This is a genomic window from Aquimarina sp. MMG015 (assembly GCF_018100855.1).
In the GTDB taxonomy this organism is placed as follows: Bacteria; Bacteroidota; Bacteroidia; order Flavobacteriales; family Flavobacteriaceae; genus Aquimarina; species Aquimarina latercula.
This window is the reverse complement of the sequence record NZ_JAGJEB010000013.1, coordinates 57672-115342: the sequence shown is the minus strand read 5'-3', so window position 1 is coordinate 115342 and position 57671 is coordinate 57672. Positions and strand designations below refer to the sequence as shown.

Genomic DNA, 57671 nt, shown 5'->3' with positions numbered 1-57671 from the left:
ATATTGCCAAAAATAATTTTTCAGCTGTAATTTATCCGGAAGGAACTAGAAGTAGAAATGGAAAACCTAAAAGTTTTGCCCATACAGGATTAAAAATATTAATGAAAAATGCTCCTGAAGCTTTAATAGTTCCGGTAACTATTAATGACAGTTGGAAGTTGGTTAGATTTGGTAATTTCCCTATGGGAGTAGGAATACATCTTACTCTAGAAGTCAAAGAACCTATAAATTCAGAAGGAGTTACTAAAGAAGAAATACTAGATATTGCAGAAAAGAGAGTAATCTCTACCATAAAAACGTAAATAAGTAGTCATGGCTATAGATAATATTAGATTAGAAGTAATGCAATTATTGGAAAAGAAAATAGAATCTTTTATCGATAAATTTTTGATTCCGATAGATAAAGTATGGCAGCCAACAGATTTTTTACCTGATTCACAAAATGAAGATACATTTTTTGATGAGGTAAAGGAGTTAAGAGAGTTGGCAAAAGAACTTCCATATGACTTTTGGGTCGTTTTAGTTGGAGATACGATTACAGAAGAAGCACTTCCTACCTATGAATCCTGGTTAATGGATGTAGAAGGGGTAAATCAACACGAAGGAGAAGGAGGAAATGGCTGGTCTAGATGGGTACGATATTGGACTAGTGAAGAAAATCGACATGGAGATACTTTAAATAAGTATTTGTATTTGTCAGGAAGAGTAAATATGATAGAAGTTGAACGTACAACGCAACATTTAATTAATGATGGGTTTGATATCGGAACCGATAGAGACCCTTATAAAAACTTCGTTTATACTAGCTTTCAGGAGTTGGCAACTAATATTTCGCATACTAGAGTGGCAAAGTTGGCAAAAGGGTATTCAAACAAATCTCTAGCTAAAATGTGTAAAATTATTGCTGGTGACGAGATGCGTCATTTTAATGCATATAGTGAATTTGTAAAAAACATATTCGAAGTAGACCCAAGTCAAATGATGGTAGCTTTTAGTGATATGATGAAGCATAAAATTGTAATGCCAGCGGTTTTTTTAAGAGAATCCGGAAATACAATCGGAAGTGCTTTTGAAGAGTTTTCTAATGCCGCTCAACGAATAGGAGTATATACTTCTCAGGATTATATTGATATTATGCAACGTTTGATCGATAAATGGGAAATTGACAAACTTGTGGATCTTACTGATGAGGCAGAAAAAGCACGTGATTTTGTAATGAGATTACCTGCTAGAATGCAACGTATTAGTGAGAGATTGGTAATTCCAGAAGAAGTTTTTGAATTTAAATGGGTGCAACCTGCTTTAGTGAAATAAATTATTATGGCGTATATGACCAAAGAGCAGATTATATATGAAACTGTTGATTTTGTAAAAAATACGCTGAAAGATGCTGAAGGAGGGCATGATTGGTTTCATATCGAACGGGTTTTTAAAACATCAAAAACCATCGCGGAAAGTGAAGAGGTGGATGTTTTTATAGTTTCTCTTGGAGCATTACTTCATGATATTGCAGATTCCAAATTTCATAATGGAGATGAAACGATTGGTCCAAAAGTCGCAAGAAATTTTTTAGAAAGTCTTCAACTAGAAAAAGATATTGTTAATCACGTAGTACTTATTATTGAAAATATCTCCTTTAAAGGAGGTAATACTGAGCAGAAATTTACATCCCCAGAATTGAATGTTATACAAGATGCAGATCGCTTAGATGCTATTGGGGCTATTGGAATCGCTCGTTGTTTTAATTATGGGGGATTTAAAAATAGAACGCTATACGATCCGGAAATAGCGCCTAATTTAAATATGACCAAAGAAGAATATAAAAACTCTACTGCTCCAACGATAAATCATTTCTACGAAAAATTGTTATTACTTAAGGATAGAATGAACACAGATACTGGTAGGGAAATGGCAGAAAAAAGGCATCATTTTATGGAATCTTTTCTAGAAGAATTTTTTAAAGAATGGGAAGGCAGACATTGATGATTTATCTACCTTCTTTGTATTCCAAATGCTCGTTTTTTGATAGAATTTGATTGTCCGTTTTTTGATTATGCGAAAATGCTGATTACAAATTCAACTATAAAAAGAAAATAGTTCAAAATAAAGTCGATTAATAATTTTGTAAGTGCTATCATGATTAGTGATTTATGTTTCCGTTACTTATTGTTACTAGTTTTGATGAATTTCGATTGACAAATTCTAGTGTAAACCTGTCGATTTCTTGATATCCATCAACTTTTTTAATTAATAATTCATTGATTCTATTTGCCTCTGTGGTTAAGTCAGAATATTTACAATTTTTTAGTTCGTACTCTGCAGTTTCTGTAGAAATTCCTTTTTCCGAACTTGCTAAGCCTTTTACATATAAGAATTGTTTTACCTGATCACATTCACAATTAGATTGTAATACCTTTAGAATAGCGTTTGATTTATCCTCTACTTTATTTCCGACATACATAGCATAAACTAAAATCCCGGCTAAAATTCCTATAGAAAATAAAACAAGTTGCTTTTTCATCAGATTTTGATACAACCACTATTTAATTGATTGCTTGATCAAAGTACCTTTAAAAAAACCGTAATAACAAGAGGAGTAAACCCAATTTAAAGAAAAACGGGTATGGTTTATTATTATAAATAATTGAATATCAATTATTTATAATAAAACAAGAAGTTTGGTTTCCAAAAATTACTGAGAGCCCTATTTTTATAAATTTAGGGTAATTTGTTCATTTTTTTTGTAAAAGTTAATGGATCAATTTTTAGAATTTAATTGTTTCACATAGAAAGATGGGAGTAATCCTGTGTGAATTTTAAAGTACTTAGAAAAAGAATCGGCACTTTTATAGCCAACATCTTTAGCAATCGATTTAATAGAATAAGATCTAAATTTAGAATCGTTTTTAAGTCGAACTATTGTATAGTTTATTCTTAGATCATTGATATAGGTGTTGAAATTCTTATTAAAGTGGGCATTAATTACTTTAGATAGGTAAGAAGTATTTGTATTGATCTTCTTGGCTACATTATATAGATTGCAATCTGTTTTAAGATAATATTCTTGGGATTCTATTTTTTTTAATCCAATAAGTATTTGTTCATATAAATCATCACTTATATCTAATTCACTCGATCGGGATTCTAATTTTTTATCTTTAGTGTCGATAATGGGGTCGTTAATTGCAAGGTCATTAACAGTTATTTCCGAAGTATTTGCTTTTTCTTTTCTTTCAATTTCAGCGAGTAATGTTTCAAACTTTTCTTTGTTCTTTCTCTTTGTTTTCTGAAAAAAGAAGGTTACCAAGATAAGTCCAAAAACTACAATAACTAATCCAACCTGAGAATAGGTGAGTTTGCTTTTTTGTTTCTTTTTTTGATTTTCGAGATCGTTTATTTCATTTTGAAAATCATTCATGGTTATGTCTTGAACCTTTCTAGATGCTAATGATCTCTTATTATTGAGTTTACTTAAACTTAAAATATGTTTTTCATAATACGAATTAGATTTTTTTAAGTCACCATCCATTTTATAGGCTTGACCAAGTAATTTATAACATTTGCTTATTTCGTCAGAGTTACTATATTTCTTGGTAAGAATTTCTTCAGATTCGAGTAATACTTCAATGCTTCCTTTGTATTCTTTTAAATCTAGTTTACATTCTGCGAGTAAATTGAGAATTTTTCCTAGAAAGATAATATCATTTGCCTTATAGCACAGCTCTTTTGCCTGGTTTAAAAATGTAAGCGCATTGGTATAATCCTTTTTGTTTTTATAGATAATACCTCGATGCATTAACAGGTCAATATGTATATTATCAACTTTTACTTTTTCAGTATACGATAATCCTTTATTGTTAGCATATAATGCAGAATCTAGTTTATTTAATTTTATATAAGCTTCAGAAATTCGAGCATTAAATAACATGATCCCTATATTAACTCGTTCCTGACTTCTTTTATATGGGTTTATTAAAAGTTCTTCTTCGCTATCTTTTAGTTCTTTAAGAGCAGTCTTATAATCACCTGTTCTTAGTTTTATAAATGCAAGGTTAGTTTTGATTACAGACATGAAAGAAGGATTGTTAATCTCTTCTGCTTTAGATAATGCTTTTGAATAAGCAGAACTTGATTTATCATACTCTTCTATATCAAAGTAATGATTTCCTTTAAGGTTCATTATCTGCACCTGTTCCTCGAACATTTTATTTTGGAATGCAATAGAAGAAGCATTGTCTAGATATTCGATAGCTAAATTATTATTTCCAGAATTAAGATTGGCAATGCTTAAACGTTCCAGAGCATTTATCATTCCTTTTGGATCATCGTTATCAAAAGCTATTTTGTATAAAATATTACTTAAGGAAATGATTTCATCTATTTTACTTTCATCAAGAGCTTCTAACTGAAGACGAATATCTTCTTCATTCTTTGTAACAATAATATTCTCAACCTGAGAAATTAAAGTATTACAAAACAAAAGAATAGATAAGATGAATAAACGATGCAATCTCATATAAGCTTAGGGTGAAGGACCAAAAATAACCAAAATAGTGTCAAAATAGCTTTAATTGCCCATCTTTATGAGAATCATGCAAGTCACAATTCAAAAGAATATTGTTTTTTTTGGTAAAGTATTTTTTCCTAGCAATGGTAAACATTTGATGGATCTGATCAGCTATTTTACCACTTCCTTTCATTCTTCTACCAAATTCGCTGTCGTTAAGGTTACCATCATGACATTCCATAATTTGGTGTAATATTTTATCTTTTTTATCAGGTAATGTATGCTCTAGCCATTTAGTAAAAATTTGACCAATGGAACCATTTAGACGGACAATTGTATAACCAATACTTTTTGCCCCTATATTAGATACTTCTTTAGAAAGAGCCAGAATTTCGTGGCTGTTTATGGATGGGATAATAGGGGCCATCATAACATTAGTTGGAATACCCAATTGATTTAATTTCTCTAAAGCTTCTAATCGTTTTTTTATACTTGCTGTTCTTGGTTCCAGTATTTTTCTAGTAGATTCTTCTAAGGAAGTGATAGAAAGAAAAATCGATACAAGATTATCTTCTGCTAGTTTAGAAAGGATATCTATATCTCTTAAAATTAAAGCGTTTTTTGTTATAATACCTACAGGATGCTTATACTTTAAAAATATCTTAAGCAGTTGTCTTGTTATTTTAAGTTTTTTTTCTGCTGGTTGATAGCAATCAGTATTTCCTGAAAGAGCAATAGGATATGCTTTCCAATGTTTGCTTTTAAGTTTTTTTTCTAATAATTCTGGGGCATTTTTTTTTACTAAAATTTTACTTTCAAAATCTAGACCTGCTCCATATCCCCAATACTCATGTGAGTTTCTGGCATAACAATATACGCAACCATGTTCACAACCCTGATATGGATTGAGGGAATATAGCATCCCAACATCCGGACTACTTACTTTATTGATAATAGTCTTAGGAAAAGTTTCAATGAATGTTGTCTTGTTATTTTGAATCGGTTCACCTTCTTTTTGCAGATAGTTGAGAAAGTCATCTCTTAGTTCATAATGATTGGCAGAAAAACGATTATGAATTTTTTCTTGAGCACCTCTTCCTGTTATAATTCTTTTTGGTTTCAAAAGCTTTGATTTTTACGGTTTAAAAGTAAAACTTTTGTTGGAATATTTCCAACAAAAAATGGAATATTTCCAAATAAAGAAAGTAATTTTGTATAAGTCAGTTTTAGGTTAAAAAAATAGTCAGTGATGAAGAATAGAAGTTATGAATATGATGTGGCTTTATCTTTTGCAGGAGAGAATAGGGCCTATGTAGAGAAGGTAGCGAATAGCTTAAAAACAAAAGGAGTTAAAGTGTTTTATGACTTGTTTGAAGAGGCTAATTTGTGGGGAAAGAATTTATATGAGTATTTGTCAGAAATTTATCAGAATAAAGCAAGGTATACAGTGCTTTTTGTATCTAGTTTTTATAATAAAAAATTATGGACGAATCATGAGAGAGTTTCGATGCAAGCAAGAGCTTTTCAGGAGAGTAGGGAATATATATTACCTGCTAGATTTGATGATACAGAAATCCCTGGAATTCTTAAAACTATCGGTTATATTAATCTGGAAAATAGAACTCCAGAAGAATTAGCCGTTCTAATTGAGAATAAATTAAAAAAGGATCAAACTTTTTTAAAAAACCGATGGTCGAAACTCTCTACCATGATTAGTCCCAAACCGTTTATTTTTACAATTAAGGTAGTTGATGAAAAGTCGCAACTGATTAAGCATGCGAAGGTAGTTTTAGTAGCAAACAATTCGACATATCTCGAAGGATTTACAGATGAGAACGGTCTAGCTCATTTTGTTATTAGAACAAGAAAATTATATACAGTTCTTATCGCCCATTCAGAATATCCAGCGGTGGTTTTTAATAGTATGAACCCAAAAGAAGATGTAGAAGTTACTATCGAAAAAACTAACAATTCGGGTTCGATTATTATCAATAAATCGGGACAAGTCCCTGGGATTTCTGGTAAAATAGAACCTGTATCAAAGTCCGATAAGAAGTTGTTATTGTACGCCGATAATATTGCTATTGAAGGAGGAAAAGATCAACCCTATGATTTTGAATTAAATAAATCAATTGCTCTAGAGGATAATAAGGGTAATATTGTATACTTAACGTTTAGATTTTTTCAGGCAAGAATTGCTTTAATTGATTTTTATAAAGACAGAAGTATGTGAGCATATTTGAAGAGAAAATGTGGTTTTTATACTTAAAATCCAAAAAATCACCATTTTCAGGGGATCAGTACGTGTAAAAATGTCTTACATTTATATGGTCAACTAAAATCATTCAACATGCGATCATCACGGATTCTATGCTTCTTCTTATTTGCTACGATTATATTTTCTTGTAAAAAGAAAGATGCTAAATCATTAGCTGAAGCAAATGCTTCAGAACTAAATAAATATCAAGATTATGTTTCGGACCTTTCTACCGGTGTAATTTCGGTATTAGATAATGTGTATGTAGTGTTGCAAACACCTGTTGAGGGTTGGGATGATAATCAAGAACTTTCTGATAAAATCCTTTCAGTTTCGCCGAAAGTAAAAGGAAAAGTATTTGCTGTTAATAATCAAACTATTGCTTTTAAACCAGAAGATGGTTTTAAAGAAGATACGGAGTATACCTTTACATTGAATTTAGAAAGTTTGGTTAAGGATCTAAAAGAAGACTTAGATGAAGAGTTTGTCTTCAGTGTTAAAACGTTAAAGCAGCAGTTCTCCGTGCTAACAGAAAATCTTCAATCCTATAGTAAAGATTGGCAATATGTAAATGGAACGATTACGGCCAGTGATCAATTAAGTTTCGAGAAGGCAAAACAACTAATTACTGCTACTCAAAAAGGAAAAAATATTCCAATTAATTTTGGAGAATCACTAGATAAAAGCCGTCAGTTTAGTTTTAGAATTGATAGTATACAAAGATTTGAAGATGATTCTGAGGTGACTGTAAAATGGTCCGGAAAATCAGTTGATATCGATACGGAAGGTGAAAACACATTGAACATTCCTGGGAAAAATAATTTTTCTGTAATAAGCGTATCTGTTTCCAATTTTGAAGGACAATATGTAGAGATTAATTTTTCTGATCCGTTGGAAAAAAATCAAAATTTTGATGGTTTAGTTGCCATTGAAGGAGCAAAAGGACTAAAGTATACTGTAATAGGTCAGAATTTAAAAGTATACCCCAAACAGGAACTAAAAGGAACGTTAGAAGTAACCATTTTTGAAGGTATTAAGAGTGTAGACAATTATAAACTTAAAAGTACCTATTCAGAAAATATTTCGTTTCAGCAACCAAAGCCAGAAGTTAGGTTGTTACAAAGCGGGGTTATTTTACCAACTTCAGAGAATCTGAAATTTAATTTTGAGGCAATTAACTTGCGGGCAGTAGAAGTACAAGTAGTCAAAGTATTTGAAAACAATGTACTTCAGTTTTTACAAAATAATGATCTTAATGGAGCAAGTAACTTAAGAAGCGTTGCACGACCAATCGCTAAAAAACTAATTAATCTGCAAGAGAATACATCTTTAAATTTGAGTAAATGGAATGCTTTTGCAATAGATCTAAAAGAACTGATCTCGCCTGATCCAGGAGCAATTTATAGAATTGAGCTAAAGTATAGAAAAGCGTATTCTCTATATAAATGTGATGGTGCGAGTGCAGATGATACTTCAATCAATGAATTATCAGAGAATTATGATAGTGAAGAAGAGTCTAGTTTTTGGGATAGTTCACAATATTATTATGAGGATTATTATGATTATGATTGGAGTGAAAGAGATAATCCGTGTAGTAATTCTTTTTATAGAAATAAGAAAATAGCTGCTAATGTACTAGCTTCTAATTTAGGAGTAGTTATAAAAAAGGGATTGAATAATTCGTATATGGTAACAGTTAATGACATCATCACCACTAATCCAGTTCCTAATACTAAAGTTACTTTCTATAACTATCAACAACAAGAGATTGGTGTTGCTACCACAGATGCGCAAGGAATGTCTGGATTTGATGCAGAAAAACAAGCATATTTTGCGATTGCTCAATCTGGAAAACAACAAACATATGTAAAACTTAATGATGGGAATGCATTATCTGTAAGTAAGTTTGATGTTTCTGGAGTACGATTACAAAAAGGTATTAAAGGATATATATATGGTGAGCGTGGTGTATGGCGACCTGGAGACACCTTATTCCTTTCTTTTATGCTTAATGATAATGCTAATAAATTACCAAAAGGGCATCCTGTAAAATTCAAATTAAAGGATCCTTATGGAAAAGTAATTTATCAAGAAACTAAAACAGAAGGAGTAGGGAACTTTTATAAGTTTAGTGTAACAACTTCTGATGAAGCACCCACTGGAAATTGGCAAGCTCAAGTTAATGTAGGAGGAGCGAGTTTTTCTAAAGCTTTAAAAATAGAAACTATAAAACCAAATCGTCTTAAAATAAAAACAAGTTTTGACGATGAGGTATTAGGAGCAAATAAAAGTATCAATGGAGATTTAGAAGTGTTGTGGTTACATGGTGCAGTAGCTAAGAATTTGCAAACAGATATCAATGTTCGTTTTAATTCCAAAAGAACAAGTTTTAAAGCATTTCCAGGATATATTTTTGATGATCCTTCAAGAAGATTTAGTAGTGAAGAGTTAGAAGTTTTTAATGGTAAGATTTCTGAAGAAGGTAAAGCCAGTTTTTCCATGAAACCTAAATTAGAAAATAAAGCTGCCGGAATGCTACGAGCCTCATTTATAACTAAGGTCTACGAAAATGGTGGTGATTTTAGTACAGATGTTATTTCTAAAGATTTTTCACCATATGACACGTATATAGGACTGAATGTTCCCAAAGGCGATAGAGCACGTGGAATGTTGCTAACAGATACGACACATAATTTTGAGGTAGTTTCCGTTGATAAAGAAGGAAAACCTAAATCGGTAAAAGACCTAGAAGTATATGTTTATAAGGTGAACTGGCGATGGTGGTGGGATACCTCAGAGGATAATCTTTCTTCCTACAATCGTGGATCGTATCAAAATGAAGTATTTAAAACTAAAGTTTCTACGAATAGTAAGGGACAAGCCAATTTTAATTTTGAAATTAAGCATCCAGAATGGGGTAGATATTTAGTAAGAGTAGTAGATCCTAATGGTGGGCATGCTACCGGAAAAGCGATTTATATCGATTGGCCTGGTTGGGCAGGTAGAGCTAACAAGAATGATCCATCTGCTGCTACGATGCTTATGTTCTCAGCAGATAAAAACACATATAATGTTGGAGAGACGGCTACAGTTACATTTCCTTCTAGCGAAGAAGGAAGAGCTTTAGTAACTGTAGAAAACGGTACCGAAGTACTATCTTCTCTTTGGGTTACACCGCAAAAAGGAGAAACTAAATTCGAATTGCCTATTGAAGATATATATACGCCAAATGTATATATACATATAACATTATTGCAAGCGCATAACGCTACAGCGAATGATTTGCCGATTCGACTATATGGAGTTATTCCAGTTTCTGTCGAAAATCCAGCAACTAGGATTGAACCAATAGTAAAGATGCCTGATGTGTTGCGTCCAGAAGAAACAATTGATGTTAAAATTAGTGAGACAAATGGTAAAGCAATGACCTATTCTATTGCAATTGTAGATGAAGGTTTATTGGATCTTACAAGATATAAAACTCCAAATCCATGGAATACATTTTATGCTAGAGAAGCATTGGGAGTAAAAACCTGGGATGTGTATGATGATATTATTGGAGCGTATGGAGGAAGTATCAACCAAATTTTTAGTATTGGAGGTGATGCCGAAGCCGGAGGAGGAAAGGCAAAAAAAGCCAACCGATTTAAACCAATGGTTGTTTATAAAGGACCTTTTGAATTAAAAAATGGGGAAACAAAGTCTCATAAAATTAAAATACCAAAGTACATAGGTTCTGTTAGAACTATGATTGTTGCTTCTGATGCTAATAATGCTGCCTACGGAAGTACAGAGAAAACAACACCAGTAAGAAAACCATTAATGGTGCTAACATCTATTCCTAGAAAAATAACTCCTGGTGAAAAAGTTACCATTCCCGTCACAGTTTTTGCGATGGAAAAAAAGGTGAAGGATGTGAATGTAACTTTAAAACCAAATAAAGGATTTACGGTAATTGGAGAGCCTACGAAACAGATTTCTTTTGCTCAACCAGATGAAAAGATGGTGTATTTTGATATAGAAGTAATCGATGGTGCATCTATTACTGATATTGAAGTAGTAGCAAGTGGTAACGGAGAAAAAGCTTCTTACAGTATTCCAATTGATATTATTAATCCTAATCCTATGACTACAGAGATTACCACCATAGTTTTAGAACCAAATAGTCAACAAGAAGTAGATTTTACATCTTTTGGAGTAGATGGAAGCAATAGCACTACAATTGAATTGTCTTCTTTACCACCAATGAATTTTGAAGGTAGATTAAAGTATTTGATACGTTATCCTCACGGATGTGTTGAGCAAACAACTTCTGGAGCATTTCCGCAGTTATATTTAAATGATGTATTTACATTACCTTCAGATAAAAAGAAAAAGATACAACGTCATATGGAAGCTGCTATTTATAGATTAAAAAGTTTTATTCAGCCTAATGGAGGGATGTCCTATTGGCCTGGATATAGTAATTCTAATGATTGGGGGACAACATATGCGGGGCATTTCTTATTAGAAGCTAATAAGAAAGGATATGTATTGCCTATTGGATTTAAAAGTAATTGGATTAATTATCAGCAGCAACAGGCTAAACGTTGGAGAAGTGGTGGTAGTGATTTAGCGCAGGCATATCGACTGTATACTTTAGCATTAGCTGGTAGTCCAGATTTATCCTCTATGAATAGATTAAGGGAAACATCGAATTTGTCTAATAATGCAAAATTAAGATTGGCAGCTGCCTATGGTCTTATCGGTCAGAAGAGTGCTGCAGATAAATTATTGAATAGCGCTAATATCGATTTTCAGCCAAGGAAAAATCATTATTATACATATGGGTCTACTAATCGAAACAGAGCAATGGCTTTAGAGACATTAGTATTATTGGATGAAAAAATAAAAGCACAAAAGATAGCAGAAGAATTAGCTAAAGAGTTATCTTCTAAGCAATGGATGAGTACCCAAACTACTTCTTATGCTTTAATGGCAATGGCTAAATATGCCGCTTATGTAGGTGGAAAAGGAATCGATGTAAATTATACACTTAATGGGCAATCTAATAATGCCAATACAGATAAAACATTGCAGTCATCTGGAGAGTTGTCTATTATTAAGAATAATAAATTACTACTTAAAAACAATAAAGACAATACTATTTTTGTACAGTTGGCAACAAGTGGAATTTTACCAGTAGGGCAAGAAAAAGTAATACAAAGTAATTTTAAAGCTATCGTAGATTATAAGAATCGAGATGGAAAAATTATTGATGTTACTCGATTATCACAAGGAACGGATTTTGTCGCAGAAGTAACTATAACTAATACTTCTGGAACTGAAGTGAAAGATATAGCGCTTACGGAGATTTTTCCTTCGGGTTGGGAAGTTGTGAATACACGATTTACAGATTTTGGTTCATTCAGAAGTAATCAAGTTACATATACGGATATTCGTGATGATCGTGTTAACTTTTATTTTGATTTAAAACCAAGAGAAAGTAAAACAGTAACTTTATTGTTAAATGCTTCTTATTTAGGAAAGTATTACTTACCAGGAATTCAATGTGAGGCAATGTACGACAATGATTATCTTGTACGTACTAAAGGGAAATGGATTGAAGTTATAAAGTAAATATGATAGAATAGAGATGATGTTTTATCATCACAATAATTATATATGCAAGTCTAACGGCTTGCATATATAATTATAAATAGTTTTATTTCTTGCTTCTTTGATAGTATGCCACGATGCTTGCTTTAGCAAGCGTATTATTCCATAAATAATACCCAACTACAGCAGGATTAGTATTTTCATTTAATCCAAGAGTATCTGTTTTTAATGCATAAACTGTAATAATATATTGATGTAAACCGTGCCCTTCTGGAGGGCAAGGACCACCATATCCATTTGTTCCATAATCGGTAATACTTTGAATAATTCCGTCAGGTGCTAATTTTAATTTAGTGTTTCCTGCATCAGATACTAATTCATTAATATTTGTGGGTATATCAAATACAACCCAATGCCACCATCCACTTCCTGTGGGAGCATCTGGATCATACATAGTTATAGCAAAACTTTTGGTTCCTTTGGGAGCATTTCTCCAAGATAATTGTGGTGATTGGTTTTTACCAGTGCAGCCAAAACCATTAAATTCTTCATTAATAGTGGCTTCACCACCCAAATTTTTGCTAGATAAAGTAAATGTATTTTGACCAAAAATTGAACTTGAAAAAGTAATAATAACTGCTAATATTAAATTCGATGTTTTCATAATATTTGTTTTTTAATTTCAAGAACAAATTTATGATGTGAAGGGTAATATTCTGTATTGAGTTTAGTTCAAAAAATATTGGTAAAAGCTCAAGTTGATTGATATTGTTTTGGAGTTACACCGAATTTTGTCCTAAAAGCTTGAATAAAATTAGAAAGATTTTCATATCCGATCTCTTCAAATATATCTGACGGACGTTTCGATTTATTTTTTAATAGAAAAGCAGCATGTTCAAGTCTTTTATCCAGAAACCATTTACTAGGTGAACTATGGAACTGTTTTTCAAATTCTCTCTTAAAAGTGGATACGCTCATATTAGATAAGAAAGAAAGTTCTTTTAATGTTAATTTATTTAATGTATTGCTCTCAACAGTTTGTATGAATTTTTGCGTTTGATTATCATTGTTTTTAATTAAAGAATATAAAAAATCTACTCCATTTTGCTCAATAAGATATAGCATTATTTCTTCAAATTTCGTACGTAAAATGTTATTTTGAATAGCACTAGAGAGCTTAGAAATATCCAAGAGACTGTTTACAAATCTCTGTATATAGTCATCATAGTTAATTGAATATGTAGAGTAAAACTTTTTGGCTTTTGGAGCTTGAAGTTTAAATTTTCGCATGAACTTTAATACTTCTTCTTCAGAAAAGAATAGTAAAATACTTTTATAAAATTTTGAATCATTAGAAAGTTTCTCAGTCATTAAACAATGTCCTGATTTCATTAATAAAAACTGAGAGTTATCAATTGCATAGGAAGAGTTATCAAAAAATACTTCTTTACTACCTTCCTGAAGAAAACTAAATGTATTTTTATTTAGTAAGACTTGTTGTTTATCTATTTCCTTATTGCTTTCATAAGCAAAAACAGTAATCGATATAGAAGGATTTAGGTTTAATTGATCCGGTAGCGTGACTGTCTTCATTAAGTTAAACTATTTATGATTGGTTTCAAATCCGTAAATAGTGGTTTGCATACCAGCAATTTTCCAGGACCCATTTATTTTTTCCATAAGTCTTGTTTCACGTTTTAGTCCACGTAAAGAGTCCTTTAATTCATATGTTACCCAAGCACCATTGCCGTAAAGACGTATGTCTATGTCTTTTAGTAGTTTTGGTATAGGTTCAGGTTCTGGATGTTCCTCAATAAAAGTTTTTACATATAAGCTTATTTTATTCCAACCCACAGACTCCGAAAAAGTACTGTCTGTAAAGTTGATATAAGTTTTTGTTATTTTTGGATCATGTACCCACGTTTTTTTCCAGCTTTCGTAATTTCTGTTAAATGCAGCTTTGGTTTCATTATTTAGCGTTTTTAGTATAGCTTTTTTTTCTTGTTCTATGTCAACTGTTTGTTTTGTGGTTTGATTAAAATTATCAGGTTTAGAGTCTTTGCAACTTAAAATTAATAGTAAAATAATGGGCGCGAATATTGAGAATACTTTGTTCATCATCTTTTGTTTGATTTATTTCTTAGGTGCTTCGAAAGACGTTACTAGTCAGAACTTCTATTGGTCTTTCGTTTTATGTTTCTTCGCATAAATAGTAATAGTAGAATTATTGAGCTTAAAATTAAACTAAGTAATAAGATATCCCAATCTCCATTTTTTACTTTGTTTTCAAACTTATCAAGGTTAATTTGATTTCTAATCAGGGAATAGTTTCCTAGAGCTACGTTTGAATCAATGTCTACATTTAAATATTCTGTTCTACAGGAAAAAAAGTCATATTCAGTGTTTGCAGAATTATCCAATGCATTAGGCGAAACCAAATAATAACTGTTAATTTTAAAGTTAGATAAGTATGGTCGACATAACATACCATTATCTCCTAATATTTTTATTTTTTTTCGTTGTTCGTTGCCTTTATATTTTTTTATTATTTCAACAGTCATTGAATATGGCATTTTACCATTATGACCTAAGATATCTTCGTCAAGGTATTTGTCAAAGGAAATTATTTTGACTAAAGCAACGAACTCCGAGTTTTTTATAGTTCTACTAAATGAATCGTTCCAGGCAAATGTACAACTACAAGCAAAGACATTCGATGAGTAAAAGAAGATAAATAATATTATTAAAACAGAGCGTATCAAGATTGTTTCTTTAAAGAATGCCAATCAAGTTATAATAATATTATAACATCTATCACCTTATTTCATTGTCTATAACGATTTACAAAGATGTATTGTTTTATGGCTATTTCAATTATAGATTCTAAAAATAACTTAAAATTTCGCATTTAACAAAATGATATAGTTCTAGGTAGAAAGTTTTGTGAAATGCATTAATTATTAATGTCAATACTATCAATCGTCAGATTTCGGAAAATAACGTCTTTTAGATCGTTTTTGTTTAAGGGTTTGTTTACTAAGTCATTCATGCCAGCTTTTATACATTCTTTTTCTACTTCACTAAGCTCAGAAGCGGTTAATGCAATAATTGGAGTAGAGGTATCAAACTCTCTAATTTTTAGTGTTGCTTGCATACCGTCTAATACTGGCATATTAATATCCATAAGAACAATGTCAAATGTTTCTTTTCGCAATATTTCTAAAGCTTCCTGACCATTTTCTGCAATGGTACTTTGACAATGAATGTTTTTTAGTAGATTTTTGGTTACTATCTGATTGATCTTGTTGTCTTCTGCAATTAGTATTTTTGTTGGAAATAAATTTGAGATGTCTATATTATCATCATTATTTGGTTCCGAAAAAGAATCCTCAGGGATACCAACAGTAATAGTAAAAAAGAAATTGGAGCCAATATTTTTTGCACTATGACAATGTATATCGCTATCCATTAGTTTTAATATTTTTTTGACAATATGTAGCCCTAGTCCAGTACCCTGTTTGTTATCATAGACGCTCCCTAATTGGGTAAACTCTTCAAAAATATATGCAATTTGATCTTCTGGAATTCCTATACCTGTATCCTGTATTTCGAATCGTATGGTAGCGGTATTTGCTTTTTTATCTATAAGCTTTGTTCTAATCCAGATGGTCCCATTTTCCGTAAATTTAATGGCATTACTAATTAGGTTAATCAATACTTCAGAAATTCTGATCGTATCAATATTGATAATTTCCGGAAGAATATGGTCATACTCTAGCTTAAGTTGATTATTTTTTTGAGAAGCTTGATACTCTAAAGTTTTTATAATGCTTTTTACATGACAAAGTAGGTTTACTTTAGAATTTATTAGGTTTACTTTTTCGGAGTCTATTTTGCTAACATCTAAAACTTTGTTTACTAAGCTAAGTAAGTAATCGGCGGAAAAATTCAAAGAATTTAATAATTCTATATCTTTTTCTGGTCGTTCTTTGTTTTCTAATAACATAGAAGATATTCCCGCAACACCATATAAAGGAGTTCTTAGCTCATGACTAATAGTAGAAATAAATTGGGATTTTATTTTACTTAATGTTTCTGCTTGATTTTTTGCTTCAGATAATTCTATATTTTTTAGTTTTAGAATATCACTTGTTTTCTTTTTCGCATGATATTCTCTAAAGTAAAAGAATAGTACACCAAACACTAGTATAAGTCCTATAATTGTTATGTATATGATCGTTTTGTTATTTTTATCAATACTAACCAATAAATCCTTTTCTCGTTGACTAACTTTTAGTTGACGTTTGTATTTTTCTACTTCGTGAATATTGGATTGAATGCTATGTAGAAACTCTTTTTCTTTTTTAAATTCTGAGCTATCGGATAATTTGTTTAAAAGGGTTAAATCATTAGTGTTTTTAAATTCTTGTCTGGATTGTGCGAATAATATGCAGGGGAGTGCAATTATTGCAAACAATAATGTAATTTTTTTCAAGGGGAGTTGAGTTTTTGAATTGAGTAATTTGTGCGGGTATTTTTTTTATCTTATACAAAGGGGTTTATAATAAAACAATTAACTATGTCAAACCCCTAATTTTTTTACTGTAAAAATATAATTAAAGAGCTTTTGCAAATTTATCGCTAATATTTTATAAGAATATAATTTTTTGGGGAAATTTTAGTTAAAAATTATTTATGATGTTTTGCAATACAGTTTCTTAGGTCTTCTTTGTTTAATGGTTTATTGATAAGATCATTCATTCCTGCTTTTTTACACTCATCAGAGACTTCACTAAGCTCTGAAGCTGTCAATGCAATTATTGGAGTAGTAGTATCAAATTGCCTAATTTCTATTGTAGCTTGAACTCCGTCCATAATGGGCATATTAATATCCATTAGGATTAAATCAAAAGATTCCTTTTTTAGAATTTGTACGGCGTCTATTCCATTTTCTGCCATTATACAACTACATCCAATATTCTTAAGTAGATTTTTAGTTACTAATTGATTGATTTTATTGTCCTCTGCAACAAGAATCTTTGCAGAAATATTAGTTGTACTTTCCTTATTTTCGGACTGATTGTTTAGATCATTTAAGCTTTCGGCAATGTCTAATTCTAAATCAAAATAAAATAGAGATCCTATGTTTTTTTTGCTTTCGAAATAAATTTGACTACCCATTACTTGAACCAAATTCTTAACAATGGAAAGCCCTAAACCAGTTCCTTGTTTATTATCATAAACACTTCCTACTTGAGAAAATTCTTCGAAAATATAATCTTTTTGATCTTCAGGTATACCAGTTCCAGTATCTTCTACCTCTAATCTTATGGTAACGGTCTTATCATCGGTTGATAGTAGCTTAACCCTAAGCCAAATCTTTCCTTGGTGGGTAAATTTAATAGCATTTCCGATTAAGTTGATTAAAACTTCAGATATTCTTAAGGCATCTATGTAAAGTAATTTTGGGATACTGTGATTATGATCCAAAATCAAGACATTCTCTTTTTTATGAGACTGATATTCAAAAGATTGTAATATATTTTGGGACAATGAAAATAAATCTGTTGGTGTTTTGATAAGTTCCTTTTCTTCCGAATCAATTTTACTAACCTTTAAAACTTTATTCACTAAGTCAAGTAAATAGTCAGCTGAGAATTTAAGTGAATTAAGTAGCTTTTTATCTTTCTCTGATTTAGCGTCATTTTCAAGTAAAATAGAGGAAATACCTACCACTCCGTATAGAGGAGTTCGCAGTTCATGGCTAATAGTAGAAATAAATTGGGATTTAATTTTACTTAATTGTTCAGCTTGAGATTTAGCTTCGGATAGTTCAATATTCTTAAATTCTAATATTTCGGAGATTTTTTTCTTAGATCGATATCCTCTGTAATAGAAGAAAACTATGCCTGCTAATAATAAAAGTGCCGTAGTGGAAATAAAAATAATCTTTTTGTTGTTTTTATCTATATCTAATAATAGGTCTTTCTCTCTTTTTGCTATTGCTAGCTGTTGTTCATATTGATCTACTTTAAACCTCATTTTGGTAGTCTCATCGGTTTTAGATCTTGCATTTTCAAAAACTTTCTGATCATTTTCATTCAATAACTTGAGGTCATTAATTGCTTTTGTATGATCACCTATCTTTTCATACATCTCTGATCTATATCGATAGAAGTAACTTTTTCCTTTTGGCCAATACGTTTCATCCTTTAAGTATTCGAAGGATTTATCGAAGTTTTCCTCAGCTCTTATAATGTCGTTATTATGAGCATAATTTCTCGCTCTTAAGAGGTAAAGCGAACTTCGATCTGTTTGCACACTATCCGGAATTGAACTGTCAATACTATCGGCTTCTCTTAAATATATTGCAGCTTCATCAAACCTGTCTAGATCCATATATGTCCATATTAAATTATGTAATGGTATCTGATATTGCTGGATATGAGGATTTCCTTTTCCTAGTTTAACAGCTCTTTTATAATATTTTAAAGCATTCTCATAGTCCTTGTTACCATCATAATATACATTTGCTAAACTGTTCAGTACATATGGTAAAAGAACTTTATTTTTTGTTTTTTCCGTATATTCCAATGACTTTAGAAAGTTTTTCGTAGCATTTTCATAGTCAATGATTTCATATTGTACGGTTCCCATCAATAAATATCCGTGTGATAAATAGTGGTTATGTCCTAGGTCCTGAGCATAATTAACCACTTTAAAAGCGTATTCTAATGAGGCGTACATATCATTAGCGACTCTTAATTTCTCCGAAGTTCGTAATAAAACATCTAAAGTATCAATTTTCTCAAATAGAGGCTTTTCTTGTGAGAAAGAGGCAAGTGAAAAAATAAAGACAAAATATATATATATTGGATTTCTTTTCAACGTAAAATAACTTTTATTAAAAATGATTATACTCGATGCAATAACATATTTAGTCGCATTATATAATTTCATTTTTACATTCTAAGCCCCAATATTTTTAATCATTTAGCCAATGTAATCATAGCTAATTGTTTTTAAGAGTGATATAATTTAATAAAATTATGGGGTTTATTTGTTAAGATCTAAGAGAAAATTCAGTGTCGAAGACTCTTAATTTTTGATTAAACGGGGAGATTTACGCTTTTTTTTAGCAAGTATATTTGTTGTAATTATTAATTAAGTCGTTATTGTAATTTATTTAGTATGGTTTTTTCGGATATCTAAAGACATTTATATAAATTTCGGCGTTGTTACTAATTGTAAGAAAATTGTTTAGCCGATTCAGAAATTATGTGAAGAAGCATCCTAAGAAATTTTTTCTTATTGGAGTTTTTCTTATTTGGTATTATTTTTCCTTACCAAAACCATTATTTAATAATCCTACGGCAACCGTTTTAGAAACCAAATCTGGTGAGTTATTAGGTGCTAAAATTGCAAAGGATGGACAATGGAGATTTCCCGAAACTGATAGTGTGTCTAAAAAGTTTGAACATTGTATTCTAGCATTTGAAGATCAACAATTTTATAAGCATTTCGGTTTTAATCCAGTTTCGATGATTGAAGCTATTAGTGAAAATATAAAAGCTGGCAAAATAGTTCGAGGAGGAAGTACTATTACCCAACAGGTCATAAGACTTTCTCGAAAAGGGAAAAAGAGAACCTATTTCGAGAAATTGATAGAGCTGATTTTGGCTACAAGATTGGAATTTGGAGCTTCTAAAAAAGAGATTTTAAGATTATATGCTTCCAATGCCCCTTTTGGAGGTAATGTTGTAGGGATCGATATGGCTTCTTGGAGATATTTCGGATTACCAGCTCATCAATTATCTTGGTCAGAAAGCGCAACTTTAGCAGTTTTGCCTAATGCTCCATCATTAATTTACCCTGGAAAAAATCAGGTACAATTGTTACGCAAAAGAAATAGATTGCTGAAAACCTTATTAGAGAAAGAAGTTATTGATTCTCTAACCTATGAGTTATCCATAAGCGAATCTTTACCTCAAAAACCATATCGTCTTCCGCAAGAAACACCACATTTATTAGATCGTGTTGCTCATACGAATAGAGGGCAAAGGGTACGGACGACTATTGATAGATCTTTGCAACAAAGAGTAAATCAATTAGTAGGACAGCATTATACATTGTTACGTCAAAATGAAGTACATAATATGGCGGTATTGGTATTGGATGTTGATACTAGAGAAGTGATGAGTTATGTAGGTAATTCACCAACAGATAAGGTGCATCAAAAAGATGTAGATGTTATTAGAGCTGCAAGAAGTACAGGAAGTACACTCAAGCCCTTATTATATGCTGCTATGATGGATAAAGGGGAATTATTACCTGAGCAACTGGTATCTGATGTGCCTACTGTAATTGCTGGATATACTCCTATGAATTATGATGAAACTTTTAGTGGAGCAGTGTCGGCTAGTACTGCGTTAGCTAGGTCTTTAAACATACCTGCGGTGCGACTATTACAAAAATATGGATTACAGCGTTTTCGAGATGAATTAAGTGTGTTTAAGATTAAAGATCTTAAGTATAGTGCTGATCATTATGGTCTATCACTAATTGTTGGTGGGGCAGAAGGTAATCTTTGGGATTTATGTAAAACGTACGCGGGATATTCGGGTACGCTTAATCATTATGAAAACTCTTCTAGTGAATATTTTACAAATGAATTTACAGAACCAATTATTTTAGCAAATGAAAAAGTTGATTTCGGAAAAAAAGTGAAACAAAAACCAGTTGTAGGAGCAGGAAGTATCTGGTTAACTTTTGAATCTATGAAAAAAGTTAACCGTCCTCAAGGGGATGAGGCTTGGGAATTTTATGATTCATCGCGAGAAATTGCTTGGAAGACAGGAACGAGTTTTGGAAATAGAGACGCTTGGGCTATCGGAGCAAGTAAAGATTATGTCGTAGGAGTATGGATTGGTAATGCAGACGGAGAAGGAAGACCAGATCTTACCGGATTAAATTCTGCAGCACCTTTGTTATTTGATGTGGTGAATTTATTACCTAATTCTAATTGGTTTCCCATACCTTATGATGATTTAGTAATGGCCAAAGTTTGTGATAAAAGCGGTTTTTTAGCGTCAAAAGAATGTCCTGTTAAAGATGTCTATGTCCCATTGGCAGGAACCAAAACCGAACCTTGCCCTTATCATCAATTAGTTCACTTAGATCCTGTAGAGGAATACAGAGTTAATTCTTCCTGTGAATCTGTTGATAGAATGATACATCAACCTTGGTTTGTATTACCACCTTTGCAAGCGTATTATTATAAAAATAAGCATGCAGATTATAGATCTCTACCTCCTTTTAGATCTGATTGTAGTACTGATTTATTGGCAAGTATGGCTTTTATCTTTCCGAAAGGTAATAGTAGTGTTTATCTACCTAAAGGGTTTGATGGTAAAATAAACGAAGTAGTTTTAAAAATTGCTCACACGAAACCAGAGACAAGAGTGTTTTGGTATATCGATAATCATTTTGTGGGGGTTACCAAGCAATTTCATGAAATGCCAGTACAGCCAAGTCCAGGAAAACATGTTATAACTGTATTAGACGAGAATGGGAACGAATTAAAGAAGAAAATAGAGATCAAAGAATAAGTTTATATCCTAATTTTTGAACTAGATATAAACTTATTCTTTTGATCAATAATTGATTACAATGGTTTGTAAACTAAACCAAAAGAAAAAGAAGTTTCCTTGTTAAAATTACGACCATCTAAGTTGTGATTATAAGCTGTAGAGACACCTATTTCATTTTTATATAGAGGGATGTATAGATTTAGATTTAAATTGGTGTAATCAACCTCCGTTTGAGGGAGCGCTCGAGGACCGCCAGCTTCAACAAATTCTGGCGTTCCGATATCTAATCCATCCATAGAATCCTGTACGGCTAATTGTACGTGGGTATAAAAATGACTGTTAAAATATCCAATCTTAATGCCATATACTTGAGCATTGGGTACATCAAAATCACTATTATCTTTTAAACTATATCCATACTGAAGTTCTGTAAAAAAATTAACATTCGTCGTTAGTTGTGCTAAAACATTTGCTTGAATACTATTTGCATTATTCCCCAAAGACAGAACACCTTCTGCTTCATAATTGCCGACAGGAATACTAGCTCCAACCGCAGCACCTAATCCTAATCTTCCTAAGGATTTCACATTCTTTTCTAGTATTCTTCCTTTTATAAATATACTTAGATCCTGAATCCCTTCAACACTAGAAGTTCCTTGAACAGGATCTGGTTCTCCATTTTCACTTTCTATAAAAATATATGGCATATTAAGAGAAGCGGATAACCAATTTGTGATTCCATATTCTCCATATAAATTCACAATATATGAAGATATTGCACCCAACCCTGCTGGATTTCCATCAGTAAGTTCATTGCCTCGGTAGAATCGATCATATTGTTTGTAGGAATAACTAGGAGCTATGGTGAGCTCATTTTTTTGTGGATAGAATCCACTAACTTCTGTTTGTGCAACTATCGGAGTAGATAGACATAATACGAGTAATGTCTCTAAAAGAGACTTTTTAGATTTGTGTAACATAAATATTTTATTAATGGTTAATAATCCTCCTTAGACGGGGATAATTCTCCTTTAATTACATTTAAAAATGTTACAAATTTGTTAATTGAAAAATAGTCAGTTTACGACCTTTTTTTTACCAATTTCTGAATGGATGCTTACTTAATTGCGAATTATAGAATTTAGAATCTCCGGTAACTTCCTTTCCTAACCAATCTGGTTTTTGAAATTTTTCATGTTCATCAGATAATTCTATTTCTGCTAGAATCAAACCCTCATTTTCGCCATAAAATTCATCTATTTCATACGTATGATCTCCTACTGTAACTTCATATCGGGTTTTTTGGATGATACCTTTTTCACACAATTTTAATAACGCTTGCGCTTCTTTGATATCAATTTCCTTTTCCCACTCAAAGCGAGAAGTACCCGAATCATTACTTCTTCCTTTGATAGTTAAAAAACCTTTTTCTCCCTTGATTCGAACTCTTACGGCTCTTTCGGGATTAGAATTTAGATACCCTTGAGATATTTTGGTTTTTTTTTGAGCTATATCTTTAAAAGAAGTAGATTTTAGTAAGAATTTGCGTTCAATTTCAATCATTAATGTTGTATAATAGTATCTTCTCTCTAAAAGAGTAGATTTGAAAATTACAAAAATTTATTATTTTCAAATCTACACCTAGAAATTTAAAAAAGCCCTTATTTAGACCATTTTTTGATATTTCTTTCATTTAATCTAATCAGATCTTTATTTCCTACTTTTTTTGATAATTCCAGAGATTTTTGAGCTACCGCGATAGCTTCAGGTTTTCTATCCATATCAGCCAAGATTAATGATTCACGATATACTTGAAAGAATAAAGGATTTTCTGCTTTAGTAACTTTTTGGATATAACTTAATGCAGTATTTAGATCTTTTTGTGTCTCGTGCAGATATAATGCCGCTTGGAAATAATCAAAATTTGATGGACCAGAAAGTACCTTCTCTATATTAGACATTGTTTTTTCGTGTGTGTTAAATTTTAGTGGTAGTATTATTTTTATGGTACCCCAAGAAAAAACTAGTTCGGCACTATCAAGAGTGATGGTATCTATATATATTAAAAATGATTCTGAGACCTCCTTTTTTTCAATGGTTTTGGTTGTAAAACTTACTATAGGTTTTTGATTTACATAAGTAGTCCAATTTCCTGATTTATAAGTGTATAAATATATTTGCCAATTAGATTCGTTGGGTTTAGTAAGAATAGTATAGGACCCTTTTTTTAGTGCTATTCCAGAAATTGTTAGATCATCACTAAACGAAATTTTAGTAGCAGCGTTTGCACCTGTACGCCATAACTCACCAAAGGGAATAATACCATTTTCTCCAAAAATGATTCGATTTCTTTTACTAGGTCGAGAATATTCGATCTCAATTTCTGTTAATCCAACGGTTTGTGTAGTTTTAGAAGATGGACTTAGTGCAGGAACTTTAAGTTGCGCGTTCACAGTCGCGACAGTAATTATACTGAATAAAAATATTTTGAACATGATGTTGTTTTAATAAGATTATAGATTTGAGAAGTACTCTTTTGGTGTAGTACCCATTAAATCTTTAAATGATTTGTTAAATGTAGTTTTAGAATTAAAACCTGCTTCTTGAGCAAGACCGTAAAAGGTCATGTTTTTTGCTTGATCAGTTTTTGCTAATGCAATAAATTCTTTGATTCGATAGTAGTTTACATATTCGAAAAAATTCATTCCTATACGTTCATTTAATAAACGAGCTATCTCTGGATTACTCACTCCAAGCATTTCAGCCAGTTCTGATTTCAGTAATTTTCTATTTAAGTAAGGCTTTCTATCTATCATTAAATGCTCCAATTTAGATTTTAAATTATCCAATTCTGGATTAGATAGTTTGGACTGCGCGTACTTTTTAGGTTTAAGTAGTGAAGGAACTTTAAATAAATCAGGTTCTTTCATACCATAAAAAGTTATAAATAATATTATTAGCGCAATGCTTATCCAGATAACTTGCCAACTTGTTCTATTGAATAACTCCAAGTCTAGAAGCCAATTAATAAACATGATAGACCAACAGACCAAACAAACCCCTATCGCAATTAGAAAATTAAGGAAGAATTGAGATTTGATATGATAACTTAGCTCATTTTGAATGTCTTTTTTAAATCTTAGAAAAATTTTGAGACTCATAACCCAATATGTAATATTGAATAGTAAACCTATTGCAATAAAGACTAAAGTGATTTTAAATTGCTCTCCTGTTGTATTTCTAGTTTGTAATACCTTATCCGATGGTATTATAAATGCGATAGTAACACCAATGTTATATGCCACAGCAGGTAAATAATGAAGTAATTCTTTATACGAAAAAGGTTGGTTTAATAAACTAGATCGTGTAAAGAGATAAATAGTAGCTCCAAATAATAGTGTTGAAAATTCTGAAAAAATAACCCATCGATAATTATCACCGAAAAAACCTGAAATATATAAAACCCGTCCTGTTAGCCCAATGGAAAGTACCAACACTAGAAATGCTATATACTTATTGATGTTTTTTCTTTTTTCTCTAGAAAAAATATAAATAAATAGCAAAAACAAGCTTTGAAAATATCCAAAATAGACAAGTTGATTTAGGAATGTCTGCATATAAACAAGATCTTTTTCGGGTTTAATATACTAGTTTAAAACAAACTGATTTACGTGCAAGATACCTTTATGATTCATTTTAAGATTTTCTTTATAAAAAGAATCAAATGCAGCCTTGCTTTCCCATTGAGTAATAACAAGTAAATCAGGATTATGATAATAGCCTACAACTGATTTTCCGTTTGTGAGTTCTATAATTTTCTTACCGCCATTAGCTGATGATTTTTGTAACCATTGCTCCTTGAATTTCTTGAAAGATGTGGTCTCTTTTTTCCAGTATGAAGTGGCAACATTGTATTTGGTTTTATCTATTTTGAAAGAAATGTCTTGAGGCATTTCATAGTATGTTAAATTAAATAATGACCAAATATTTCTTCTTTGTACATGAAAATCAGGAACAATACCTTCAATTTGAGCTATGAATTCTTCACGATTTTTTAAATCTTTCCATTTACCAAATATAAAATTAGAAGGCTGTATGTTGCCTTGAGTTGTTTCTGAAATACCGAAACCGGGTAATGGTTTGTAGGTTTTTTCGATGCCGACAGGAAAGATTGTTTTTTTGTATTTCTCAAAGTCTTTTTTGGTTCCAGGTTTAGTAGTTAATAATAGAATATCTAGAATTTCACCTTTTTTAAAGTCATAAGATTTAATATCAGATTGGGCAAAAAGATTTAGTGTAAATAAACAGCTTGCAAATAAGATTAAGCTTTTGAATAACTTCATAATTAGTCATTTTTTAATTGTTTGTACTTTTTTGAACAAATTTAGAAGCTTAAACAAATACTCAGTAATAATAGGGGCTTAGAAACATACGCATACGGTATGTGAACTAATTATAGCTGTTTTTTAGTGTGAATTGTTTGTATTTCATTCGAAACTATTCTTTTCTTTTCAGAAGAGTTATTTGCTAACCATATCATTGCCGACGCTATTGTTGTAGGATGAATAGAACGGTATTTTTTTAAAGGTCCAAAGAGTAGAGGATTTAGAATCTTCATGAATTGTTTGAAAAAATATTCTCCTGCTCTTTTTTCGTTTCTTTTTCCGCTAATTAGTGAAGGTTGTAAAATATGTGTTTTAGGTATTTCAAATGCTAATATTGCCTCTTCCATTTCACCTTTGGTACGGTTATAAAAGATTTTACTATCACTATCAGCACCTAATGCAGAAATTACGATAAAAGTCTCAATTTTATTTTGAACACAAAGCTGTGCTGCGGTAACAGGGATTCCGAAATCAATTGAACGATAAAGACCTTTATCTGGAGTTTTTGAATTTGTGGTTCCTATACAACAAAATACTTCGTCCGCTTTAAAATTGTCTGCGATTGATTTTAGTTGCAGTACGTTAATCAAATGTTCTTCAATTTTGGAATGCGAAATGCCTATTGCTTTTCGCGAAAACAATTTGATTTTAGTATAACGACTATCATCAAGTAATGATGCTAAAAGAATCCTTCCTGTTAATCCTGTTGCGCCAAGTATGATCGCTGTTTTGCCCATTTATAATAGATTTTATGTAAATATAATGAGCAATACCATTATGTAACTTTAACCTACAATGAATATCCGTGGTTGTTTGTATACAACAATACGCATTAATAGTACTTTTTAAAAAGAATTTAGAAATAAGAATAATGTTATTTCTGCTCTAACATTACAGCGCTTTCTGGAGTACAATTTTCATCTCCATCATCTTTCGTAAAAACTAGATTGACCGCAACCTTATCCTTACTTTGAGAATCAATCTGTAAAATAATATCAAAGCTTTCTTTTTTGTCTTTATATTTATCTACTTCTAAAGATTTTCCATTATGACTTATTGCAAAAGGCTCTTTATTCGCTTTTACGATTGAGGCTCTACCTCCAATAGTTTTATTACAAGTACCATTATTAAAGGTTAGGGTATATTGTATTGCAGTATCTGATATCCATTGAATGGAAAGGTTTTGACTAAAATTACCTGCATTTTTTTTGGAATTCTCTCCTTTTTTTGAAGAACCAGTTCCTTGTATAGAATAAGTTCTCGGATTCGAGTTGTTCGTGATAGTAACATCACTTACATTTTCAGAATTGACAAGATTGTTATTAACTGTAGTGTCATTTGGAGATTTGCTTTCTGATTTACAACAGATAAATGCGAAGAGTAGCAGTAGGGTGTAATTTTTCATTTTTTTAAATATAATTTAGTTCAAATTGATTGGGATCAATAAAGCAAGATATTATTTTTATCTCATAAAATCTATACAAATATAGTAATATCATTTTTTAGAAGTGTTTAAGAGCCAAATATTTACTCGCTAGATCTCATAATTTGAGTTGATAACCAGTATGTTGTGGTTCATTTAAAATGATTTATAACTATTATTTTTGTAACGGACAAGAATGAAAAGCGATAGAAAAATCATACACGTAGATATGGATGCATTTTATGCATCTGTTGAGCAAATGGATAATCCAGAACTTAAAGGAAAACCTTTAGCGGTTGGTGGTGGTGGAAAACGAGGTGTGGTAAGTGCAGCGAGTTATGAGGCAAGAAAGTTTGGTGTGCGTTCTGCAATGCCTGGATTTAAGGCCAGAAAACTATGTCCTGATCTATTGTTTGTTAGACCTAGGTTTGATAGATATCAAGAAATTTCTAAACAGATCCGTAAGATATTTTTTGATTATACAGATTTAGTAGAACCACTTTCTTTAGATGAAGCATATTTAGATGTTACCGAAAACAAAAAAGGGAATCCAAGTGCATCTTTGATTGCCCAAGAAATAAGACATCGCATTTTAGAGGAAGTTGGATTAACGGCATCTGCAGGAATATCTATTAATAAGTTTATTGCAAAAGTAGCTAGTGACTATAACAAACCAAATGGACAGAAAACTGTAAATCCTGAAGAAGTATTAGGTTTTTTGGAAGATTTGGATGTCAAAAAATTTTATGGAGTAGGAAAGGTCACACAAGCTAAAATGTATCAGATGGGTATTTATACAGGTAAGGATTTAAAAACAAAATCTGAAGAGTTCCTTACTGAGCATTTTGGTAAATCTGGAGGGCACTATTATAATATAGTTAGAGGAATTCATCTAAGTGAAGTAAAACCGAATAGAGAAAGAAAATCATTAGCAGCCGAAAGAACATTTAATGAGAATATATCCTCTGAGATATATATGTTAGAACGCTTAGAAAATATTGCCGAAGAATTACAAAAACGATTAAAAAGGAGTAAAGTTGCTGGAAGAACGGTTACTCTAAAGATTAAATATAGTGATTTTACGTTACAGACACGGAGTAAGACATTACCATATTTTGTTAATGACGCTGATATTTTATTAGAGACATCGAAAGAACTATTGTACCAGTCAGAAATGAAAAATTCGGTACGTCTTTTAGGAATTTCTTTGTCTAATTTGAATACTGGAAATAAAGATCAAAAAAAGAAAGAAAAAGAAGAAATTGAGATTATACAGCTCAGGTTTGATTTTTAGCAAGGTCCTTTTTTTAGTATTACTATAGGCACCAGTTATAAAATTAAGTAAAAGTCAGCTAAGTAACTGACTTTTACTTTTTCAATTTTTAATGATGATTCTTACTCATATATGTATTTAAATGTTCCATCGGTTATATTGAAATCAATGGGTGATGAAGGGTCAAAGGTTCCATCCACTGTTGTAAATGAAAAGGTTCCGGTTACAGTCTTTGTTGAGGTATTTACTTCTGTGATCTCAATTGTGCCATTTTTCGTAGATTCATCTATTTCGTTTGTAAGGTCTAAAAAGTCGATAAAGTGAGAAGGTGTGGTGTCGAAGGTTTCAGGACCTGTTTCATAAGAACCAACTATAATATCACTCTTTTTTAACCAAATTTTAATTTCTTTACCTCCTATAACACCTCCCTCTCGACCAATTAATAAAACAAAGTCTTCTTTTGGGAAGTAATTGAAAATAGTTGTGCTAGACGGTTCATTATTTCCAAAAGGATTATTGGCTTGGAAATCTTCTCCATTTATTTTAGCCGTCATTGCATAATTACTATTTTCAGGTGACGAGTCATCTGATGATGAACATGATAAAAAAGTTAAGACTGTGATCGTAATAAAAAGGATAAATTTAATTTTCATAAAGCTCTGTTTTTAGTAAATGATTAGCATAAATGCATCTCAGAATAATTTTAGATTTTATATAAGTAACACTTTATGTTAAAATGTTACTCTATAATTGAGCTTTTAGTGCTTATATATTAGGATAAGATTAAATACTACATAATATTTCTGCAGCGCTTTTTAGAGTATCATTCGTTTTTGCAAAACAAAACCTAAGTACTTTGTCATCTTGTTGATTTAGATTAAATACTGAAACAGGTATAGAAGCAATTTTGTATTCTTTTGTTAACCTTTCTGCGAAAGTTACATCTCCCTCATCCGTAATATTGGAGTAATCTAATAATTGGAAATAAGTCCCGGCAGCTGGGACGTATGAAAATCGAGAATCTTTAATTAATGATAAAAATAAGTCTCTTTTTTTCTGATAAAAACTAGGTAAAGACATATAATTTTCTGGAGTTTTTAAATATTCTGCCAAGGCATATTGCATAGGGTGATTACTGCAGAATACATTAAACTGATGTACTTTTCTGAATTCTTCCATCAACTCTTTAGGAGCTATACAGTATCCCATTTTCCAACCAGTAGTATGAAACGTTTTTCCAAAAGAAGCAGTGATAAATGCTCTTTCGGATAATCCCGGAAACCTGGCAACACTTTGATGCGGTTGACTGTCAAAAATTATATGTTCATATACCTCGTCACTAAGTAAAATAATATCTGTGCCTTTTAATAAGTTTTCTAGTTTTAGCATATCCTCTTTGGATAAAATTGTTCCTGTAGGATTATGAGGTGTGTTGATAATAATCATCTTTGTTTTAGAAGTAATTTTATTAGTTACTTCGTGCCAATCAACGGTAAAGTTAGGAGTGGATAATTGTACAGGAATAACTTTACCTCCAAAAAGTTTTACTGAAGGTTCGTAAGAATCATAAGCAGGTTTAAATATTATAACTTCATCTCCTTGACGGATAAAAGCAGAAATAATAGTAAAGATCGCTTGGGTTGCACCTGAAGTAACGGTTACTTCAGTATCGGGGTGATAATTACTATTATATAAAGTATTTGTTTTTTCCGCAATGATTTCTCTAAGAGATACCAGGCCAGGCATAGGAGCATATTGATTATATCCTTTTTGCATTGCGTTAGTAACCAAATTCGTTAGTTTACTATCCGTTTCAAAATTTGGAAAACCTTGAGACAGATTAATTGCTTTATATTCATTTGCCATATTACTCATAACAGTAAAAATAGTGGTTCCTATATTTGGCAATTTGGTGTTGATATTTCTCATAGATAAAACAAAGAAGTCAAGGTATAAAAAAACCCTGAAATTTTCAGGGTTATAATATTGCAATGTGAAGTTTAGTGTCTAAAATATGTGGCAATACCCTTGGTTACATTTATCGGAAAAATCACCTGAAAAATCCCAACAATCTTGTGATGTTTGACAAGGAATATTGGTTCTGCAATAATAACCTCCATTGATAGATTGCTTTGCAGCTTTATTTAGTTTCTTAACTTCTTTTAGTTCTAAAATTTTGGATAACATAATTTGGTATTTTTTTGAGTTATACTATTTGTCACCTACTCTGTTAAGGGTTTTCGGTTTACCCCTTTAAAATCAGATATTAGCTAATACGATTCTGTACTCAAGGTATACCGAAATAAATCTTCAAAAAAACAAAACATCCGTATTTTTCGAAAAATACGGATGTAAAAAAGAGTTATAAATAAAAAGATTAATTTTTTATCTATTTAAAGTATGTTATCACATCCGCACATCGTATGATGTGAATCAGTATCTGGTTTTATAGGATCACAATCACCGCCCTTTATTTTTGTCATAGAATGTAAGTTAATTTTAGCAATAGTAAGCTTTTTGAACGAAATCTTGTTTTCTTGTTTTGTTTTCATAATCTTAATTTTTAGAATTAATTGTTTTAAGTATATTCCAATTTGAATCTTGTATCAAGGTACTTTTATTCGTGATCAATTCATAAGATTCGTGCCGTATTTTAAAGTAATTAAGGTAAAGTTTAATACTCTTTTCATGGTGTATATAAAAAAGAGAAAAATTGAAGTTATTTTTTTAATATTTAGGAATTTTCCCTCTGATGATCTATTTTCTTTATATAATAAGAAGGGTTCAATCCGGTTTTGGATTTAAAATGTTTGGTAAAGGAATTATCCGTTTTATAACCAATCTCTAAAGCAATGGATTTAACTGAAAAGGATCTAAATTTTTTATCATTTTTTAATCTTTTTAAAGCATAATCTATTCGTAATTCATTGATGTAATCATTGAAACTAGCCGCTTTATGAGTTTTAATAATCTTTGATAGATATGTAGTATTGGTTTTTACTTTTTTTGCTATAGATCGCAGATCGCAATCCTTTTGCAGAAAATATTTTTGTTGTTCTAGTTTCTCTAAACCATTTAAAACATCCTTTACTTTTTTATCATCAATTACAAAACCTTTTTTTTCAGCAACATCTATAGACTCTAAAGAGTTTATCTTTTCTATTAATTGATTAAATTGTTGGTTATTCTTTTTTTGTTTTTGAAAATACTTGAAAACAAAAAATAGTAAAATCAAACAAACTGTGATCAAAATGAAAAATATCAGTTTTTTGTGATATGCTTGTTTTATTTCTTCATTTTTAAGGTGTTCAATTTGACTTTCTAATTTATTTATTTTTTGATTATTAATCTTTGATATAGTTTGATGTTTTGCTTCTTGAAATTGGTCTCGTAATTTATTTGATTTTTGATACCAGTATGTCGCTTCGTTTGTGTTTTGAATTTTAGTGTAACACTCTGCTAGAAGAATGTAAGTTTCAAGAACTCTAATGTTTCTGGTATCTTTTTCTTCAATAATAGATATACTATTGTTTAAAGAAGAAATAGCCTGATTGTATTTTTTTTCCTCAATAAAAGTATGAGCAAAGAAATAATTGATATTTAATATTGATTTTTTTTGTGAGATGTTTTTGGTAAGAATGATTTCTTCGGCTTTGCGAAAATATTGCTGCGCCTTAGCTAGTTCTTTTCTATTTAGGGCAACAATTCCCTTTTTGGTATATAAATCAATAGATCCTATCGAATAATCTAAGGGTTCACTAATGGCTAAGCCTTGATCTGCATAATATATTACAGAATCATAATTGTTTTGATCCAAGTATACTTCACTTAGAATGGTGAGAAATCTCACATGATTTATTGTGTTTCTATCCTTAGATTTTTTGATTTGCTTTAGTATACCTTTACAAACTTCTAATGCATCATCTAGCTTTTTCATTCTCTTTAGGATTATTGCCATTCCAGAATGAGCGGAATATTGATGCCGAATGTTTTTATATTTGCTGGCAATGTCTAATGCTTTGTTATAGTGGTCTAATGATTTTTGATTTTTCCAATCTTTTAGATAAGAGTGACCTAATCCGATAAAGTATTTGCTTAAAATTGAATCATTTCCTGCAGTTTTGGCATTATTGATGGCTTTTTTTAAATAATACCTACTACGACCTGTTTTTTCTTTTTCATAAAAAGTATCCGAAATATCATAGTAATACTCTGCCAAAATTGATAGATCTGTAATAAGATTAGATAGAGTAGCTTCTAATATAATACTTTGCTCAGTATTAGAAGCTTCTATGTATTTGATTATTTCCTGTGCTGATTTGCTTTGTAAACTATCAGGTACATTTAACTGATTTGTGAATGTTTTTGTTGTTGATTTCCCGAAGCACCATAGAGATGTTAGAAGAACAGTTATTAATAGGTTTTTTTTAATCAAAAAATAATGTATTAAAGTTTGAGTATTATTCAAAAGTAATGTTTTTGCTTTTTTTATATTTATAGAAGTCGATAATGAACTGATTTAAGGCTTCTTTTTACGGCATTAGAGTTGAAATATCAATTTAATCTTATTGATGTAATAGTGGTAAGTGAGATTTCTATTAAAGTTTAAGGTATAAATTAACATTTTGGTATAATGATAATTGTCTTTTGTTCAAAGTTAGCACTATATTTCAAACGATTTCGTAATGAAGACTCAACAAAATTTGAATTCTATTTTAATTCATTATAAATACTGCATTACTGTATCAAAATCTTGTTAAAAACAAGTTTGAAGCTTATTTTTGCTAATCAAATTTTTAAACATTCTTAATAATGAGTGGATTGATAAAATCTTCAATAGCTAGAAAGGTTGCCATGGCACTTTCGGGACTTTTCTTAGTGTTTTTCTTATTACAGCACTTTACGATCAATTTTACTTCTATTTTTAGTCCGGATACTTTTAATGAGTTGTCTCATTTTATGGGTACAAATCCTTTGGTTCAATTTGCGCTGCAACCCGTATTAATTTTTGGAGTAGTTTTCCATTTTGTAATGGGATTTATTTTGGAAGTAAAAAATAGAAATGCAAGAGCGGTTAAATATGCAAAATATAGCGGTGGGGCTAATTCTTCTTGGATGTCACGAAACATGATTCTTTCAGGTTTGGTAATTTTAGCATTTTTAGGATTACATTTTTACGATTTCTGGATTCCAGAAATGGTTCATAAATATGTAGAATTTGCACCAGAAGATCCAACTCGTTATTATCACGAGCTCTTAGAGAAATTTGTAAGTCCATTACGCACAGGAATATATGTGCTTTCATTTGTTTTCTTAGCATTACATCTTTGGCATGGTTTCGCGTCTTCCTTTCAATCAGTTGGTTTTAATAATAAATTTTCTGTGGGAGCGACTAAGTTTGCTAAAGTGTTCGCTATTGTAATTCCTCTTGGATTTATAATCATATCCTTGGTTCTTCATTTTAATCATAATCATTAAAACCACTATTATGTCAATTTTAGACTCTAAAATACCAGAAGGTCCACTGGCTGATAAGTGGACAAAACATAAAAATACAATTAACCTGGTAAATCCGGCAAACAAACGTAATATTGATGTTATTGTTGTTGGTACTGGATTAGCAGGTGGAAGTGCTGCTGCTACATTGGCAGAACTTGGTTATAACGTTAAAACATTTTGCTATCAAGATTCTCCAAGACGTGCACATTCTATTGCAGCACAAGGAGGAATTAATGCTGCAAAAAATTATCAAGGAGATGGAGATTCTAATTATCGCCTTTTTTATGATACTGTAAAAGGAGGAGATTATAGATCAAGAGAAGCAAATGTATATAGATTAGCAGAGGTTTCAGGAAATATAATCGATCAATGTGTTGCACAAGGTGTGCCTTTTGCACGTGAATATGGTGGATTGTTAGATAATAGATCATTTGGTGGAGTATTAGTATCTCGTACTTTTTATGCTAAAGGACAAACTGGACAACAGTTGTTACTTGGAGCATATTCTGCAATGAATCGCCAGATTAATAGAGGTAAAATACAAGCTTTCAATCGTCACGAGATGTTAGATCTTGTAAAAATAGACGGTAAAGCTAGAGGTATTGTAGCCAGAAACTTGGTAACTGGAGAAATCGAACGTCATTCTGCACATGCAGTAGTATTGGCAACTGGAGGATATGGAAATGTATTTTTCTTGAGTACCAATGCAATGGGTAGTAATGTAATGGCAGCGTGGAGAGCACATAGGAGAGGAGCCTTTTTTGCAAATCCTTGTTATACTCAGATTCATCCTACATGTATTCCTGTATCAGGTGATCATCAATCGAAGTTGACACTGATGTCTGAATCCTTGCGTAATGATGGAAGAATTTGGGTTCCAAAGAAAAAAGAAGATGCTGAGGCTATTCGTGCAGGTAAATTAAAACCTACACAATTATCTGAGGAAGAAAGAGATTATTATTTAGAAAGAAGATATCCTGCATTTGGAAATTTAGTTCCACGTGATGTAGCTTCTAGGGCTGCAAAGGAACGTTGTGATGAAGGCTTTGGAGTTAATAAAACAGGTGAAGCTGTATATCTTGATTTTGCGGCTGCAATCCAACGATACGGAAAAGAAAAAGCATTAACTTCTGGTATTCATAATCCAACTGCAGAACAGATATTGGAATTTGGAGAAAAAGTAATAGAGGATAAGTATGGTAACTTATTCCAGATGTATGAAAAGATCGTAGATGAGAATCCTTATAAAACACCAATGATGATTTATCCTGCAGTACATTATACAATGGGAGGTCTTTGGGTAGATTATAATTTACAGACAACTGTTCCTGGATGCTATGCAGCTGGAGAAGCTAACTTTTCTGATCACGGGGCAAACAGGTTAGGTGCTTCTGCTTTAATGCAAGGTTTAGCTGATGGATATTTTGTATTACCATATACAATAGGAGATTATTTATCACATGATATTAGAACAGGAAAAATACCTACAGATACTCCAGAGTTTGATCAAGCAGAGAAGGATGTAAAAGATCGAATCGAAAAGTTAATGGCTGGATCTGGAGAGCATTCTGTTGATTATTACCATAAAAAATTAGGTAAAATCATGTGGAACAAATGCGGAATGTCTCGTAATGAGAAAGGATTAAAAGAAGCAATTGATGAAATTGCTGCTTTAAGAGAGGATTTTTGGAAAAATGTAAAAGTTCCTGGAGATGCTAATAGTATGAATCCAGAGTTAGAAAAAGCAGGAAGAGTTGCAGATTTCTTAGAATTGGGAGAATTATTTGCCAAAGATGCTTTAGATCGTAATGAATCTTGTGGGGGACATTTTAGAGAAGAGTCTGTAGAACAATCAGGAGAACAAAAAGGAGAAGCATTGAGAGATGATAAAAACTTTAAGTATGTTTCTGCTTGGGAATACAAAGGGGAGCCTAAAGATGCTGTACTTCATAAAGAAGATTTAGTATTTGAAAACATTGAATTAAAAACACGTTCTTATAAATAAAAGCTATGAATCTTACATTAAAAATATGGCGTCAAAAAGATGCTCAATCTAAAGGAAAGATAGTAGAGTATCCGATATCTGGAATTGAAGGAGACATGTCTTTTTTAGAAATGCTAGATGTGTTAAATGAAGAATTAATTACCAAAGGTGAAGAGCCTGTAGTTTTTGATCACGATTGTAGAGAAGGTATTTGTGGAGCTTGCTCTTTACAGATTAACGGAGAACCTCATGGACCAGATAGATTAGTTACTACTTGTCAGTTACATATGCGAAAGTTCAATGATGGGGATACTATTTTTATAGAACCTTTTAGAGCACAGGCATTTCCTGTCGTAAAAGATTTGATGGTAGATAGAAGTGCTTTTGATAGAATTCAACATGCTGGAGGTTATATTTCGGTAAATACTTCTGGAAACACTATAGATGCGAATGCTATTCCGGTAAATAAAGAAAATGCAGATGATGCTTTTGCCGCAGCAACTTGTATTGGTTGTGGAGCTTGTGTAGCCGCTTGTAAGAATGCTTCTGCGATGTTATTTACATCAGCAAAGGTATCTCAATATGCATTGTTGCCACAAGGACAAGTAGAAGCGACTGAACGTGTAATGGCTATGGTAAATCAAATGGATGAAGAAGGGTTTGGTAATTGTACGAATACAGGTGCTTGTGAGATAGAGTGTCCTAAAGGTATTTCTTTAGAGAATATAGCACGAATGAATCGAGAATATCTAAAAGCAAGCTTGAAAGGATAGTTTATTAAGTACATATATAAACAAGAGGAAAACTCCAAATCAATTGATTTGGAGTTTTTTTTTGAAAAGGAATGTTTTTTGTGGTAACATTTTTCGAACTAAAGACATTAATTAATAGATGATAGGAAGTTTGTAAGTTCTTGGATTAAGTTAAAAGACTGTTGCAGAAGCTTTTTATTAGCTATTTTTATTAGGAATATCAAAATCATAAAAAATGAAAAGAATTATTTTATTTACTGTTATAGCATTTATTACAATTAATGTTAGTGCTCAAAGTCGTATTGACAGGAGTTCACTAACCCCAATTGATCAATTATTTAGACCTTTAGAGTATAAAGAAAGGGATGCTCCAGGAGAGATTGAAAATGTTAGTTTAGAAGGAGCCGTAGGATCACCTTATGAAGATAAAGTATTTAGACAAGGAGAATTAGTGGATCTAAGTTTTGAGAAAAAAGTAATAGGAATGTTCGTTAGGTATAATGTTTATACTAATGAAGTGGAACTGGTACAACATCCAGAAAGTAAGAACATTAACGCTATGATAAAAGCGGAAAAGGTTTTTGCTAGAATAGGAAACCAAGAGTATCATTATAAAGAATATAATGACGCAAGTAATAAACCTAAAAAAGGGTATTTAATTAAACTTCGATGCAATTCTAAAATTAATGTATACAAAGAGCTTACTAAAACGTTTGTACATCCAACAGTAGCGAAAACTTCTTATCATAAAAATTCGCCTGCTAAGTTTATGGATCATGAAAAATATTATATCGAGATTGATGGTAAGATGGTGCATCTTAAAATGAATAAAAGAAAGATTGTAAAATCTTTTCCTGGCAAACAAAGTGAGTTAAAAAGTTATATAAATAAAGAAGGTTTAAACTTTAAGAAGGAAGTGGATTTAGTTAGATTGGTGGCATATTATGATACGCTATAGGTAAAATTATTTTGTTAAACGCTAAAACTCCAAATAGCTTAATATTTGGAGTTTTTAGATAATCCCCGAATGCAATGTATAAAATTATATTCTATTTAATTGTCCTACTTATCCTATCAGCTAGTTGTGCGGAAAAGGATGCAGTAAGTCAGGATATTATGCGAGAAGTAGAAGGTCTGGTTACCAATGATGAGAGAAGGTTTTTCTTAGAAGAAATACAGCAAGTGAATTGGAAGATACGTAAACAGATTAATGATATTGAAATGGTATATGGTTATGATAGTAAAGAAAGAAAAGAAGCTTTTCAATTGATGCTACAAACTAATAAAATTAATCTACAAAAAATTGAATTATATTTAAAAAAGTATGGCCATCCATCTGCTGCAGTGCATGGAGATTTGGCAGCAAAAACTCCTTATATTATAATTCATCATTCAGGAAACTTAGCATCTAAAGAGCGAAATTTTGAGCATCTCTATAAAGCATATAAGCATGGAGATTTAGGACCAAGCAATTTTTCAGTTTTTTTAGGTAAATATTACACTTCAAAATTCGATAAACAATATAATTTACCTTAGTTTTTGAAATAGATTAGGGTTTCAATATTAAAGAAGTATCATGAATAAGGTTATATATTGCTTGATCTTTATATTAATATTAGGTTGTAATAAGGAAGATAAAATAAGCAAAGAAATTGTTCTTGAGGTTAAGTCTTTGTATACTAATGATGAGAAGATGGCTTTTTTAGAGGAAATACATTTACAAGATCAAAAAGTTCGTAAGAATCTTGCCGAAGTAGAGCTAGAATTTGGGTATGATAGTGATGAGAAAAAGGGAGCGATACAGCAGATGATTAAAAATGATCGAATTAATCTTCAAAAAATTGAACTGTATTTGCAAGAATATGGGCACCCGTCTAAAGATACACTAGGAGAACTAGCGGCTGGAACTCCCTGGATTGTTATTCATCATTCAGGAAACATTGAGTCAAGGCAAAGAAACTTTACCTATTTGTATAATGCTTATATAAATAAGGATCTTAAACCCGGTAGTTTTTCGTTTTATCTAGAAAGGTTTCATCGTATGAAATTTGGTAATCGATTTACACTTCCTAATCCATATAAACAAGAACAATTAATTGATTCTTTAATCAAACGTTTAGATTTATCAGGCTTAACTAAATAAATACAGGTTTCTTTTAAAGCTGTATTGCAAGTCGTATTGTAAATTTTTGGAATCAATAATCTTACCTTTTGAAGGAGTGTCAAAATCATAATCGGGAACCGGTAATTCCATTTGTTTACAGATTGCACTATAATAGGCCGATTTTTTAGGATGATCAGGGTAAGATGCATTAAAGGTTTTATTCCACTTGTCGAGCTTGATAATTTTTTCGATAATTCCAATACAATCTTCCCGATGGATAAGATTTACTGGGGCTAGAGGATTTTTAATATTTTTCCTTTTAGATAGCATTGTTGCCGGATGCCTTCTAGAATCAAATAAACCTGCAAAACGAAGTATAACAACATGAAATTTTTTATTTTCTTGTAATAGTTTTTCTACTTCTATTAGCTGTTTTCCTGCATTTGTAGTAGCATTAGGAGTAGTTTCTTGCGTAATTAGAGGGAAACCATATTCGTCAGAAAAAACGGAGGTAGAGCTTATAAAAATTACTTTTTTAATTGTTGATGTTTCAATTAAAGGAACTAATTTTCTAATTTTAGCTACGAAGTTACCTTCAGGATTTCTGCGTAATCCTGGTGGGATATTAATAATTAATATGTCACTTCCATCGAGAAAAGACTGAGTGTTGCCCTTAGGCCCATTTTCAGTTATTTCTAACAGATACGAGTCAATCCCTTCATTTCTAAGGTTGTCTAATTTACTTTCTGTTGTAGAAGATCCCTTAATTATGTAGTTTTCTTTTAAAAGAGCTTTGGCTAAAGATAATCCTAGCCACCCAGTTCCTAATACACTAATTTGTTTGTTCATTATCTTCTGATAGATTTGAAGATTGATTGGTTTGCAAAGATGCAGAATCTTTGATTTTTTCGACATATTCTAATGTCAATGTTTTCTTAATAGTTATGGCATCATTTAATACAAATGGTTTTGGAATCATCGTTTCAGAACGCTTAGGAATAGAAAATAAATCGTTTTCTAGCAGGTCATAAGAAGATTCATAAAGAACAATCTCTGGAACTGAATCTTTATGAAATTCCATTTTTAATTCTAGTGATTCATTATTCCTTAGATGATACGTCAGTAAGCGATTACCAGTACGTTCAGTAAAAGAGTTTTTTACAAAACCATCTTTGCCAGTTATATCTTTAGCAGAAATACCGTTTGCAGATAGCTTATTAAATTTAAAAGACTTTCGTATAAATAAATCCATTCTATTAATATTTCTCTGTGGTCGTATGCATAAATCTAAAATTCTTGTATCTCCTTGTATACTATCAAAAGAAGTTTCTATTTTCGAAGAACTAATGTTTTTTAAAGGAGCTTCGTTAACATATTTAAAAGAATTACTGTACTTACTTTCGATAGTGTTTTGATTCCAATCTTTAGCAATGTTTTTAAGGCGGTCAATATAGTTTTTAGTCCAAGAGTCTAGCGTATGATCATAAGATGCCCAATATGCTTTGTTATTGTCCTCATGTATGATGTAAACCAAACTGTTAGGTTTTTGTCTTTCTTTGGTAAAATCTGATTTAAAATGAGATGTACCAAGACAGGCTAAAGCAATTACGAAAGCAACTGTACCCAACATACTTTTCTTAGTATAAAAACCAATCACTGGTAATAATAATGTACATAATAAAACTGTAAGTACAGAAGAAGCAAACGTTATTTTTAATCCTAAGGCCACAGGGAAAGTCGCAATAAAAGGTGCCATCATAAAAATAGAAGGTAGACATAGAATTAGCATCAATAAAGGAAATGGTCTCTTTTGGTTAATCAATACAAATTGACATAATAAACATAATAATACCGGAATGATAAAATAGCTTGCACCTTCTAAATATACAGCAGCAGCTCCGCAGATTAGTATCCAAAAAAATAATGGAGCTACTAATATACTTGGCAGTTCTTCTACATTATTAAAGATACTGTATACTTTAAAAAATGCTGCTATAGCAAGGAATATAGCTCCAGCTATATAGTAATATCCATTGTATGGAAATCCATGTAATATGTCGTGATACTCTGGGTATATTATTAGCACTAATTTCCATAGCCCAAAACCAAGCACTCCTGCTAATCCTGCTGAAATAATAAATGCTAAAAATCCGCTTCCAACTTCACTAAAATTAATACGAAACCTTGCCTTGCCATAGATAATAAGTCCAATGAAAAGAAAAATGGCTATTCCAAGTAGAGGGTAGATCCATTTAAATGGATATTTAATAATTTTGAATATTGGAATATTAAAATATAAAAAGTCTTGTTCTGATTTTAGGTTAGAAATATCAGCATCCGAAAAATAGGTTAGTAATGGCATTAAATAACTACCCTGATGTTGCAATGTATTTAGATCAAGGTTTTGCCAAGTATCATTTGCTGTGTGATAATCAAAATGATCATCGATGAAAGCAAAATTGTACCCTTCAATATTTCCGTGTTTTCTAAAAACGGTTAGGTCCGTATCGTTAGGAAGTAGTTTATAAATACTATAGGCTAGAGAGTTTGTTACAGGGAATTTAGGGTCGGCTTTGATGAATTCTTCAATCATTTTACCATTTTTACCATTGGTTTCCATTAACATAAAAGAATTTCCTCCACTTCCTCTAGCTTCAAAATTAAGTACTAATCCGATATCTTTTGCCCATTGGTGTTCCGACACAAATAAATCTGCACCATTTAGCCCTAATTCCTCTGCATCTGAAATACAAATAATAATATCGTTAGTCGGAGTTTTATTTTGACTTAAATATGCTCTAATACTTTCTAAAATGGTCGCAACACCGCTTGCCGCGTCACTCGCACCATAAGAAGAGTGTTGACTACTATCGTAATGTGATAATAAGAGTAAAGCTTTTCCAGGTTTGGCACCTTTTATTTTTGCTATGATATTTTGGGGTTTACTCATTGTCCCTTTATCGCCCAAGGAAAATCCTTCTTGAATTTCTGGAGATAAACCTAATTTTTTAAGTTCTTCTAGGATATAGTTTTTTGATTCTTCATGCCCTGAGCTTCCTAAATAATGTGGTTTTTCAGAGATTTTTTTAACGTGCTCTAATGCTCTTAATGTAGAGAACTCTTGTTGTGGTGTGTCCAAACCTGATATTTGTTGAGGCATACTACTATAAAAGGTATACCATACAGATAAAAGAATGCATATGAACGTGATTACTGAAAGAATTTTTTTCATCAGTTTTTAGTTTGTTTTGTTAGTCTAGATAAAAGTATATCGTCTAAGATTTGAATAGAAGAAGACAAGTTTTTAATAAGTAATAGAAATAAACTCACTTTTGTCAAATTGATTCTTATTTCCCTCATTTGTTTAATATCCTTTAAGATAGTTTACGCGAACCATATTTTTTTAGGAAATATCTAAATTTTGATGATTCGAATAATTTTGATAAAGGTAATAAAATCAGATTTTACCATCGTAAATGTTAAAATGCTATTGAATAAGTAATTGAAAATGACTATATTTAAGATTCACTAAATCACTATTATTATGGGAATTATAAGTTTTCAGGGCGCGAGAACCAAGGTAAAAAAGCAGGATAATACTCCAATTAAAGTTTCAGATTACATGACCAGAAACTTGATCACTTTTTCTCCAGAACAATCTGTAATGGAAGTGATGGAAACCTTAATAAAACATAAAATTTCTGGAGGTCCAGTAGTTAATGAACGAAATGAATTGTTAGGAATTATTTCTGAAGGAGATTGTATTAAACAACTAAACGAAAGTCGTTATTACAATATGCCAATTGACGATGCTAATGTAGAAAGGTTTATGGCAAAAAATGTGGATACCATAGACGGTAATATTAGTATTTTTGATGCTGCTAATAAATTCTTAGAGAGTAAAAGAAGGCGTTTTCCAATATTGGAAAATGGTAAGTTAGTAGGACAGATAAGTCAAAAAGATGTTATGAAAGCAGCTTTACAGATGAAAGGCCAAAACTGGAGAGACGTATAAGTAAGTTTAAGTCGTTTTTTTTGATTTTTTTGCTTTAGAAAGATCAGTAATGATAAGTTTATGTTCGCTATCACCTGATATGTACATACTTTTGGAAGAATATCGGTCAAAGTTATGATCGGATTCTTTCCAATTTCCTATACCCAATATTGTAATCTCTTCACCTATTTCTATCGCTCCTTCTTTATAACGAATACTTTTATTAAAGCCTAAAAACCCTGTGCTTTCTTTTCCATGAGATTGAAGGAACTTTTCTAAAAAAGCAGGTGCATCTTTCCAAGTTCCAGAAGTGTATTCAACATCTTGATCGAGGTATGTGATTTTACTTTTTTTCGGGATATTTGTGTCAATAATTGCCTTATTTCCGTCACTTTCTAGAATGAAATTTTGATATTTTTCTTCGGTAATGATTGTTCTCCAAGAGCTGTTTTTTCCATTACTTCTTTTTTCTTCTACCTGAATTTTATAATACAAACATTCTCTTTTTCCAATAGGCGAAATTAAATGTTGATCAATAGGTAAAGCTTTACCCTTAACTTTAATGTATTCGTTTTCTTTACAAAGAGGGATTTTTTTAAAAGAATGTTTTTTTAACTTCCTTAGCATCCTATTTTTCTTACTATAAACTTGAGATAGAATAAAAAAAACGATAATGCCGAATAGAAAAATGAAAAAGAATCCACTATCTCCTATAGCCATTAATTGAAGTTTTAAAAAAGACATATTAGTTATTTCTTTTTACTAAAGCATAGTATTCGTTTTCTAAAGGAAGATATCCCTGATCATAAACGAAGTAATATACTGTTCCAACTTTTGTAGTATAAATACTGGTGAAAAATTGAAAATCAAACCCTTTAGCAATTAACTTTGATTTGGTAGTTTTTGTTTTTTCTTTTGGATTGAGTTCCTCTAGAATGCGGTAGTTTTTTCTAAGGCGGTTATTGATATTTCGTACTAAGTTTTTACTATCCTTATTAAGTTTATTATTGAAGGCATTTCTGCAATAATCACTACAGAATTTTTTGTCAGCGCGACCAATAATTTTTTCACCACATTCTGGACAGTCTTTTTGCATAAAGTATTATTTGATAGCAATATACAATAATCCGATTTAATCGTTTGTAAATGGATAATATAGGGGTTAAAAAAATGGAGTACACTAATTAGTATACTCCATTTTTTATTGGATATGATAAAAGATCTATTATTCAATGATTATTTTTTTAGTGAACGTTTCTTTGGAGTTAGTAATAGTGATTTTAGAAAGATATACTCCAGCAGTTAGTTTAGAAACATCATATAAATAGCTATCAGAAGATAAAATTTCTTGTGTAATATTATCCACTTTTCTGCCATTAAGATCATAAATACTGATAGAATTAATACTACCCTGTTTAAAGTTGAAATTTAATGTTTGAGATACTGGATTTGGGTATACGCTAAAAGAAATATCAGAAAGATCATCTACCGCTAATACGTTACCTGCAGAACAATTAGGGATTGGATTTGATAAAATGGGCTGTAAATAATCCATTTTCCATTGCACTACTGTGCTCCAATCATCAGCCAAAATACCTCCAGTATCACCAGAATTAGGATTTAATGCCCAAAATGTAAAGTGTAATTTCTTTTCTTTGATAAAATCTATAAACTTGGCAAACCAGATTTCATCTAATCCTCCTTGCCCCTTAATTCCTAATTCTCCAACGAGTAGAGGAGAAGTTCCGTTTGTATTTAAGAAGTTAAATTGTTCTTCCCAGATTCCCGGCATATTATCAGGAAAATCTGGTGCAGAAAACCACTCCTGTTCAAATACGGTAGGACCATATTCGTGAGGTGAATACATCAATTTATTTGGATTACTTAACGTAATAGGGTAATCTCTGGCTCCTTGCAGATTTCCTCCCCACCAATATGATGTTTCTGTACCATCTGGTTTTGTGTATGCTTCAATCCCTTCAACCATGATTAGTACATTTGGGTTTACTTCTAGGATAGCATTACCACACTTTTCGGCTGCTAATCGCCAGTCGAAAGCATCATTAGTTCCCCATCTAGCACCTTCTGGATTATCAATTTTACCGTTTGGTTCATTATTAATATCCATTCCGATAACGGCATCAAAATTCTTATAACGATCTGCTATAAACACCCAGTCATCAATCCATTGTTGTTCGGGTACATTATCGGTATACCATAATTTTTCAACGAGATATGCATCAGGGTTTCTAGAATGACAATCTAGGATTACTTTCATATCGTTTTCTTGGCACCATTGGATTGTTCTATCTAATAGCTCTAATGGAGTTGTAAAAGTTGATTCTTCTTCATTCATAGGTGTTACTCCGGTATAAGGATCAGAACCATAAGAGCCAATGTTTATTGAAGCACCATCTCTTAACATCATATTATGCCAAGGTATTCTAAAGCAATTAAAACCAAGGTCTTTAGACTGTTGTAGTACACTTTTATGATCTCGAGACCAGATTCCATGAAAACTACTGAGTTGTGTTTCGAATCCGAACCAGTTAACACCTGCTAGTATTACTTCGTTACCATCGGCATCTAATAATTTGTTGCCGTTTACAGTTAACCAATTGCCGGGACAATCTTCTTGAGAAATAACGTATTTTGATGACATTAAAACTGTCATCAGAAATAGGATGTAAATTTTTTTCATTTTAGTTAAGCTTAGTTATGATTTGTATAACAGCTATAACGATTGCGTAAAAACTTTTAGTATTTCATTATTGATTCTATTTTTGATAAATATCATTTTTATTAAAAAGCTTTTAATGGTATTGATTTTTAAAGTTTTATGCACTAAAACTTTATGTTAAATGAGAATTTGTTAAATGGATTTTTCGTTTGTAGGTATACTATGATAAGGAGGTGTAGTATAAAACTTATATTATTAAAAACTTGCAAGTTTTGTTTGTATTAGAAATAGATTTCTTGCGCTAATCTGAAGGTATTAGCATGCGCCTCAATAATAGTCTTAATATCTGGAGAGTATCCTCCACCCATTGAACACATTATCGGAATAGAATGATCCTTACAAGTTTGTATTACAAATCGATCTCTTTCTTTGCAGCCTTTTATAGTACACCCCAATTTACCCAATTTATCGGAGCCTAAAATATCAACTCCACAGAGGTAGTATATAAAATTGGGTTTTTGTGTTTTAATAAGTTTAGGGAGTGTTTCTTTCAGAATTTTTAGATAGTCTTTATCTTCTGTTCCATTAATAAGTGGAATATCTAGGTCAGACTGTTCTTTTTTAAAAGGATAATTGTTTGCTCCGTGCATGGAGAATGTAAATACATTTGGATCATTCTTAAATATTTCTGCAGTGCCGTTTCCTTGATGCACGTCAAGATCTATGATTAGTATTTTCTTTGCTTTTTGCTGTCGTAATAAATATCTAGCAGCAATAGCTTGATCATTTAATAAACAAAAAGCTTCGCCACGATTACTGTAAGCGTGATGTGTTCCTCCAGCGATGTTCATAGCTATACCGTACTTCATTGCATATTCTGAAGCTTTAATAGTGCCATCAGCAATAATCACTTCTCGATCAACGAGCTCCTGCGATAGCGGGAAACCAATCTTACGTATCGCTTTTCGATCTAATGTAAGCTCAGTAAGTTCTTGATAATATTCTGTGGTATGAACTGCTAAGATAGGCTTAGAATCAGGTATTTCTGGGATAAAAAAGTGTTCTTGATTGCAAGTGCCTTCATGTAATAATTGCTTAGGCAATAGCTCATACTTGATCATCGGAAAACGATGCCCTTCTGGTAAGGGATGTTTGTATATAGGATGGTATGCTATTTTTAGCATTTAGATAAGGCAATAATCATTTACTTAATGAATACGAAGATACTATCTTTGCTAAACAACCAATTACCTTTTTGATGAAAAATGATCCTTACTCAGCATTACGATATAAAGAGTTTACAATTTTTTTATTAATACGGTTGTCACTGGTTATGGCGTGGACTATGCAATTTATAGTAATCGAATGGCAAGTATATAGTCTTACAAAAGATCCACTTTCTTTAGGTATTATTGGCTTAATGGAGGTTATCCCGGCAGTATCTTTGGCTTTATTTGCAGGTCATATTGTTGATCAAAAAGAGAAGAAAAGCTTACTACTTACGTGTATTTTAGGATTTTTGGGAATTAGTTTAGGTTTGTTACTATTAACGTGGCCTAGTATTTCAGGTTCTTTGGCTGAATCTACTATTTTGTATGGAATTTATTTTCTCGTTTTTTTAGGAGGTATTGTTAGAGCTTTTTTAGGTCCTACTTTGTTTTCCTTGTTAGCGTTGTTAGTTCCTAAAAAGGTGTACCCTAATGCTGCCACTTGGAGTAGTTCCACTTGGCAAATAGGAGCCGTTGCTGGACCAGCACTTGCTGGATTTACAATAGGTTTTATTGATGTGCATTGGTCGATGTTAGTGATTGTTGGTTGGGCGTTAATAGCTTTCATTTGTTTGTTTAGGATTCCTAAGAAACCAATAATGAATCCTAATATTGGTGAACCTATATTTAAGAGTTTGAAAGAAGGGTTAACGTTTGTTTTTAAGACCAAAGCGGTTTTAGGGGCACTTACTTTAGATATGATCGCTGTTCTTTTTGGAGGTGCTATTGCATTATTACCTGTTTTTGCTCAGGATATTCTTAAAGTTGGACCACAAGGTTTTGGTGTTCTAAGGGCTGCTCCTGCTGTAGGGGCCTTTATAATTATGTTTACCACTGCATATTTTCCGATTAATAAAAAAGCAGGTATAAAACTGTTATTAGCTGTTTTTGGATTTGGAGTTAGTATTATAATTTTTGGTGTTTCTTCTGTTTTTTGGATTTCTGTAATGGCATTATTTTTTAGCGGAATCACGGATGGAATTTCAATGGTGATACGACAAACAATATTACAACTTAAAACTCCTGATCATATGAGAGGGAGAGTTTCTTCTGTTAATTCCATGTTTGTAGGATCTTCAAATGAATTAGGAGCTTTTGAGAGTGGTATTACTGCCAAATACATGGGCACAGTAACAGCCGTTGTATTTGGCGGTAGTATGACATTACTAACTGTTATTTTTACTTCTATCGTTTCTCCAGCTTTTAGGAAATTAGACCTCAGAAAAGATATTGAAGAAAATTCAAGTAGTTAAAAGTATTCAAACATTAGCTAATCATAGCGCCAGGATTGACACCCTCTTGATCTGGATTTAAGAATACTAGTTTCCCATCAGGAGTTTCAGTCATTAGGATCATCCCCTCACTTTCTACACCTCTTAATTTTCTAGGAGCAAGATTTACTAAAACAGTCACTTTTTTACCAATTAGGTCTTCTGGTTTAAAGTGTTCTGCTATGCCTGAAACGATCGTTCTAGTATTGATTCCAGTATCTACTTTTAATACTAACAGCTTTTTTGCTTTTGGCATTTTTTCAGCTCCTACAATAGTTCCAACTCGCATATCCATTTTAGTGAAATCTTCGAAAGTAGCTGTGTCTTTTTGCGGTTCTACGGTTTTGTTCTCGGCTTGGTTTGCTTTTTTAGTAGCTTCTAATTTATCTAGCTGTTTTTGGATATCAGTATCTTCAATTTTGGAAAATAATAGTTCGCCTTTTTCAATCTTATGATTGGCAGGAAGAAGTGCTTCTTTTGTAGAAATATCATTCCAGTTGGTTTTTAAGTCATCAGAATTGATAGCAAGGATATTCTTTAATTTTTGAGATGTAAAAGGCAAAAATGGTTCTGATAAAGTAGCTAAAGCAGCAGCAACTTGTAAACCAACATACATAATGGTTTTAACACGCTCAGGATCTGTTTTAATAAGTTTCCAAGGTTCTTCATCTGCTAAGTACTTATTACCTAATCTCGAAACGTTTAATAATTCTTGTGAACCTTCTCTAAATCTATAGCGCTCAATAGAGCTACTGATAACATCAGGATAAGCTCTTAGTTCTTTTAAGGTTTGTTGATCTACATCAGACAATTCATTTGGTTCAGGAATGATACCGTCGTAATATTTATTCGTTAACACAACAATACGATTGATAAAGTTTCCAAAATTACCAACTAGTTCGTTGTTATTTCTATCTTGGAAATCTTTCCAAGTAAAGTCATTATCTTTCGTTTCTGGAGCATTTGCGGTTAGTGCATAGCGAAGCACATCCTGTTTACCTGGAAAATCTTCTAAATACTCATGTAACCAAACAGCCCAATTCTTAGAAGTAGAGAGTTTGTTTCCTTCAAGGTTTAAAAATTCATTTGCAGGAACGTTTTCTGGTAAAATATAGCTTCCTTCTGCCTTTAACATACTTGGAAAAATAATACAGTGAAATACGATATTATCTTTACCGATGAAATGTACAAGTTTTGTGTCTTTGTCTTTCCAATAAGGTTCCCAGTCTTTTCCTTCTCTTGCTGCCCATTCTTTAGTTGAAGAAATATATCCAATCGGTGCATCAAACCAAACATATAGCACTTTTCCTTCTGCTCCTTCTACCGGGACAGGGATTCCCCAATCTAAATCACGAGTTACTGCTCTTGGTCTTAATCCATCATCAACCCAGGATTTGATTTGACCATATACATTGGTTTTCCAGTCTTTTTTATGACCTACTAGTACCCATTCCTTAAGGAAATCTTCATATTGATCTAATGGCAAAAACCAGTGTTTGGTTTGTTTTAATGTCGGTTTTGCCCCAGAAATTGTAGATTTTGGATTTATCAAATCTGTTGCATTCAGTGAACTACCACAGTTTTCGCACTGATCTCCATAAGCTTCTTCGTATCCACATTTTGGACAAGTACCAGTTACAAAACGATCTGCAAGGAATTGATCTGCTTCTGCATCATATAATTGTTCTGAGGTTTCCTCAATAAACTTTCCATCTTCATATAATTTTTTGAAAAAATCAGAAGCCGTTTCGTGATGGATAGGAGCAGAGGTTCTAGAATAATTATCAAAGGTAATTCCGAAATCTTCAAAAGACTTTTTAATGATTGCGTGGTATTTGTCAATAATTACCTGAGGAGAAACTCCTTCTTTTTTAGCGCGCATTGGTATGGCGGCACCATGTTCATCACTACCACAAATAAAGGCCACGTCATTTCCCGTAATTCTAAGGTATCTAGAATATATGTCTGCAGGAACATAAACTCCTGCAAGATGCCCGATATGAATTGGGCCATTTGTATATGGTAAAGCTGATGTAATTGTATATCTCTTAGGTGCGCTCATAATGCTTATAAAAATGAGGCACAAAGGTAATAAACACTTATATAAAATAAGAAAGCTTTATCTAATTAATACTAATCTTATTTTATGCTTTTATATTAGTGTCTCTGACTAGGTTTAATTAGAAATAACATTCTTTTTAATAGAAAAACAGTATCAAGAAATAATCCTGATACTGTTTAAAATAATTTGTTGTATTAAAATTGTTATAAGATCATAACGGGTTTGCTATATCGTTTTTTGCCTTTAGTTATTCTATAAGCATAAAACCCTTCGGATAGATTAGTTTGAGCGGCTTCTTTTACGTTTATTACATGTTCTCCTTCTAATAGCATTTCATTTTTTAGGTTTGCTATTTTTTGCCCACTCATACTATAAAGATCTACATTTACATGACCAGCCTGCGCATTGGTAATATGAAGAAATGATTGGTTATCTGTATATGTAACTGTGTGACCGAAATTTTCGAAGGTTGGGATTTCTTCATCTGTACCTAAACTATTACAGCCAAAACCAAGATCCAATGGATCGTATTGCTGACCTAAAAGAGTTTGATCAACAATATTACCGTCTATACATAACCATTCCTTCATAATAGAAGCATACACTTGTCTAAAATCATTGGTATTATATAGATTCCCGTTATTATTTAAATTTGACAAATCAGGATGATCTCCTATAAAACCATTTCCATCTAATCCTGTTCCGAAAAGCATCATAGGAGCCGCAGTTCCATGATCTGTTCCACGAGAGCCATTTTCTTTTACTCTTCTTCCAAATTCTGAAATTGTCATGGAAACTACTTTATCATCCCATCCAGCATCTTTAAGATCATCATAGAAATAAGACATAGTCTCTGATAATTGAGTCATCAATTCTTCTTGCCTATTTAATTGGTCATTGTGGGTATCGAAACCACCTAAAGTAACAAAATATACTTTGGTTCCTAAATTTCCTTTTATAAGACGAGAAACAACACTTAATTGTTGTGATAATCTATTGTCAGGATAATTTCCGAAATCAGAAGTACTTTCATAAGCATCATTAATTACTCCTGCATATGTAAATGTAGTATTTGCCACTCCTTTTAGATAACCTACTTTTTCTCCGTGTGTACAATCAGGAAGATTACTTAGGTCATAAAGAGATCCATTCTGAGCTATTTCATAAAGTTTTCTTGGATCGGCTACAGAAAAAGCAAAATTGTTTTGGTCTCCATTAAATATAAGATTCCCACTACTTCCTATCTGTATAGCTGCAGGACGATCTGGAGGACTTAATAGATAGTCTGGATATAGGTTTTCAAAATACCTTCCCATCCAACCAGAACTTTCTTGATCGGTTACATCAGAGGTTGCCCAAATATCGGAACCTGTAAAGTGTGATAATGCACTTTGTTCATATCCTACTCCATGCACAATTTTCATCTGACCATCTCCCCATAATTTCTCAAATTTATTAGCATAATTCGGCATTCCATAATCATCATTAAGGTTGAATAATTGATTTTCTGGAATCTTTATGTTAGGGCGTGCATTGGCATATGTGTCGTATTGATTGATTGGGATTACTGTGTTTAATCCGTCATTTCCACCTTTAAGTCTTACAATTACTAGGACTCTATCATTTTCTGATTCATTTAGAGCAGCGGATAGTGGAGAAGGTTTTGATACAGACAAAGCGGTGTTAGCAAATGCCATAGTACCTCCACCAACGATTCCTAGAGCTTGTAAAAATGAACGACGGTTCCATTTCTTATGTTCTTGATTATTACAGCTACCAGATTTTGGTGTGAAATTTTTATAATGAGTATCGCACATGATGTTATTATTTAAGTTGGAATTCAGGGATTGTTATTAGAAATTGTAAAAGGCTATAGACCTGTTTGGGAGCAGTTTCCCAATCAAGATTCCAAGTGCCATCTTCAAAATAATTTTCAGGAACTTGATCTTTAAAAATTTCTAAACCTTGGCTATATTCTGTAGCGCTAATAAGCTCTTTGGACAAAAAATTATCCATAATTTGTCGAGATACTAACTCAACATCATTAGAGTTTTCATCACTTACAGCCTTGCCGATTACTCTAAATTGCTCTTCGTTATGCCTCCAAGCTCTCCATAGATACCAACCAATTCTATCCCACCTTGTAGTAATTGTACTAGAATCTATCCAATCTTTATCTCCTTGCCAACCAGCAACATCAACTGGTTTTAATAATTCTTGTCCCAATTCTTGACATCCTCCACGTATTTTGTTGTTAAATTCGAAATCCGCGGGTAATTCAAAACCTAAGTCTTTAAAAAAGTTGATTTGTACATCAACAGGACTTTTAATATGAACACCTAAACTTTTCTGGTCAAAAAAATGTTCACTTTTAAACAGTTGTCTTAGTACAGGAGCTATTTCAAAATTATTATCTAAAAAAGTTTGAGCTAGTTGATTGACAATAGTTTCGTTGGTTGCTGGGCTAATAAAGTAGCGATAGAGTTTACCACAAATAAATGCTGCTATTTGTTGTGGTCTTTGCTCAAATAAAATTCTAATTACATCATAATAATCCCAATTTCCAGTTTGACCAAAAATTGTTTTATCATCACTATCAAATTTGTTAGCATCAAAGGTAATTGGACCCCAACGTTCTTCTCTTTCGTTCCAACCTGTTAAAGCTCTTGCAGTTTCAACAATATCATTTTGAGTATATCCATTGTCTACTCCTAGAGCAAAGAGTTCATATAACTCTCGTCCATAATTTTCATTGGGTCTATTTTTCGTGTTCTCATATCCGTTTAAATAGATAAGCATAGCCGAAGAAAGTCCCATATCACTTGCGAAATCCTTAAAATTCCCCAAAGAATGAAGTTGTAGTAAATTGTAATATTGAAACATATATGCAGGGCTTTGATATGTATTATCTTCTGTTACAAAATGATTACTCCAAAATAAAGTAAGACGATCTCTAAGATTATTCTGAAACATATCTGCCACCATTTGATTTTTCCAATCTCTTCTGTATTCAAAAGGGTTTTCTGGTCTTGCGTCAAAGTCATCTTTTATCCAATAGCCCCAAGCCGGTGCTGGAGTTGGATTAAGGTTCAAAGCTTCATCGATAAGACTATCAATATGGTCAGAAGGGTTTTGATTGAGCGCATTATTCACCATTTCTGGAGTAGCACCAAAACCAAGTCTTCTGTACAAATGATTAACTTTTTGTCTATTCCAAGGATTTGAGTTTGTCGGGGAATAGATGTTTAATGAAGCAACATTACACGAAGTATTTGTTGTTAGCATAAATAGATTGAGTTAGTTAAGAATTTACGTTAGTTTATTTTTATCGAAACGTAATTATCTGACAGTTAGTTTCTTGTTAAGAAATATTTAGTCATAATTATGATAATTTTTGATATTGTTTATTAATATCAATTTTTCCAATAAAAATGATTTTAAACTAAATATTTTAGATCGATTTCTTGCTACTCTTTTAGTATTCGTTTGTGATTAACTAGTATCTGTTTATGTCGTTTAGAATTTTTTTGGAGTTAACGGTATAACAAAATAAATCCCTTAGTAAATATATTATTACTAAGGGATTTATTATATATTTATTTTATAACTTTTACTATATTAAGAAATTAACAGTGATTTACTAAACTCACCTGCTCCGGTTTCGATTCGGTATACATATTGACCTGTACTTAATCTTGTTCCAGCAGATTCTTTTACATCAATAACATGCTCTCCTTCTAATAGCATTTCATTTCTTAATGTGGCTACTTTTTGCCCAATAATGTTAAATAATGTTATATCTACATGTGTAGTTTCTGGGTTATTAATGTTTATAAAAGTTTGCCCTCCATCATAAGTAACTATATGGGATAGTGTTTCTCCATCTCCGGGGATATTAGGACTAACTCCACCACAGGTGAACCCTAAGTCTAAAGACTCAAACTCTTCACCAAGTAAGGCGTCGCTTACAGTACTTGGATCAATACACAACCACTCTTTCATAACGGTAGAATAGATTTGTCTAAAATCATTAGTACTTTCTGCGTTGAATCCAACACTAGGATTATCTGGTAAGTCCGGATGTTCTCCAATAAAACCATTACCATTAAGTCCTGTTCCAAAAAACATCATTGGAGCAACGGTACCGTGGTCAGTTCCTAAAGAACCATTTTCTACTAGTCTTCTCCCAAATTCAGAAATCGTCATAGTAAGAACCTTATCGTCCCAACCAGAAGCTTGTAAATCTGCATAAAAATTACTAATACCTTCAGAGAAAGAGTTTAGTAACTGTTGATGTCTTTGTATTTGATTGTTATGAGTGTCAAATCCTCCAAGTGTAACCATATACACTTTGGTTCCTAGATTTCCTTTTATCAAACGAGCAACAATACGCATTTGTCTAGCGAAACTATCATCTTCTAAATATCCTCCGAAATCTGTAGATCTATTAAATGCTTCAGATATTGCCTCTGCATATGTATATGTTACGTTTGTACTTTCTCTAATAAAATTTAACCGATCACCATATGTACAATCAGGAGCTGGGTCCAAACTATAACCTTGATTTTCGATATAAGCTTCTAATCTTCTAGGATCTGAAATTGCAAAAGAAAAATCGTTTTCTGGACCTCTAAAAATTAGATTACCAATACTACCAATCTGAATAGAAGGCGGACTTGGTGGTGGGTCTGTAATATAACTAGGATATAATCTTTGAAAATATCTACCCATAAAACCTGAACGTTCTTCTTCGGTTAAATTGGTATTCGCCCATATATCCGTACCTCTAAAATGTGATAACGTTTGATCTTCATATCCTACTCCATGGGCTACTTTCATTTGCCCGTCACCCCATAAATTTTCTAATTTATTCATAGGTTTGGGCATTGCGTATTCGTTTTCTTCTAGATTAATAAATTCACTAGGGGGTATTTTTATTAAAGGTCTGGCATTTGCATAAATATCATATTGATTTACTGGAATAATGGTATTATAACCGTCATTACCTCCTCCAAGTCTGCATATGATTAAAATATTATCTGTTTCTGCTTGACTTAAAGCTACGGATAGAGGAGACGGTCTGGAAACGGTAAGATTTGTGTTTGCCAGCATCATAGATCCTCCTCCTACAAGTCCTAATGCTTGTAAAAAAGATCTACGATTCCATTTTTTGTGATCATCAGTATTACAAACGCCTTCTTTAACGTTTGTTTTTATATTTTTGGGGTGGTGTGTATCGCACATAGGTTAATTATTTAAGTTGGAATTCAGGCAATTCATCAATGTGACTTAGTAGCGCATAAAACTGATCAGGAACTCCTGATAAATCTAATGTCCATAAAATAGGAGCAACGGCATCAGGTTCATAATAATTTTCAGGATAAAATTCCTTGAATATTGCTAATGCTTCATCGAACAATGTTTGATCTTCTAATCCTCTAGGCAGAAAATAGTCTAGAATTGCTTTTACCACGATATTAACCTGTTCTCCTTGTAATGTGTTATTTACAAAACCATCAGCTAAAGTTCCAATGGGAAGACCATTTAGGAAATCACTGAACTGTGTTTGATTCTGAGAATAAAAAGTATTTATGATACTTTGAATACCTTCCCATCTTCCAATTAAATAGTCAGGACTAATCCAATCCTCATCTCCTTGCCAACCTTCTACATCAATTGGATTTAGTACTTCTTGACCAATTGTAGTAGTTCTCCCTAATAAAGAATTTAAAGTTGCTAGTGTAGGAAGAGATTCAAAGTTTAATTGTTTAAAATGAGTAACAAATAGATCAATTGGACTTTTAATAATGGCACCTATAGCTTCTTGATCAAAGAAGTGTTCGCTTTTAAAAAGCTGACGTAACACTGGTGCAATCTGAAAGTTATTTGCTATAAATGTTTGTGCCATTTCGGCTACAATTGCTTCGTTACAAGTAGGACTTACGAAATAAGCATATAGTTTACCGCAAATAAAATTAGCTATTAATGTTTCTCGTTGCGCAAACAAATGTGCAATTACGTCATCAGGGCTTCCAAGTCCATAATATCCAAAGTTAGCGGTTTGACCAAAAATATCTTTTGTGTCATTACTAAATTGACCAGGATTAAAAGTAATAGGTCCCCAAGGAATATCATTAGTCTCTACCCAACCGGTAATAGCCTTGGCAGTTTCGATAATATCATTTTCATTATATCCATTATCTACACCTAATGTAAATAATTCATATAATTCTCTGGCATAATTTTCATTAGGTCTGTCTCTTGTGTTCTCATCTCCATTTAGATATACCAACATAGCAGAAGATATACCGATATCATATACAAATTGTCTAAAATCACCTAATGCATGAAATTGAAGAAGATTATAATATTGATATTGATAAGCAGGACTTCTGTACGATTGATCCTCAGTAACAAAGTGATTACTCCAAAATAGTGTTAAACGATCTCTCAATCCGTTTTGCACAAAATCATATATCATTTGTCTTTTACCCTCATCCTGATAAAAATTAATATCATTGTCCTCGTTAGCCATTTCAGCGGCTTCAAATTGATCTCGATTCCAAAAAGCCCATTCTGGGGCAGCAGTTGGAACTAAGGCAATTGCTTCATCAATCAAGGAATCTACTAATGCTGAGGGGTTGTTCTGATTTAATGCATCGATAACCTGTGTTTTAGTAGCTCCAAAGGCAACTCTTCGGTATAAATGATTTATTTTGCTTACGTTCCAAGGATTCTCAGCCGAGGGTACATAAGGGTCTAACGATGCTAAGTTACAAGAAGTATCAGAGATCATAGGCAATAGGTTTAATTAGTGTTAAGGGACGATTTTCAGCGTAATATAATAGTTTAGAACGAAAACATTTGTTAATTAGTATCCTAAAATGAAAAATTTAAGAAATGTTGAAGCCTAATTTTGTTAAAAAAGGAGATAAAATAGCCATTGTTTCCACTGCACGAAAAATTAGTCATAAAGAAATTAGTGAGGCTATTAATATTGTAGAAAAATGGGGTTTAACTCCTG

The 57671-nt window shown here is 31.9% G+C and carries 48 protein-coding genes (2 of these 48 cut by a window edge); 16 read left to right on the top strand and 32 right to left on the bottom strand.

Features of this window, described 5'->3' with window-relative positions; translation table 11 throughout:
- The 3 genes in view from J8L88_RS20355 to J8L88_RS20345 are tightly spaced (at most 15 nt apart) and all read left to right on the top strand, a layout consistent with a single transcriptional unit that may run on beyond the window.
- Nucleotides 1-302 carry the 3' end of a 1-acyl-sn-glycerol-3-phosphate acyltransferase gene (locus J8L88_RS20355; protein WP_247666522.1) on the top strand. It extends 457 nt beyond the left edge of the window, so the window shows 302 of its 759 coding nt (coding positions 458-759); its start codon lies beyond the left edge, outside the window; the stop codon is at nucleotides 300-302.
- A gap of 10 nt (nucleotides 303-312) precedes the next feature.
- Complete coding sequence (locus tag J8L88_RS20350) at nucleotides 313-1314, top strand: acyl-ACP desaturase (protein WP_027393225.1); 1002 nt, start codon at nucleotides 313-315, stop codon at nucleotides 1312-1314.
- A gap of 15 nt (nucleotides 1315-1329) precedes the next feature.
- A complete protein-coding gene (locus tag J8L88_RS20345; RefSeq protein WP_118388700.1) occupies nucleotides 1330-1983 on the top strand; it encodes an HD domain-containing protein in 654 nt (217 codons plus the stop codon).
- Between the two features lie 157 nt (nucleotides 1984-2140).
- On the opposite strand, the gene J8L88_RS20340 is transcribed toward J8L88_RS20345, so the two are convergent.
- The 3 genes from J8L88_RS20340 to J8L88_RS20330 form a co-directional block, all read right to left on the bottom strand.
- Nucleotides 2141-2521: a hypothetical protein gene (locus J8L88_RS20340; RefSeq protein WP_118388702.1), complete on the bottom strand. Its 381-nt coding sequence runs from the start codon at nucleotides 2519-2521 to the stop codon at nucleotides 2141-2143.
- Between the two features lie 237 nt (nucleotides 2522-2758).
- Nucleotides 2759-4516, bottom strand: coding sequence for an AraC family transcriptional regulator (locus tag J8L88_RS20335; RefSeq protein WP_211061692.1), 1758 nt, complete (start codon nucleotides 4514-4516; stop codon nucleotides 2759-2761).
- Between the two features lie 40 nt (nucleotides 4517-4556).
- Nucleotides 4557-5630: a PA0069 family radical SAM protein gene (locus J8L88_RS20330; RefSeq protein WP_211061691.1), complete on the bottom strand. Its 1074-nt coding sequence runs from the start codon at nucleotides 5628-5630 to the stop codon at nucleotides 4557-4559.
- 126 nt (nucleotides 5631-5756) lie between these two features.
- On the opposite strand from J8L88_RS20330, the gene J8L88_RS20325 reads away from it, so the two are divergent.
- Entirely contained in the window at nucleotides 5757-6740 is a 984-nt protein-coding gene (locus tag J8L88_RS20325; RefSeq protein ID WP_118388708.1) for a TIR domain-containing protein, read from the top strand.
- A 117-nt stretch (nucleotides 6741-6857) separates the two neighbouring features.
- Nucleotides 6858-12383 carry an alpha-2-macroglobulin gene (locus tag J8L88_RS20320; protein ID WP_211061690.1) on the top strand — a complete coding sequence of 1842 codons (5526 nt, stop codon included), beginning with the start codon at nucleotides 6858-6860 and terminating at the stop codon, nucleotides 12381-12383.
- Nucleotides 12384-12468: 85 nt separating this feature from the next.
- Here the strand turns inward: J8L88_RS20320 and J8L88_RS20315 are convergent, their stop codons facing one another.
- From J8L88_RS20315 to J8L88_RS20290, 6 genes are all read right to left on the bottom strand, one after another.
- Nucleotides 12469-13026, bottom strand: coding sequence for a YbhB/YbcL family Raf kinase inhibitor-like protein (locus J8L88_RS20315; protein WP_211061689.1), 558 nt, complete (start codon nucleotides 13024-13026; stop codon nucleotides 12469-12471).
- A gap of 89 nt (nucleotides 13027-13115) precedes the next feature.
- Entirely contained in the window at nucleotides 13116-13955 is an 840-nt protein-coding gene (locus J8L88_RS20310; protein ID WP_118388714.1) for an AraC family transcriptional regulator, read from the bottom strand.
- Nucleotides 13956-13964: 9 nt separating this feature from the next.
- Nucleotides 13965-14483, bottom strand: coding sequence for a hypothetical protein (locus tag J8L88_RS20305; RefSeq protein WP_211061688.1), 519 nt, complete (start codon nucleotides 14481-14483; stop codon nucleotides 13965-13967).
- Between the two features lie 41 nt (nucleotides 14484-14524).
- Nucleotides 14525-15124 carry a hypothetical protein gene (locus J8L88_RS20300; protein WP_147404049.1) on the bottom strand — a complete coding sequence of 200 codons (600 nt, stop codon included), beginning with the start codon at nucleotides 15122-15124 and terminating at the stop codon, nucleotides 14525-14527.
- Between the two features lie 191 nt (nucleotides 15125-15315).
- On the bottom strand, nucleotides 15316-16857 hold the full coding sequence (locus J8L88_RS20295) for a response regulator (protein WP_211061687.1): 1542 nt from the start codon (nucleotides 16855-16857) through the stop codon (nucleotides 15316-15318).
- A 194-nt stretch (nucleotides 16858-17051) separates the two neighbouring features.
- On the bottom strand, nucleotides 17052-19322 hold the full coding sequence (locus tag J8L88_RS20290) for a response regulator (protein WP_211061686.1): 2271 nt from the start codon (nucleotides 19320-19322) through the stop codon (nucleotides 17052-17054).
- Between the two features lie 320 nt (nucleotides 19323-19642).
- Between J8L88_RS20290 and pbpC the strand changes: the two genes are divergently transcribed.
- A complete protein-coding gene (pbpC, locus tag J8L88_RS20285) occupies nucleotides 19643-21970 on the top strand; it encodes a penicillin-binding protein 1C (RefSeq protein WP_371813708.1) in 2328 nt (775 codons plus the stop codon).
- A gap of 56 nt (nucleotides 21971-22026) precedes the next feature.
- On the opposite strand, the gene J8L88_RS20280 is transcribed toward pbpC, so the two are convergent.
- The 7 genes from J8L88_RS20280 to J8L88_RS20250 all read right to left on the bottom strand — a co-directional run bounded on the left by J8L88_RS20280 (nucleotide 22027) and on the right by J8L88_RS20250 (nucleotide 27742).
- Nucleotides 22027-22932 (bottom strand): transporter, encoded by a 906-nt coding sequence (locus J8L88_RS20280; protein ID WP_211061684.1) that lies wholly within the window; start codon nucleotides 22930-22932, stop codon nucleotides 22027-22029.
- A gap of 115 nt (nucleotides 22933-23047) precedes the next feature.
- Nucleotides 23048-23515, bottom strand: a complete 468-nt coding sequence (locus J8L88_RS20275) for a CYTH domain-containing protein (protein WP_211061683.1) — start codon at nucleotides 23513-23515, stop codon at nucleotides 23048-23050.
- A 98-nt stretch (nucleotides 23516-23613) separates the two neighbouring features.
- A complete protein-coding gene (locus J8L88_RS20270; protein ID WP_211061682.1) occupies nucleotides 23614-24447 on the bottom strand; it encodes a DUF2911 domain-containing protein in 834 nt (277 codons plus the stop codon).
- Between the two features lie 18 nt (nucleotides 24448-24465).
- A complete protein-coding gene (locus J8L88_RS20265) occupies nucleotides 24466-25569 on the bottom strand; it encodes a helix-turn-helix domain-containing protein (RefSeq protein ID WP_118388728.1) in 1104 nt (367 codons plus the stop codon).
- 30 nt (nucleotides 25570-25599) lie between these two features.
- On the bottom strand, nucleotides 25600-26295 hold the full coding sequence (locus tag J8L88_RS20260; protein ID WP_027393266.1) for a hypothetical protein: 696 nt from the start codon (nucleotides 26293-26295) through the stop codon (nucleotides 25600-25602).
- Between the two features lie 110 nt (nucleotides 26296-26405).
- Nucleotides 26406-27074 carry an NAD(P)H-binding protein gene (locus J8L88_RS20255; protein WP_211061681.1) on the bottom strand — a complete coding sequence of 223 codons (669 nt, stop codon included), beginning with the start codon at nucleotides 27072-27074 and terminating at the stop codon, nucleotides 26406-26408.
- Nucleotides 27075-27211: 137 nt separating this feature from the next.
- The gene (locus tag J8L88_RS20250) at nucleotides 27212-27742 is read right to left on the bottom strand and encodes a hypothetical protein (protein ID WP_211061680.1); all 531 of its coding nucleotides are present in this window, start codon (nucleotides 27740-27742) and stop codon (nucleotides 27212-27214) included.
- A gap of 214 nt (nucleotides 27743-27956) precedes the next feature.
- Between J8L88_RS20250 and dinB the strand changes: the two genes are divergently transcribed.
- Nucleotides 27957-29054, top strand: coding sequence for a DNA polymerase IV (gene dinB / locus J8L88_RS20245; protein WP_211061679.1), 1098 nt, complete (start codon nucleotides 27957-27959; stop codon nucleotides 29052-29054).
- Between the two features lie 101 nt (nucleotides 29055-29155).
- On the opposite strand, the gene J8L88_RS20240 is transcribed toward dinB, so the two are convergent.
- The 5 genes from J8L88_RS20240 to J8L88_RS20220 form a co-directional block, all read right to left on the bottom strand.
- Complete coding sequence (locus J8L88_RS20240; protein ID WP_027393270.1) at nucleotides 29156-29686, bottom strand: DUF6252 family protein; 531 nt, start codon at nucleotides 29684-29686, stop codon at nucleotides 29156-29158.
- Between the two features lie 130 nt (nucleotides 29687-29816).
- Nucleotides 29817-30962: a methionine aminotransferase gene (locus J8L88_RS20235; RefSeq protein ID WP_211061678.1), complete on the bottom strand. Its 1146-nt coding sequence runs from the start codon at nucleotides 30960-30962 to the stop codon at nucleotides 29817-29819.
- A gap of 78 nt (nucleotides 30963-31040) precedes the next feature.
- Nucleotides 31041-31220, bottom strand: a complete 180-nt coding sequence (locus J8L88_RS20230) for a hypothetical protein (RefSeq protein ID WP_091411808.1) — start codon at nucleotides 31218-31220, stop codon at nucleotides 31041-31043.
- Nucleotides 31221-31426: 206 nt separating this feature from the next.
- The gene (locus J8L88_RS20225; RefSeq protein ID WP_139195706.1) at nucleotides 31427-31585 is read right to left on the bottom strand and encodes a TIGR04149 family rSAM-modified RiPP; all 159 of its coding nucleotides are present in this window, start codon (nucleotides 31583-31585) and stop codon (nucleotides 31427-31429) included.
- A gap of 182 nt (nucleotides 31586-31767) precedes the next feature.
- Complete coding sequence (locus tag J8L88_RS20220) at nucleotides 31768-33468, bottom strand: helix-turn-helix domain-containing protein (protein WP_211061677.1); 1701 nt, start codon at nucleotides 33466-33468, stop codon at nucleotides 31768-31770.
- 377 nt (nucleotides 33469-33845) lie between these two features.
- Here J8L88_RS20220 and J8L88_RS20215 point away from each other — a divergent pair, with 377 nt between their 5' ends.
- The 6 genes from J8L88_RS20215 (at nucleotide 33846) to J8L88_RS20190 (ending at nucleotide 39411) form a co-directional block, all read left to right on the top strand.
- Nucleotides 33846-34511 (top strand): succinate dehydrogenase cytochrome b subunit, encoded by a 666-nt coding sequence (locus tag J8L88_RS20215; protein WP_211061676.1) that lies wholly within the window; start codon nucleotides 33846-33848, stop codon nucleotides 34509-34511.
- A gap of 10 nt (nucleotides 34512-34521) precedes the next feature.
- Nucleotides 34522-36537 (top strand): fumarate reductase/succinate dehydrogenase flavoprotein subunit, encoded by a 2016-nt coding sequence (locus J8L88_RS20210; RefSeq protein WP_211061675.1) that lies wholly within the window; start codon nucleotides 34522-34524, stop codon nucleotides 36535-36537.
- Between the two features lie 5 nt (nucleotides 36538-36542).
- Nucleotides 36543-37289, top strand: coding sequence for a succinate dehydrogenase/fumarate reductase iron-sulfur subunit (locus tag J8L88_RS20205; RefSeq protein WP_027393274.1), 747 nt, complete (start codon nucleotides 36543-36545; stop codon nucleotides 37287-37289).
- A gap of 214 nt (nucleotides 37290-37503) precedes the next feature.
- Complete coding sequence (locus J8L88_RS20200) at nucleotides 37504-38226, top strand: hypothetical protein (RefSeq protein ID WP_211061674.1); 723 nt, start codon at nucleotides 37504-37506, stop codon at nucleotides 38224-38226.
- A 74-nt stretch (nucleotides 38227-38300) separates the two neighbouring features.
- Nucleotides 38301-38804 (top strand): hypothetical protein, encoded by a 504-nt coding sequence (locus J8L88_RS20195; protein ID WP_211061673.1) that lies wholly within the window; start codon nucleotides 38301-38303, stop codon nucleotides 38802-38804.
- A gap of 40 nt (nucleotides 38805-38844) precedes the next feature.
- The gene (locus J8L88_RS20190; protein WP_211061672.1) at nucleotides 38845-39411 is read left to right on the top strand and encodes a hypothetical protein; all 567 of its coding nucleotides are present in this window, start codon (nucleotides 38845-38847) and stop codon (nucleotides 39409-39411) included.
- Here J8L88_RS20190 and J8L88_RS20185 read toward each other — a convergent pair.
- Together J8L88_RS20185 and J8L88_RS20180 are read right to left on the bottom strand one after the other, a co-directional pair.
- The gene (locus J8L88_RS20185; RefSeq protein ID WP_211061671.1) at nucleotides 39400-40221 is read right to left on the bottom strand and encodes an NAD(P)H-binding protein; all 822 of its coding nucleotides are present in this window, start codon (nucleotides 40219-40221) and stop codon (nucleotides 39400-39402) included. The two genes, J8L88_RS20190 and J8L88_RS20185, sit on opposite strands and share 12 nt — an antisense overlap.
- Entirely contained in the window at nucleotides 40205-42604 is a 2400-nt protein-coding gene (locus tag J8L88_RS20180) for a M28 family peptidase (RefSeq protein ID WP_211061670.1), read from the bottom strand. Before J8L88_RS20180 ends, J8L88_RS20185 begins: the two co-directional genes overlap by 17 nt.
- Before the next feature lie 312 nt (nucleotides 42605-42916).
- On the opposite strand from J8L88_RS20180, the gene J8L88_RS20175 reads away from it, so the two are divergent.
- Complete coding sequence (locus tag J8L88_RS20175; RefSeq protein ID WP_027393279.1) at nucleotides 42917-43387, top strand: CBS domain-containing protein; 471 nt, start codon at nucleotides 42917-42919, stop codon at nucleotides 43385-43387.
- A 6-nt stretch (nucleotides 43388-43393) separates the two neighbouring features.
- Here the strand turns inward: J8L88_RS20175 and J8L88_RS20170 are convergent, their stop codons facing one another.
- The 4 genes from J8L88_RS20170 to J8L88_RS20155 form a co-directional block, all read right to left on the bottom strand.
- Nucleotides 43394-44110 carry a hypothetical protein gene (locus J8L88_RS20170; RefSeq protein ID WP_027393280.1) on the bottom strand — a complete coding sequence of 239 codons (717 nt, stop codon included), beginning with the start codon at nucleotides 44108-44110 and terminating at the stop codon, nucleotides 43394-43396.
- A gap of 1 nt (nucleotide 44111) precedes the next feature.
- Complete coding sequence (locus J8L88_RS20165; RefSeq protein WP_027393281.1) at nucleotides 44112-44462, bottom strand: hypothetical protein; 351 nt, start codon at nucleotides 44460-44462, stop codon at nucleotides 44112-44114.
- A gap of 129 nt (nucleotides 44463-44591) precedes the next feature.
- The gene (locus J8L88_RS20160; RefSeq protein ID WP_211061669.1) at nucleotides 44592-46067 is read right to left on the bottom strand and encodes a cellulase family glycosylhydrolase; all 1476 of its coding nucleotides are present in this window, start codon (nucleotides 46065-46067) and stop codon (nucleotides 44592-44594) included.
- Between the two features lie 260 nt (nucleotides 46068-46327).
- Complete coding sequence (locus tag J8L88_RS20155; protein ID WP_027393283.1) at nucleotides 46328-47230, bottom strand: histone deacetylase; 903 nt, start codon at nucleotides 47228-47230, stop codon at nucleotides 46328-46330.
- A 71-nt stretch (nucleotides 47231-47301) separates the two neighbouring features.
- Between J8L88_RS20155 and J8L88_RS20150 the strand changes: the two genes are divergently transcribed.
- On the top strand, nucleotides 47302-48567 hold the full coding sequence (locus tag J8L88_RS20150) for an MFS transporter (protein WP_118388755.1): 1266 nt from the start codon (nucleotides 47302-47304) through the stop codon (nucleotides 48565-48567).
- A gap of 13 nt (nucleotides 48568-48580) precedes the next feature.
- Here the strand turns inward: J8L88_RS20150 and metG are convergent, their stop codons facing one another.
- From metG to J8L88_RS20125, 5 genes are all read right to left on the bottom strand, one after another.
- Complete coding sequence (gene metG, locus J8L88_RS20145; protein WP_211061668.1) at nucleotides 48581-50647, bottom strand: methionine--tRNA ligase; 2067 nt, start codon at nucleotides 50645-50647, stop codon at nucleotides 48581-48583.
- A 203-nt stretch (nucleotides 50648-50850) separates the two neighbouring features.
- Complete coding sequence (locus J8L88_RS20140; RefSeq protein WP_027393286.1) at nucleotides 50851-52464, bottom strand: DUF1501 domain-containing protein; 1614 nt, start codon at nucleotides 52462-52464, stop codon at nucleotides 50851-50853.
- A 7-nt stretch (nucleotides 52465-52471) separates the two neighbouring features.
- Nucleotides 52472-53932, bottom strand: a complete 1461-nt coding sequence (locus J8L88_RS20135; RefSeq protein WP_027393287.1) for a DUF1800 family protein — start codon at nucleotides 53930-53932, stop codon at nucleotides 52472-52474.
- Between the two features lie 333 nt (nucleotides 53933-54265).
- Entirely contained in the window at nucleotides 54266-55891 is a 1626-nt protein-coding gene (locus J8L88_RS20130; RefSeq protein ID WP_027393288.1) for a DUF1501 domain-containing protein, read from the bottom strand.
- Nucleotides 55892-55898: 7 nt separating this feature from the next.
- Nucleotides 55899-57443 carry a DUF1800 family protein gene (locus J8L88_RS20125; protein WP_211061667.1) on the bottom strand — a complete coding sequence of 515 codons (1545 nt, stop codon included), beginning with the start codon at nucleotides 57441-57443 and terminating at the stop codon, nucleotides 55899-55901.
- A 104-nt stretch (nucleotides 57444-57547) separates the two neighbouring features.
- Between J8L88_RS20125 and J8L88_RS20120 the strand changes: the two genes are divergently transcribed.
- Nucleotides 57548-57671: the 5' end (the start) of an LD-carboxypeptidase gene (locus J8L88_RS20120; protein WP_211061666.1), read on the top strand. 773 nt of this gene lie beyond the right edge of the window; only the first 124 of its 897 coding nucleotides appear in the window; it begins with the start codon at nucleotides 57548-57550; its stop codon lies beyond the right edge, outside the window.

What these genes read in the sequence shown, in the direction of transcription:
- J8L88_RS20350 (WP_027393225.1), top strand. Translation starts at nt 313, where the DNA reads ATGGCTATAGATAATATTAGATTAGAAGTAATGCAATTATTGGAAAAG.
- J8L88_RS20345 (WP_118388700.1), top strand. Translation starts at nt 1,330, where the DNA reads ATGACCAAAGAGCAGATTATATATGAAACTGTTGATTTTGTAAAAAAT.
- J8L88_RS20340 (WP_118388702.1), bottom strand. Translation starts at nt 2,521, where the DNA reads ATGAAAAAGCAACTTGTTTTATTTTCTATAGGAATTTTAGCCGGGATT.
- J8L88_RS20335 (WP_211061692.1), bottom strand. Translation starts at nt 4,516, where the DNA reads ATGAGATTGCATCGTTTATTCATCTTATCTATTCTTTTGTTTTGTAAT.
- J8L88_RS20325 (WP_118388708.1), top strand. Translation starts at nt 5,757, where the DNA reads ATGAAGAATAGAAGTTATGAATATGATGTGGCTTTATCTTTTGCAGGA.
- J8L88_RS20320 (WP_211061690.1), top strand. Translation starts at nt 6,858, where the DNA reads ATGCGATCATCACGGATTCTATGCTTCTTCTTATTTGCTACGATTATA.
- J8L88_RS20315 (WP_211061689.1), bottom strand. Translation starts at nt 13,026, where the DNA reads ATGAAAACATCGAATTTAATATTAGCAGTTATTATTACTTTTTCAAGT.
- J8L88_RS20310 (WP_118388714.1), bottom strand. Translation starts at nt 13,955, where the DNA reads ATGAAGACAGTCACGCTACCGGATCAATTAAACCTAAATCCTTCTATA.
- J8L88_RS20305 (WP_211061688.1), bottom strand. Translation starts at nt 14,483, where the DNA reads ATGATGAACAAAGTATTCTCAATATTCGCGCCCATTATTTTACTATTA.
- J8L88_RS20290 (WP_211061686.1), bottom strand. Translation starts at nt 19,322, where the DNA reads ATGAAATTATATAATGCGACTAAATATGTTATTGCATCGAGTATAATC.
- J8L88_RS20280 (WP_211061684.1), bottom strand. Translation starts at nt 22,932, where the DNA reads ATGTTACACAAATCTAAAAAGTCTCTTTTAGAGACATTACTCGTATTA.
- J8L88_RS20275 (WP_211061683.1), bottom strand. Translation starts at nt 23,515, where the DNA reads ATGATTGAAATTGAACGCAAATTCTTACTAAAATCTACTTCTTTTAAA.
- J8L88_RS20270 (WP_211061682.1), bottom strand. Translation starts at nt 24,447, where the DNA reads ATGTTCAAAATATTTTTATTCAGTATAATTACTGTCGCGACTGTGAAC.
- J8L88_RS20265 (WP_118388728.1), bottom strand. Translation starts at nt 25,569, where the DNA reads ATGCAGACATTCCTAAATCAACTTGTCTATTTTGGATATTTTCAAAGC.
- J8L88_RS20260 (WP_027393266.1), bottom strand. Translation starts at nt 26,295, where the DNA reads ATGAAGTTATTCAAAAGCTTAATCTTATTTGCAAGCTGTTTATTTACA.
- J8L88_RS20255 (WP_211061681.1), bottom strand. Translation starts at nt 27,074, where the DNA reads ATGGGCAAAACAGCGATCATACTTGGCGCAACAGGATTAACAGGAAGG.
- J8L88_RS20250 (WP_211061680.1), bottom strand. Translation starts at nt 27,742, where the DNA reads ATGAAAAATTACACCCTACTGCTACTCTTCGCATTTATCTGTTGTAAA.
- dinB (WP_211061679.1), top strand. Translation starts at nt 27,957, where the DNA reads ATGAAAAGCGATAGAAAAATCATACACGTAGATATGGATGCATTTTAT.
- J8L88_RS20240 (WP_027393270.1), bottom strand. Translation starts at nt 29,686, where the DNA reads ATGAAAATTAAATTTATCCTTTTTATTACGATCACAGTCTTAACTTTT.
- J8L88_RS20235 (WP_211061678.1), bottom strand. Translation starts at nt 30,962, where the DNA reads ATGAGAAATATCAACACCAAATTGCCAAATATAGGAACCACTATTTTT.
- J8L88_RS20230 (WP_091411808.1), bottom strand. Translation starts at nt 31,220, where the DNA reads ATGTTATCCAAAATTTTAGAACTAAAAGAAGTTAAGAAACTAAATAAA.
- J8L88_RS20225 (WP_139195706.1), bottom strand. Translation starts at nt 31,585, where the DNA reads ATGAAAACAAAACAAGAAAACAAGATTTCGTTCAAAAAGCTTACTATT.
- J8L88_RS20215 (WP_211061676.1), top strand. Translation starts at nt 33,846, where the DNA reads ATGAGTGGATTGATAAAATCTTCAATAGCTAGAAAGGTTGCCATGGCA.
- J8L88_RS20210 (WP_211061675.1), top strand. Translation starts at nt 34,522, where the DNA reads ATGTCAATTTTAGACTCTAAAATACCAGAAGGTCCACTGGCTGATAAG.
- J8L88_RS20205 (WP_027393274.1), top strand. Translation starts at nt 36,543, where the DNA reads ATGAATCTTACATTAAAAATATGGCGTCAAAAAGATGCTCAATCTAAA.
- J8L88_RS20200 (WP_211061674.1), top strand. Translation starts at nt 37,504, where the DNA reads ATGAAAAGAATTATTTTATTTACTGTTATAGCATTTATTACAATTAAT.
- J8L88_RS20195 (WP_211061673.1), top strand. Translation starts at nt 38,301, where the DNA reads ATGTATAAAATTATATTCTATTTAATTGTCCTACTTATCCTATCAGCT.
- J8L88_RS20190 (WP_211061672.1), top strand. Translation starts at nt 38,845, where the DNA reads ATGAATAAGGTTATATATTGCTTGATCTTTATATTAATATTAGGTTGT.
- J8L88_RS20185 (WP_211061671.1), bottom strand. Translation starts at nt 40,221, where the DNA reads ATGAACAAACAAATTAGTGTATTAGGAACTGGGTGGCTAGGATTATCT.
- J8L88_RS20180 (WP_211061670.1), bottom strand. Translation starts at nt 42,604, where the DNA reads ATGAAAAAAATTCTTTCAGTAATCACGTTCATATGCATTCTTTTATCT.
- J8L88_RS20175 (WP_027393279.1), top strand. Translation starts at nt 42,917, where the DNA reads ATGGGAATTATAAGTTTTCAGGGCGCGAGAACCAAGGTAAAAAAGCAG.
- J8L88_RS20170 (WP_027393280.1), bottom strand. Translation starts at nt 44,110, where the DNA reads ATGTCTTTTTTAAAACTTCAATTAATGGCTATAGGAGATAGTGGATTC.
- J8L88_RS20165 (WP_027393281.1), bottom strand. Translation starts at nt 44,462, where the DNA reads ATGCAAAAAGACTGTCCAGAATGTGGTGAAAAAATTATTGGTCGCGCT.
- J8L88_RS20160 (WP_211061669.1), bottom strand. Translation starts at nt 46,067, where the DNA reads ATGAAAAAAATTTACATCCTATTTCTGATGACAGTTTTAATGTCATCA.
- J8L88_RS20155 (WP_027393283.1), bottom strand. Translation starts at nt 47,230, where the DNA reads ATGCTAAAAATAGCATACCATCCTATATACAAACATCCCTTACCAGAA.
- metG (WP_211061668.1), bottom strand. Translation starts at nt 50,647, where the DNA reads ATGAGCGCACCTAAGAGATATACAATTACATCAGCTTTACCATATACA.
- J8L88_RS20140 (WP_027393286.1), bottom strand. Translation starts at nt 52,464, where the DNA reads ATGTGCGATACTCATTATAAAAATTTCACACCAAAATCTGGTAGCTGT.
- J8L88_RS20135 (WP_027393287.1), bottom strand. Translation starts at nt 53,932, where the DNA reads ATGCTAACAACAAATACTTCGTGTAATGTTGCTTCATTAAACATCTAT.
- J8L88_RS20130 (WP_027393288.1), bottom strand. Translation starts at nt 55,891, where the DNA reads ATGTGCGATACACACCACCCCAAAAATATAAAAACAAACGTTAAAGAA.
- J8L88_RS20125 (WP_211061667.1), bottom strand. Translation starts at nt 57,443, where the DNA reads ATGATCTCTGATACTTCTTGTAACTTAGCATCGTTAGACCCTTATGTA.